Raw genomic sequence first — 56541 nt, 5'->3', positions numbered from 1 at the left:
GGCCGGTCTCCACCCCCGCGCTGGAGGCGATCGTCGCCTGCTGCGAGCCGGACGCGCTGTCCGCCGCCGACCAGAAGGCCCGCGAGGTCGCCGCGCACCGGGTGGCGATGACGGCGGCGCTGTCCGGGATCGAGGGCGTCGCCGTGCACCCGGGCCATGCCCCGTACCTGCTGCTCCACCTCCCCGACGGCACCGGCCACGACGTGCGGCGGCTGCTGCGCGAGGCCGGGATCGCCGTCCGCCGAGGGGACACCTTCCCCGGTCTCGGCCCCGACCACGTCCGGGTGGCGGTGCGCCCGCCCGAGACCGCGCACCGGCTGGCCGAGGAGCTCGGTGCGGCGCTGCGGACCCTGGCGGTGACCGCGTGAGCGCCCGCCTGCAGGACGTGATCGATGCGCTCGAGGCCGCCTACCCGCCGGCGTCCGCGATGGAGTGGGACGCCGTCGGGCTCGTCTGCGGCGACCCGGCCGAGGAGGTGTCCTCGGTGCTGTTCGCCGTGGACCCGACCCCCGAGACCGTCGACGAGGCGATCGACGGCGGCGCGCAGCTGCTGGTCACCCACCATCCGCTGCTGCTGCGCGGGGTGCACGGCGTCGGCGCCGACACCCCGAAGGGTGCCCTGCTGCACCGGCTGATCCGGGCCGGGGTCGGGCTGTTCACCGCGCATACCAACGCCGACGTCGCCGACCCCGGTGTGTCCGACGCGCTCGCCGGCGCGCTGGGCCTGCAGGTCGAGGGCCCGCTGGAGCCCGATCCCGCGCCGGCTCTGGACAAGATCGTCACGTTCGTGCCGGTCGGCCCGGCGATCGCGCAGGTGCACGCGGCGCTGTCCGCCGCCGGAGCGGGCAACGTCGGCAACTACTCGCACTGCTCGTTCGCCACCGCGGGCACCGGCCAGTTCCTCCCGCTCGACGGCGCCGTCCCGGCGGTCGGCACGGTCGGCAAGCTGGAGCGGGTCGCGGAGACCCGGCTGGAGATGGTGCTGCCGCGCGCCCGCCGGCGCGCCGTCGTCGAGGCGCTGCGGGCCACCCACCCCTACGAGGAACCGGCGTTCGACCTGCTGGAGATGGCCCCGCTGCCGTCGGCGCGGGGGCTCGGGCGGATCGGGTCGCTGCCCGCGGCGGAGCCGTTCGCCGCCTTCACCGAGCGGGTCGCCCGCGCCCTGCCCGCCACGGCGTGGGGCGTGCGCGGGGCCGGTGACCCGGACCGTCCCGTGCAGCGGGTCGCGGTGTGCGGCGGCTCCGGCGACTCGGCGCTGGGCACCGCCGCCCGCACCGGCGCCGACGCCTACGTCACCGCCGACCTGCGCCACCACCCGGCGTCCGAGCACACGCTGTCCGGGACCGGACCGGGCGGTCCGGTGCCGGCCCTGGTCGACGTCGCGCACTGGGCCTCGGAGTGGCCCTGGTGCGGGCAGGCGGCCGGGATCGTCCGCTCCGCGCTCGGCGGTAGCGTCGCGGTCACGGTGTCCCGGCGGCGCACGGATCCATGGACGACAGCAGCGACTTCGGAGGCGAGTTCATCATGAAGGCCGATCCCACCGCGCAGGCGACACTGCTGCAGCTCGCCGAGGTGGACGCCGAGATCGGCCGACTGGCCCACCGGCGGAAGAACCTTCCCGAGCTCCAGCAGCTCGCCGACGCCGAGCAGCGGGTGCGGGACGCCCGCGACGCCGTCGTGCGGGCCGAGACCCGCGCCGGTGACCTGGACCGGGACATCGCCCGGCTGGAGCGTGACGTCGAGGGCGTCCGCGCCCGCACCGAGAAGGACAAGGCACTGCTCGCCGGATCCGGGATCGGCGCCAAGCAGGCCACCGAGCTGCAGCACGAGCTCGACACCCTCGCGCGCCGGCAGGGCACCCTCGAGGAGGAACAGCTCGGGATCATGGAGGAGCGCGAGGCCGTCGGCGTCGAGCTCGACCACGGCAGCGCCGAGCTCGCCACCGCCGAGGAGGCGGTCACCGAGGTGACCGGCCGCCGGGACACCGCCGAGGCCGACATCGACGCCTCCCGCGGCGGCCGCGACCGGGCCCGGACCGAGCTGGTCGGCGCGCTGCCGGAGGACCTGCTGGCCGACTACGAGCGGATCCGGTCGTCCGGCCGGGTCGCCGCAGGCGGGTTGAGCGAGTCGCGGTGCGGCGCCTGCCGCCTGGAGCTGGACCGCACGTTCCTGACCCAGGTCCGGGGCCGGCCCGCCGACGACGTCGTCCACTGCGAGGAGTGCGGCGCGATCCTGGTGCGTGGCCGGTGAAGCTGGTCGTCGAGGCGGACGGCGGATCCCGCGGCAACCCCGGCCCGGCCGGCTACGGCGCCGTGGTGCTCGACGCGGGCGGCACCCAGGTGCTCGCGGAGGTGTACGACGGCCTCGGTATCGCCACCAACAACGTCGCCGAGTACCGCGGGCTCATCGCCGGGCTCACCGCCGCGCGGGAGCTGGGCGCCACCGAGGTCGACGCCCGGCTGGACTCCAAGCTCGTCGTCGAGCAGATGAGCGGGCGCTGGAAGATCAAGAACACGGCGTTGCAGGAGCTCGCCGACACGGCCCGGGACCAGGCGGCCGGCTTCGACGCGGTGACCTTCACCTGGATCCCGCGCGCCGACAACGCCCGCGCCGACGCGCTCGCGAACCGGGCCATGGACGGGGAGTCGAGCCCGGCGCTCGACCCGTCGGCCGCGGCCGGACCCGCCCGCAAGCCGGCGACCGCGCCCACCGAGACCTCCGAGGTCGCGGGCCCGGCGTCGGCCGCGGCCGCCTGGACCGGGCAGGTCGGGACGCCGGTGCGGATGATCCTGCTCCGCCACGGCCAGACCGCGCTGTCGATCGAGCGCCGCTACTCCGGGCACGGCGACCCGGAGCTGACCGAGGCCGGGCAGGTACAGGCCGCCGCCGCGGCCCGCGCACTCGCGACGCGGCTGAAGAAGCAGGGCGTCGTCCCGGCCGCGGTGCTGTCCTCGCCGCTGCGCCGTGCCCGGCAGACCGCCGCCGCCGTCGCGGAGGCCACCGGCGCCGAGCTGGAGGTCCGCGACGCGCTGATCGAGACCGACTTCGGCGGGTGGGAGGGGCTCACCTTCCGCGAGGCCCGCGAGCGCGACCCGGACCTGCACGGGCGCTGGCTCGGCTCGGCCGAGGTCGAACCGCCCGGCGGCGAGAGCTTCCGCGCGGTGGGGGAGCGGGTCGGTGCCGAACGACGACGGATCGTGGACGGCTTCCCCGGCGCGACCGTGATCGTGGTCAGCCACGTGACGCCGATCAAGATGCTGCTGCGCGAGGCGCTCGGCGCCGGCGACGAGGTGCTCTACCGGATGCACCTGGACCTGGCCTGCACCAGCGTCGCCGACTTCTACCCGGACGGCGGGGCGTCGGTGCGGCTCGTCAACGACACGTCGTACCTGGACTGAGCGCGACGTTCCGCGGGGCTTGATCGATCATGCCCTGACCCGAACGGGCGGTGTCGGCTGCGCACCGTTGTCGGGCATCCCCGGGCGGGCGATGATCGGTGCGCACCGTACGGGGTGGTTGGCGTACGGAGCGTGATGAACGGTCTCGGTGTCGCGGGGAACGGAGAGACACGATGTCGGCTGGTGCGCTGTCGCACGAACACGACTACGGCTACGACCTGGCCCACGAGATGAAGGTGATCGCCCGGTTGCCCCAGCAGCGCCGGGGCACGACCCGCCCGATCGGCCGGCCGGCCCGCGAGCCGGACCCGGACACCGACCTCGGCCACGACATGGCCCACGAGTTCTGACCCACCGACACCCGACGGCCCCGCCCGGTCACTGAACCCGGCGGGGCCGTCGCACGTCCGGCCCCGGCGGCCGCTGCACCCGTCGCCGCAGACGCTCCGGACCGCCGCACCGGTGCTGGGCTGTTGCTCTGCGCCTCGGCTGCCGCCTCGTGCCAGAGCTGCCGCACCCCGTGTCGGTCTGCCGCACCCCACGCGGCGGGTGCGGCGGACCGGAACGGGGTGCGGCGCTCGGTGCGGTGGCTTCTGTACGAGCTGTGGCGCCGCCTCGATCGCCCGTGCGTCGCCGCGTCTGTTGCCGCACGCTCCGGATTGCCGCACCCCTTCACTCGTTCCAGCACCGGCTCGCGTTGCGCCGCACCCCACGCGGCGGGTGCGGCAGACCGCGACGGGGTGCGACGGATGGCGACGGGGCGCGGCGCAATGCCGCCGAGCCGCGCCGCGCCGAGCTGCGCCGAGCCGCACCGCCTCCGCACGAGCGATCCCCGTCGCACGACGGAGCCCGGCCCCGCCAGGAACCGCCCGCCTACGCTCACCTCTTCCGGCGGTGCTCGCGCGATCAGGTGAGCGAACTCGGATCCGGTGAGCGTCGAGGGGCGTGAGGCCGGGGCCCCCGGGTCAGCCGGCGAGGGTCAGGGACGCCCACAGGGCGAGGGTCGCGGCGAACAGGCCGAGGGGGACCGTGACCGCTCCCAGTGCCGCGAACGTCGTGAACCGGGGCGGGTCGCCGCACCCCGCGGCGATGCGGCGCCACAGCAGCGTCGCCAGCGACCCGGCGTAGGTCAGGTTCGGCCCGATGTTCACCCCGAGCAGCACGGCCAGCACCAGGCCGGTGGACGGTGCGGGTCCGAGCGCGGCGAGCAGGACGAGTGTCGCCGGCAGGTTGTTCACGACGTTCGCCAGCACTGCGGCGATCGCGGCGGTCAGCAGGAGCCCCGCCAGGTCGGGGGTGTCCGGGAGCAGCCCGCCGAGCCACCCGGCGAGTCCCTGCCCGGACACGCCGGCCACCACGACACCCAGCGCGAGCACGAACAGGCAGAACCCGGGCGACGCCGCGGCGACCAGCCGGAACGGTCCCGTCTCGCGCCGGACGAGCGCCCGCACCGCCAGCACCGCCGCCCCGGCCGCGGCGATCCACCCCGGCTCGATCCCGGCAGCGGAGGAGGCGCCGAACCCGGCGAGGGTCAGGGCGAGGACGCCCAGCGCGAACCGCGGCGCCCGTCCGGATCCGGCGCAGGCCCGGTCGCCACCGGACCCGAACCTGGATCCGGAATCCGGCCCGGCCCGGCCCCCGGAAGCGGATCCGGCCCCGGACCCGGACCCGGGAGCCGATCCGGTCTCGGGCATGGATCCGGCGTCGGGGACTGATCCGGCCTCGGGACCGGACCCGGCCCCGGGAACCCCGGACCCGGACCCGGCCCCGGCCCCGGCGGCGGGAACCCCGGACCCGGCCCCGGGAACCCCGGACCCGGGAACGGCGGGAGCAGGCAGCAGATCCCGCGTGAAGTACCACCGCAGCACCAGGTACTCGACGACGATCACCGCCACCCAGGGCGCCGCCATCAGCCCGGCGAACCCCAGGAACCCCAGACCCGACGCCGAGAACGCCAGGAGGTTCGTCAGGTTCGACACCGGCAGCAGCCCGGACGCCGAGTTCGACAGGTGCACGCAGGCGTACGAGTGCGGCCGCGACGCCCAGCCCCGCCGCGCCGCCGTCGCGAGCACCACGGGCGTGAGCAGGACGACGGTCGCGTCCAGGCTGAGCACCGCCGTCGTCCCGGCCGCGACGGCGAAGACCAGGACCAGCAGGCGTCGCGGGGATCCGTCGGAGGCGGCGCCCAGCCGGTCGCCGACCCACCGGAAGACGCCCTCGGCGTCGGCGAGGTGTCCCAGCAGCAGGATCGCGGAGAGGAACCCGACGGTCGGCGCGAGCTCGGCGATCTCGGCCCACGCCGCGGCCGGCGTCAGCAGCCCCGCGACGACGGTGAGGACCGCGGCCGGCGCGGCGAGCACGATCTCGGGCAGCCCGAACGGCCGCACCGTGGCGGCGACGAGCACGACGGCGAGCAGCGCGACCGCCAGGAGAAGGCTCACGGCGGGATCCTCACTGCAGGAACAGGGCCACGCCGACGGCGAGCCCGAGCACGACGACCGCCCACCGCAGGAGCGTCTCCGGCATCCGCCGCGCGACGAGCGCGCCGAGGTAGCCGCCCACCAGCGTCGTCGGCGCCAGCAGCGCCACCGCGAGCCAGTCCACCGGAGCGCCGAGCGCGAACACCGCCACCGTGACCGTCGCGACGACCAGCGACAGCACACCCTTGAGCGCGTTGAGCCTGCGCAGCTCGTCGTGCGCGAACAGGGCCAGCGCCGAGATCAGGACGACGCCGAGCGCGCCCCCGAAGTAGCCGCCGTAGATCGCGGCGAGGAACACCGCCACCGTCAGCGCCGTCGTGCGGTCCCGGCCGGCGTCGGCCGGATCACCGATCCAGCGTTTCAGCCGGGGGCCCACCGCCATCGTCAGCGCGGCCAGGATCACGAGCACCGGCACGACGGCGTCGAACACCGCCGTCGGCAGCACCAGCAGCAACGCGCAGCCGACCCCGGAGCCGAGCGCGGCCGCCACGGCGGTCCCGGCGATCCGCCGGCCCTGCCCGGGCAGCTCCTGGCGCGAGCCGAGCACGAGACCGGCGTAGCCCGGCCACTGCGCGACCGAGTTCGTGACGTTCGCGGCCAGCGGCGGGAAGCCGACCGCGAGCAGCGCGGGGAACACCAGCAGCGACCCGCCGCCCGCGACGGCGTTGACCGCCCCCGCGAGCAGCCCGGCCACGAGCAGGAAGGCGAGCGCCCACGGCTGCGAGAGGTCGATCACGTCGGCGACGGTAGCCCCCGGGAGCCGTCCCGCCATCCGGACGTCCGGTTCGCCCGTCGCGGGGTCCCGGTGCGAAGGTGCCGGAGTGGGTGCGATGCAACGGGTCCAGCAGGTCGGCGACGTCGTGGGCCGGTGGTTCCCGATCATCGTCCTGATCGCCGGGGCGGTCGCGCTCGCGGTCCCCGGCGTGTTCGACGGCTGGAGCGCCGCCGTCCCGTGGCTGCTCGCGGTGATCATGCTGGGGATGGGCATGACACTGCGCCCGGCCGACTTCGGCTACATCCTCCGGCGGCCCGTGGCCTTCGCGATCGGACTGTGCGCCCAGTACGTCGTGATGCCGGCGCTCGGCTGGGCGCTGACCGTGCTCGTCGCCCTCCCGCCGGAGATCGCGGTCGGCGTGATCCTGGTGGCCTGCGCGCCGGGCGGTACGGCGTCGAACGTCATGGTCTACCTGGCCCGGGGTGACGTCGCGCTGTCGGTGGCGATGACGTCGGTGTCCACGCTGGTCGCGCCCCTCGTGACGCCGCTGCTGGTGCTGCTGCTCGCCGGCCGGTTCCTGCCGGTGTCACCCGGCGAGATGTTCCTCTCGATCGTGCAGGTCGTCCTGGTGCCGGTGGTGCTCGGCTTCCTGCTGCGCCGGTTCGCGGGCGGGATCGTCGACCGGGTGACGCCCGCGCTGCCGCTGGTCTCGGTCGCCGGGATCACCGCGGTCGTGCTCGCCGTCGTCGCCGGGTCGGCCGACGCGCTGATCGCGGCCGGGCTGGTGATCGTCGGCGTGGTCGTCGTGCACAACGTCGCCGGGCTCGCGCTCGGCTACGGGGTGGCCCGCGCGGTCCGGCTGGACCGGGCCGCCTGCCGGGCGGTGTCGATCGAGGTGGGGATGCAGAACTCGGGGCTCGCCGCGACGCTCGGCACCCTGCACTTCGGTCCCGCCGCGGCCCTGCCCGCTGCGGTGTTCTCGGTGTGGCACAACGTCTCCGGCTCGGTGCTCGCCGGGTGGTGGTCGCGCAGGCCGACGCGTGCCGAGGAGCTGGAGACCTCCGGCTGAGCGGCCGGGCCCGTCCTGCGACGCACGGGCCCGGCCGCGAGGTGCCGTGGTGTCAGTGGCGCAGGCCGGCCTCCTTCAACAGCGGCATCACGCGCTCGCCGAAGTACTTGAGCTCTTCGTTGTAGTCGATCAGGCCGAAGATCATGCCCTCCATGCCCGCCTCGTTGAGCCTGCCGAGCTCCTCGGTGACCTGCTCCGGGGTGCCGACGATCGGGTAGCCGCCCCAGCCGGCGATGAAGCGCTCCTGCATCCTCGTGGCGGCGTGGTCGAACGACTGGCTCGCGCCCGAGGTGGCCATCTTGATGACGTTCCCGGCGGCACCCCAGTCGCCCTCGTCGACGACCTGCTGGAAGGCCCGCTTCGCCTCCTCCTCCGTGTCCCGGCAGACGACGAGGCCGTAGGTCATGGCCTTGATGTCACGCTGGTACTCCTCACGGGCCTTGGCCCGCAGCGCGTCGGTGTAGGATCGGATGTTCTCCAGGGTGTCCAGCGAGGCGAAGTTGATGTCGACGTTGCGGGCGGAGAACTCGATGCCCGACGCGGAGTTCCCCGCGTTGAGCAGGGCGGGACGGGGTGCCTGGTGCGGCTTCGGGTAGGCCTCGATCAGCTCGCCGTCGAAGAACTCGGTGTGGACGTCGAAGGTGCCCTCCTCGCTCCACAGCCGGTTCGCGAAGTCCAGCCAGTCCTGGCCGAACGCGTAGCGCTGGTCGTGCTCGCGCTGCTCGGAGCCGAACATCTCCATCTCCGGCGCCACCCAGCCCATGACCAGGTTCAGCGCGAACCGGCCGCCCGAGATGTGGTCGATGGTGGTGGCGGCCTTCGCGGCGACGATCGGGTGCACCGTCGGCAGGTGCGACGTCGACGCCACGCAGATCCGCTCGGTGGCCTCGGCCAGTCCGGCGGCCCAGGCGTAGGTCTCGAAGCAGTTGCCGTTGAAGTTCGTCGAGCCCCCGAAGCCCTTCCAGCGCGCGACCGGGACGAGCACGTCGAACCCGAGTGCGTCGGCCCGCTGCGCGATCTCCTTCGTGTGCGCCCAGGTGATCTCGTAGGTGCTCGGGGCGTGGCTCATGATCAGGCCGTAGGAGCAGTTGGTGCCGAACAGCCCCAGCTTCATCTTCTGGTCCCCGAACAACGGGTTGGTCTGCACGCGGTCGACCAGCGGCCGGGTCTCCTCCGGAGGGCGCGGGTCGGTCGGGTCGAGGCCGAGGCGGTCGTTGGCGGTGACGGTCACGGGTGTCTCCTTCGAGAGGGGGTGTGCGGGGGAGGGAGCTCGTCAGCCGAGCTGGAAGGGGTCGCGGGTGCCGCCGGTCAGCTCGACGAACACGGACTTGTCCTCCGTGTACTCGTGGACCGCCTCGACGCCGTTCTCGCGGCCGATGCCGCTGGCACCGAACCCGCCGAAGGGCATGTTCGGGGCGATCACGCGGTAGGCGTTGATCCACACCGTGCCGGCACGGAGCCTGGCCGCGACCCGGTGCGCGCGGTGCACGTCCTTGGTCCACACGGCTCCGGCCAGGCCGTAGGGGGTGTCGTTGGCCAGCGCGAGGGCCTCGTCCTCGTCGGTGAAGGTGTAGGCCGCCAGCACCGGGCCGAACACCTCCTCGCGGACGACGGTGTTCTCCGGTGTCACACCGGTGACCACGGTCGGCCGCACGAACAGCCCGCCGCGTTCCGCGTCCGGCCCGCCACCACAGGCGAAGGCGGCGCCCTCGTCGGCGGCGCCCCGCAGGTAGCCGAGCACCTTCTCGTACTGGGGGCGGTTGGCGACCGGCCCCATCTCGGTCGCGGCGTCGGTGGGGTCGCCGAGCACGATCGCGTCGGCCCGCTCGGCGACCTTCTCGACCAGCGCGTCGTGGACGTCGGCGTGGACGATCAGGCGGGACCCGGCCATGCAGGTCTGGCCGGTGGCCGCGAACACGCCGGCGACCAGGCCGTTCGCGGCGGCGTCGAGGTCGGCGTCCGGGAACACGACCTGCGGGGACTTGCCGCCCAGCTCCAGGGTGACCCGGTTGACGTTGCGGGCGGCCGCCTCGGCGACCTTGACGCCGGTGCCGGTGGATCCGGTGAAGGCGACCTTGTCGATCCCCGGGTGGTTCGCCAGCGCCTCGCCGCAGGCGCGGTCCCAGCCGGTCACGACGTTCAGCACACCGGCCGGCAGCCCGGCCTCGTGCAGCACCTCGGCGAACGCGACGGTCGAGGCGGGGGAGTGCTCGGACGGCTTGACCACCATCGTGCAGCCGGCCGCGAGCGCGGGGGCCAGCTTGAAGGTGAGCAGCAGCAGCGGGGAGTTCCACGGGGTGATCGCGCCGACCACCCCGACCGGCTCCCGGAGGGTGTAGCCGAAGTAGTTCGGGTTCACCGGCGGGACGGTCCGGCCCTCGATCTTGTCGGCCAGCCCGGAGAAGTAGTAGTACCACTGCGGCAGGCTCTGGAGCTGCCCGCGCATCTCGCGCAGCAGCTTCCCGGAGTCGTTCACCTCCAGGCGGGCCAGCCGCTCGGCGTTCGCCGCGATCGCGTCGCCGCACCGGCGCAGGACCGCGGCCCTGGCGAAGCCCGTCATGGCGCCCCACTCCCCGTCCAGTGCCGCCCGCGCCGCCGCGACCGCCTCGTCGACGTCGTCCGGGCCGCCGTCGGCGAGCTGCGCCCACGGCGCTCCGGTGTACGGGTTCTGCGACTCGAACGTGCGTCCCGACCGCGCGCCGACGGACTTCCCGCCGACGAACAGCCCGAACTCGTCCAGGGATGTCGTCATCGACCTCTCCTCACGGGTCCCGGTGATCTCGATGCGGCAGGACGCTAGGGAGCGCCGGGGTGGGGTCGATATCCGCGGACGGCGGCCGCCGAGCCGATCCGTGCACACCGCGACGGCGCAGCGCGGTCCGGCGGAACGGCGCACTCAGCGGATGGCGGACCGCGCGCAACGGCTGGTAGCCGGTGTGGCGCCGGACCTAGGCTGCGCGCAGGACGCGACGGCACGAGGAGGTGTCGAGACGGATGCAGTCCCGCCCCGGCCCCGGGCCCGCACCCGGGAGCGCACTGCTGACCCGGTACCCGGTCCTCGGCACCCACAGCCTGGAACACGCCCGCGAGGCGGTCGCCCGGGTCTACCTCGAGCACGACCTCACCGCGCCGGACGACCGGGTCGCGATGACCCTGAACGCCACCACCGACCGCGTGTTCACGGTCGGCTACCTGACCTACGAGTCCCCGGCGAAGCTGGTCATGCCACCGACCGAGGACAACTACCACGTCAATCTCACGATCGCGGGCCACACCGCCGCCCAGCGCAGCGACGGCGAGCGGGCCTGTACGGCGGCGCGGGCGTCGGGCGTGGTGCTGCTGCCCGACCGCACCAACACCGTCCGCTGGTCCCCGGACGCCGAGCAGCTGATCCTGAAGATCCCGCGCACGAGCCTGGAGATCCACCTGAGCGAGCAGCTCAACCGTCCGGTGCACGAGATCGTCGACTTCGACTACGGGATCGACCTGACGACACCGGCGGGGCGGACCCTTCTCGCGTCGGTCGAGTTCCTGGCCCGTGAGCTCGACCGGCCCGGCGGTCTGGCCGACATGCCGGTCGCGCGGGAGCAGCTCGAGGCGTTCGTGATGACGCAGCTGCTGCACGCCGGGCGGCACCGGTACGCCGACGCGCTCGCGGCCCCCGCCGACCCCGTCCGGTCCGGGCGGCTCGGGCCGGTCGTCGAGTACATGGAGCAGCACGCCGACACCCCGCTCACCCCGCAGGAGCTGGCCCGGGTCGGCTGCATGAGCGTGCGCACCCTGCACTCGGCGTTCCAGCAGGAGCTGGGCGAGTCACCGATGGGGCACCTCCGCCGGATCCGGCTGGACCGGGTGCGGGCGGAGCTGCTGCGCTGCGACCCCGCGACGGTGCGGGTCACCGACGTGGCCCTGCGGTGGGGCTTCTTCCACCAGAGCCGGTTCGCCCAGCAGTACCGGGACCGGTTCGGCGAGCTCCCGCGGGACACCCTGCGCGGCTAGCTCCCCGCGATCCCGTAGCCGCCCCGGTGGAACAGCAGCGGCCGCCGGTCCGGGTCCGCGTCGAGCGCGCCCACCCGGCCGACGACGATCGTGTGGTCGCCGCCGGGGAACTCGTCGTCGAGGGTGCAGTCGATCCAGGCGGCGACGCCGTCGAGGAGCGGGGCCCCGGACGGTGCGCACGTCCAGGAGACACCGGCGAACTTGTCGGTCCCGGAACGGGCGAACGCGGAGCTGAGCCCGTCGTGCTCCTCGGCGAGGACGTTCACGCAGAACCGGCCGGCCTCCCGGATCCGCGGCCAGGTCGACGACGTCCGCGCCGGGGAGAAGGAGACCAGCGGCGGGTCCAGGGACAGCGAACCGAAGGACTGGCAGGTGAAGCCGGCCGGGCCGTCGGGGGTGATCGCCGTGACGACCACGAGGCCGGACGCGAAGTGGCCCAGCACGGTACGCATGCGGGCAGGGTCGATGACGGCACCGTCGCTCATGGACCCGACGCTAGGAGGCGGCAGCGGCGGCCGATATCCGCGGACGGTGGCCCGGCAGCCGCACAGTGAAGAGGTGCACGCGCCGGCACGCGGCCGATCCCGCCGGGGGCTCGTAGCCTGGGGGCATGACGGCAGCCACGGAGATCGCGTTCGAGAACACCTTCGTCCGCGACCTGGAGGGCCTGTACCTCGCCTGGAACGCGGCCCCCGCCCCGGACCCGCGGGCGGTGCTGGTCAACGACGCGCTGGCCCGCGAGCTGGGGCTCGACCCGGACGTCCTGCGCACGGACGCCGGGCTCGGGCTGCTCACCGGCACCTCGGTCCCGGAGTCCGCGACGACGGTCGCCCAGGCCTACGCCGGCCACCAGTTCGGCAACTACTCGCCGCGGCTCGGCGACGGCCGCGCGCTGCTGCTCGGCGAGCTCGTCACCCCGGACGGGCAGCGCCGCGACCTGCACCTCAAGGGCTCCGGGCGGACGCCGTTCGCCCGCGGCGGCGACGGCCGGGCTCCGCTCGGGCCGATGCTGCGCGAGTACCTGGTGTCGGAGGCGATGCACGCGCTCGGCGTGCCCTCCACCCGGTCGCTCGCCGTCGTCGCGACCGGTGAGCACGTGATGCGCGACCGCGGGCCCGAGCCCGGCGCGGTCCTGGCCCGGACGGCGTCGAGCCACCTGCGGGTCGGCACGTTCCAGTTCGCCGCGGCCACCGGCGAGGTCGACGTCCTGCGCCGGCTCGCCGACCACGCGATCGCCCGGCACCACCCGTCCGTCGCCGGGACCGAGGCCCCCTACCTGGAGCTCTACCGCCGCGTCGTCGACGCGCAGGCCCGGCTCGTCGCGCAGTGGATGCACCTCGGGTTCGTGCACGGTGTCATGAACACCGACAACATGACGATCTCCGGGGAGACGATCGACTACGGCCCCTGCGCGTTTCTCGACGCCCACGACCCGGCGGCCGTCTACAGCTCGATCGACTCCGGCGGCCGCTACGCCTACGGCAACCAGCCCGGCGTCGCCCAGTGGAACCTGGCCCGCTTCGGCGAGTCGCTGATCCCGCTGCTCGACGACGACCAGGACGAGGCGATCCGGCAGGCCACCGAGGTCCTGCAGGGCTTCGCCGACCGTTACCACGACGCCCGCGACCGCGGGTACGCGGCGAAGATCGGGCTGCCCGCTCCCGGCCCGCTGCTGACCGACCTCGCCGCGCTCCTGGCCGAGGAGAAGCCGGACCACACGCTCTTCTTCCGGCGGCTGGGCGCCGCGGCCCGCGGCGACGAGGGCCCGCTCCGCGAGCTCTTCGACGACCCGTCGGCCCCGTCGGCCTGGCTGGAGTCCTGGCGGGCAGCCGGTCCCGACCCGGACGCGATGGACCGGGTCAACCCGGTCTACGTCCCCCGCAACCACCTCGTCGAGGCGGCGCTGGAGGCGGCCGTGCGCGACGACGACCTCGAGCCGTTGCAGTGGCTGCTGCAGGTGCTCGCCCACCCGTTCGACGAGCGCGAGGGCTACGAGCGGTTCGCGCAGCCGGCCGGACCGGACGCCCCGCGGTTCGTCACGTTCTGCGGGACGTGACGCCGGCGGTTCAGGCGAGCAGCGACGCCGTCGTCACCCGGGCGAGCCAGTCGCCGCCGGGCGAGCGCAGCCACCACCGCTGCCAGCGCGGCCACCCGTTTTCGGTGCGTGGTGCGACGCGGAGATGCGCCCCTGGGTGGAGGACCACGTGCGCGCCGACGACGGCGCCCGCCGGCTCTGGGCGGGGGAGGACCTCGACCTGACAGGCCCGCTCGCGACGCCGTTCGTCCTGGCCGCCGCCCAGGTCGAATCCCGGATCGGCGAGGTGGCGGGGCCGTTCCTCGGGATGCGGGTGGGGCCGTCCGCCCTGGACGACGTCGAACCGCTGGCCCGCGCCGTCTACGAGTCGGGGTGGCGGCCGCCGCCGGCGGAGGGGCCGACCCGCGACGAGCTGGGCGCGATCCTGCGTGACGCCGTCCCGGCGTGAGTGCCCCGACGGCTCGTCCCGACCGCGGTGCGGAGGCGCGGGGCCCGCGGACTATGCTCGTGCACGCGGACGAGTTGGTCGGGCGACCGCGTCGGGACCTCCGGGTCCCGCCGAGGAAAGTCCGGACTTCACAGGGCAGGGTGGTTGTCAACGGCAACCCGGGGAGACCCGCGGGACAGTGCCACAGAGAACAGACCGCCTCCGGGTCCGCCCGGAGGTAAGGGTGAAACGGTGGTGTAAGAGACCACCAGCATCCCGGGCGACCGGGATGGCTCGGTAAACCCCACCTGGAGCAAGGTCGAGAGGCCGGACGGTCACCCGTGACCGTGCGGCTGCGCAGGCGTTCGAGGGCTGCCCGCCCGAGCCTGCGGGTGGACCGCTGGAGCCTGCCGGCGACGGCAGGCCGAGATGGATGGTCGCCGAACGGAGCACCGCGAGGTGCCCGGGAACAGGATCCGGCTTACAGACCGACTCGTCCGCCCCTTCCGTATCCACCGTATAGCGCACCCCCCGTCTTGCGGCAAGACCCGGTCCGACCTGCACACTCTCCGCCGTCCACCGGACGGTGCGGATCACGACGATCCGCACGGCGATCGGTGGGGACATCGACGGAACGGGGGGTCCATGGTCGACGTCGTCATCGCCGGAGCCGGGCCGACAGGTCTGATGCTGGCCGCCGAGCTGCGCCTGCACGACGTCCGCACGCTCGTCCTGGACCGGGACGCGGAGCCGACGACGGTCGTCCGTTCGCTCGGCCTCCACGCGCGCAGCATCGAGGTGATGGACCAGCGCGGGCTGCTGGAACGGTTCCTCGAACACGGCACGCAGCACCCTGTCGGGGGCTTCTTCGCCGGTATCACCGCACCCGCGCCCGCGGATCTCGACACCGCGCACGCCTACGTCCTCGGCATCCCGCAGCCCGTCACCGACCGGCTGCTCGCCGAGCGCGCCGTCGAGCTCGGCGCCGAGATCCGGCGCAGCGAGGAGCTGGTCGGCCTCACCCAGGACGACGACGGCGTCACCGTCGAGCTGGCCGGTGGCGCCCGTGTGCGGGCCGGCTGGGTCGTCGGCTGCGACGGCGGGCGCAGCACCGTCCGGTCGCTGCTGGGGATCGGGTTCCCGGGGGAGCCGTCGCGGACCGAGACGCTGATCGGCGAGACGGAGGTCGCCGCCGACCCGGAGACCGTCACCGCCGTGGTCACCCGGGTCCGCGAGACACAGAAACGGTTCGGGCTCGGGCCGCTCGGCGACGGGGTGTACCGCGTCGTGGTGCCCGCCGCGGGGGTGTCGGAGCGGGGCGCGCCGCCGCCGACGATCGACGAGGTCCGGCGCCGGCTCCGCGCGGTCTCCGGCACCGACTTCGGGGTGCACTCGCCGCGCTGGCTCTCCCGGTTCGGCGACGCGACCCGGCTCGCCGAGCGCTACCGGTCCGGCCGGGTGCTGCTCGCCGGCGACGCGGCGCACGTCCACCCGCCGACCGGTGGGCAGGGGCTCAACCTCGGCATCCAGGACGCGTTCAACCTCGGCTGGAAGCTCGCCGCCGAGGTCGGCGGCCGCGCGCCGGACGGGTTGCTGGACACCTACGGTGCCGAGCGCCGCCCGGTCGCCGCCGCGGTGCTCGACAACACGCGTGCCCAGATCGAGCTGATGTCCCTGGAACCGGGGGCGCAGGCGGTGCGCCGCCTGCTCGCCGAGCTGGTGGGCTTCGAGGAGGTGAACCGCCACCTCACCGAGAAGATCATCGCGATCGGGATCCGCTACGACCTCGGCGGCGGCCACGACCTGGTGGGCCGCCGGATGCGGGACCTGCAGCTGGACCGGGGCCGGCTGTACGAGCTGATGCACGCCGGCCGCGGCCTGCTGCTGGACCGCACCGGGACGCTGTCGGTCGCCGGGTGGGCCGACCGGGTCGACCACGTCGTCGACGCCGGGGCGCCGGGTGTGCCCGACGTGCTGCTGCGCCCGGACGGTCATGTGGTCTGGGCGGGGGAGGGCTCCCACGCGCTCGACGCCGCGCTGGCCCGGTGGTTCGGGCCCGCCGCGCCGGAGCCGGTCGCGGCGGCTCCGGGTCGGGAGCAGCGGCCCGCGGACTGACGGCCCGCGCCCGCGTGCGCGGGAGTACCGTCCGATGTGGCCCCTGAGGGCCCGCACCGGCGAGGGGAGCACCGCGGTGGACGTCACCGGCGAGATCGTCCACTGGCGTGGCCCGTCGCCGTTCCACTTCGTCCGGCTGCCCGACGAGCTCGCGGCGGAGGTCGCCGAGGTCAGCCGGGACGTCACGTACGGCTGGGGCATGGTCCCCGTCGACGCCGCGCTGGGCGCGACCCGCTGGACGACGTCGCTGTTCCCGAAGAACGGCGGGTACCTGCTCCCGGTGAAGGACGTGGTCCGGCGCACCGAGGGCGTCGACGTCGGGGACGTGGTCACGGTGTCCATGGAGATCCGCGTCCGCCGCTGACCTCGCACGGGTATCCCCGGCCCTCCCTGCTCGTTGGACCGGACGATCACGGGTCGAGGAGGACACATGCGTCGTGCGCGCCGGAACGGACTCGTCGGGGCGGCCGCGCTGGCGGCCCTGCTGGCGGGGGCCTCGCTGCACCCTGCTCTCGCGGTGGACCCGTTCGGGCCGTCCGGAACGGTCACCGTCACGCCCATGGCGTCGAACCAGTTCGCGGGGACGTTCGACCGCGGCGCGGGCAGCCGCGAGTTCACCTCGCGGTACGGCGCCCCCGCCGACGGCGGCACCGGTGCGCTGGAGCTCCGCACACCCGGCGACGGCGACAAGGTCCAGTTCGTCACCCGCGAGGTCGGCGGGCCGCTGTCCCGCTTCGCCACCAGCAGCTACCAGGCGTTCCGGGCCCCGGAGTCGTCGACGGACGCGATGCCGTCGTTCCAGATCGCCGCCGACATCGACGGCGGCGACCTCGGCCCGCAGGACCTGCACCTGCTGACCTACCTCCCGGATCCGGCGCCGGTGGGCCGCTGGACGCGGTACGACGTCGGCTCCGGCACGTTCTGCCTCACCCGCCAGATCGGCGCCGCCGACGCCTACCGCGAGTGCGCGGACGGCGCGCCGCAGTACACGCTCGACGAGATCATGGACGCCCATCCCGGCATCTCGGCGTACGCGGCCGGGGTGAACCAGGGTGCGGGGAACGCGGGGCTGGTCTCGGCCGTCGACCTGATCACCGTGGGCAGGCGGACCTACGACCTCGAACCCGGCTGACCGGGGCCCGCGGGCCTACGCGCAGCCGGTCTCCTCGAACGCGTCGACCGCCGCCTGCGCCGTCTCGACCGCGGCGGGATCCGGGGCGGTGGCGCCGGTGACGCCGGCCTCGGCCCGTGCGTCGTCGGCGAGCAGGGCGACCGGGCCCGCGACCGGTGCGGGGGCCACCCGGGCCATCTCCGTCGCCGTGTCCGCGGCGTCCCGGAGGGCCTCCGGTGCGGGGTCCTCCTCGGTGTCGAGCAGGGCGGAGTACCGGACGGACAGCGCGCAGTACCGGGCGGCGTCCGGGCCGGCCGCGTCCGCGGCGTCAGGATCGGCGGGCGCGCTCCCCGTCACCTCCGGACCGGCGGCGGGGACCGGGGCCGTGCTCCGGGTCCAGACCCCCAGGCCGAGCGCGGTGACGAGCACCACGACGGCGGCGGTCCCGGCGGCCACCCGGGTCGCGGCCCGCGCTCCCACGGACAGCCCGGTCGACGGCGTGCGGGCCGGGCCCGCCGCGACGGCCCGGCGGGCGGCCGTGGCAGGCACGGAGACGAGCTTCTCCAGCGGCCCCTGACCGAGCAGGTGGCGCCAGAGCAGCGCACCCAGCAGGGCGCCGACCGCCATCGCGGTGAACAGCAGGGTGGGGTCGTCGGACCAGATGCCCGTGGCGAGCAACACGAGGTGTGCGCAGTACACGGTCAGTGCCATGCTGCCCGCCGCAGCGAGCGGCGAGAGCATCCGCCGCACGATCGGCACCCGGCTGAGCAGCAGCGAGGCGCCGAGCACCGCGGACGCCGAGCCGAGGGTGTGCAGCAGGTCGACCGGGGTGTGCGAGTGCGGTGCCGGCAGCGCGAGGTGCCACCACGACGTCAGCGGCTGGTTCTCCTCCCACAGCAGCGTCGTCGCGGCCCGGGCGGGATCGTCGGCGCCGGAGCCGCGCACCAGCGCGTCGAGCCCGCCGAGGACGTCCAGCAGGTACCAGGACACCGCGCGCGCCGTCACGGCGAGCGCCAGCCCCCCGCCGAGCAGCCATCCCGCGACCCGTCCCGACGACAGGTCGAGCCGGCCGACCGCGAGCCCGGCGGTCAGGTAGGCCAGGTAGACCACCACCGGGTAGGCGCCCGACAGGAGGAGCTGCACCAGGAGCCCGAGCGGGTCCAGGAGCAGGGTGACGAGCGTCGGGTCGTCCTCGCCGGCCAGCGGCAGCTCCGCGGCGGACGTCGTCATCAGCAGCACCGGGCCGAGGGCGACGATCGCGGCGGTGACCGCGGCGAGCGCGCGTGGCCCCAGCCCCAGCAGCGGGAGCACCAGGACGAACAGCAGGCCGTAGACGGGCAGGATCCCCCAGATGCCGTTGAGGGGCGACAGCGTCCCGACGACGAGCCCCAACGCGAGGACGACGCCGGCGCGGACCAGCAGCCCGGCCGAGGCGGCGAGGCGTGCCCGGCCGTGCACACCGTCCCGTCGACCGGACAGGAAGGCCACGCTGACACCGGCGACGAACACGAACGTCGCCGCCGACCGTCCGGCGGCCACCACCGCGGCCGTCGTGGGGTCCCCGGCGTCGGTCGCCTGCGGCAGCGCGTGCGTCGCGATCATCCCGAGCACCGCCGCGCCGCGGGCGACGTCGACACCGGCCAGGCGTGGCCGCCGCCGGGCGTCGGGGACGGGCAGCGGGGCCGTGACCTCCGGTCCCGCGGTCCGTGCGGTGACTGCTGCTGGCGACGGCATGGCGCATCTCCCGGAAGCTCGCCGAGCTCCGCCGGTCGGCGGTCACCGTCGACGGTGGCAGCGTCGGGGCACCGTGTCGGTCGGGCTGGTACGAGGCCGTGCGGGGGACAACCCCACTTCCGGGAGCAGGCCGGTCAGCTCACGCAGAACTCGTTGCCCTCGGGGTCGCGCAGGGTGGTGTTCACCGGGCCGCGGTCGGAGGTCACCCACGCCACCTCGGCGCCCAGGGCGACCAGCCGCTCGATCTCCGCGGGCGCGGCCTCCGGCCCGAGCTGCAGGTCGAGGTGCACCCGGTTCTTCGCCGTCTTCGGCTCCGGCACCCGCTGGAGGAAGAGGCGCGGGCCGGGGCCGCGGCAGGTGGCGACGTCACGGAACGCCGTGCGGTCGCCGTCGGTCAGCACCTCGTCGTCGGTGAGGTGCCCGGCGGCGAGCAGCCCGGTGACGATCTCGGTGTGGTCCTCGACCTCGTACCCCAGGGCCGCCGCCCAGAAGCGGGCGAGGGCGTGCGGGTCGGTGGCGTCGAGGGCGATCTGCAGGGTGGGAGTCATCCGCCGATCCTGGCCTGGATCGCGGACAGGAACAGTCCTCGTCAGAGAGTGCGGTTCTTCCATAGGCTGACCGCTGTGCAGTACGACCTCACCGACCTCCGGCTGTTCCTGCACGTCGTCGCCGAGGGCTCCATCACGGCGGGGGCGGAGCGGGCGAACCTGAGCCTGCCGTCGGCGAGTGCGCGGATCCGCTCCCTGGAGCGGCACGCGCGGATCGGGCTGCTCGTCCGCGGCCGCCGCGGGGTCCGCACGACCCCGGCGGGGATGGCACTGGCCCGGCACGCCCGCGACGTCCTCGACCGCGCGGCCCGTCTCGACGGCGCGATCGCGTCCTACGCCCGGCCCGCGTCGGCGCCGCTGTCCCTGCTGGCCGGCAGCTCGGCGATGCACGGCCTGGTGCCGCGCGCGGTGACGACGTTCCTCCTGGCCCACCCGGACGCCGACGTCGACGTCACGGTCCACCGCAGCGTCGAGACCGCCCGGCGGCTCGTCGACGGCGAGGCCGATCTGGGCATCGTGCTCGACGACGTCGCGGCCGGTTCGGGGCTGGCGGCCGAGCCGCTGTGCGACGACTCACTCGTCGTCATCGGCCCGCCCGGCGGGGTGCTCGACGGCCGCGACGCGATGACCTACGCCGAGGCTGCAGAGCACCCGATGGTGGGGCTGCAGGCGGCGGCGCCGTTCCAGGTCGCGCTGACCGGGCACGCGGGGCCGTCCGCCCCGGTGCCGCGGTACCGGACCCGCACCGTCGACCTCCGGACGGTCGTCGCGCTGGCCGAGGCGGGCGCCGGCCTGGGGATCGTCCCGCGCCGCGCGGCAGCGGGCCCGGCCCGGCTCGGGCGCCTCGAGGTCCGTGACCTCGCCGAGCCGTGGGCGCGGCGCGGCCTGTCGCTGTGCTGGGGCGCGGCGCTGGAGCGCGGGTCGCCGAGCTGGCCGGTCGCGTCCGCGCTGGCCGACCACATCCGAGCCTCTGCCGTACCCGAAGGCTGACCGCGCCGATTCCGCATTGTGGCCGGCCACGGCGCCGCCGATCCTCGTCAGCATGGACCTGATCACCAGCCCGGACGCGGACCCGGTGGAGCGCGCACTCGGCACCGTCCGGCGGGTCGCCGTGCCGGTCGCGGTCGGGCTTCTCGTCCTGGTGGCGCTGCTCGCCGGTCAGGCCGCCGAGGACGAGGTCGCCGCCCGCTACGACGCGACCCGGACGACGGCGACGGTCCTGCAGACCCGGCCCGACGCCGGCGGCGCCCCGGTGCCGGTGACCTGGAACGACCCGCGCGACGGCATCCGGGTCGCGGACGTCGCGGTCGGCGAGGTCGCGACCGCGGGCCGCACGGTGACGCTGTGGCTCGACGCCGACGGCGAGCCGACCACCCCGCGCTGGCTGGCCGAGGCCCGCACGGCGGGGGTGCTGCGGACGGCGTCGGTGCTCGTCGCCGGCGGGCTGCTGGTGCTGCTCGCCGACCGGTGGGCCCGGTCGGTGGGCCGGGGGCTCGCCGCCGAACGCCTCGACCGGGAGTGGCGGGCCGCGGAGCTCCGCTGGCGGGAGCACCCGGCGGGCTGACGGCCGGGGAACTGTCGGGGGTGCCCCGCATCATCCGGTCCACGCAGCGGCGACCGGGAGGAACGATGACCGACACCCAGCAGGACGACCGGCACGACATCGTGATGGCGGAGATCGGGGCCGCGGTGGAGGCGGGGCACGCCGGTGACACCGCCACGGCCCGCGCCCGGTTCGACGCGCTCTGGGCCCGGGTCGGCGAGCGCGGCGACCCGCTGCACCGCTGCACGCTCGCGCACCACGCGGCCGACGTGCAGGACGATCCGCACGCGGAGCTGAGGTGGGACGAGCGGGCGCTCGCCGCCGCCGACGAGCTGACCGACGACCGCGCCCGGGCCCACCACGCGTCGCTGCAGGTGGCGGGCTTCTACCCGTCGCTGCACCTCAACCTGGCCGACGTGCACCGCAGGCTCGGCGCCGACGGCCCGGCCCGCGAGCACCTCGCGCTCGCCCGCGCCCGGACCGGTGCCCTTCCGGACGACGGGTACGGCCGCATGATCCGGGCCGCGATCGAGCGCTGCGGGGAGCGGCTCGACCGCGGCGACCGGTCGGCCGCGAGCTGATCCGGGTATGGACCGGGGGTCAGACCACGGCGCCGTCGGCGTTGCGGCTCCGGGCGCGGTCGGCCCGCGACGGGTTGCGGCGACCGGCCTTGCCGACCGGCTGCTTGTCCTTGCCGACCCGCGGCGGTGTCCCGCCCCAGCGGCGCTCCAGCAGGATCGCGACCGGTCCGGCGACCACGATGGTCGAGATCGTGCCCACCACGATGCCGATGATCAGCGCCAGCGCGAAGTCGGCGAGCGTCGCCCCGCCCAGGAGCAGCAGCATCACCAGGATCATCAGTGTCGAGACGCCGGTGTTCACCGTCCGCGGCAGCGTCGAGAGCACGGCCGATCCGACGACCCTGTGGAACGGGTCCTTCGCCCGGCGCGCCCAGTGCTCGCGCACCCGGTCGAACACCACCACCGTGTCGTTGACGGAGTAGCCGATGACGGTGAGCAGCGCCGCGAGGAACACCCCGTCGAGGGTCCGACCGGTCCAGGCGAACACTCCGACGACGACCAGCACGTTGGCGAGCAGGGCGGCCACCGCACCGGCGCCGAGTGTCCACCGGAACCGGAAGGCCAGGTAGAGGAACTGGGCCGCCAGCGCGACGCCGAGGGCGATCAGACCGCCCCGCGCCAGCTCCTCGCCGAGGCTCGGGCCGATCATCTCGTCGCGCAGGACCTCGGCCCCGCCACCGGCGGCGGCGACCGAGTCGCGCAGGGCCGCGACCTCCGCGTCCGCCAGTTCACCGGCCCGCAGACCGACGGCGCCGTCCCCGGTCGTCGTGACCTGCAGGTTCGGGTACCCGGCGGCGGTGACGGCCTCCCGGGCCTGCTCGGGGGTGATCGGGTTCGTCGTCGTGAACTCGACGAGCCGGCCGCCGGTGAACTCGACCCCGAGTTCCAGCCCGCGCACGAACAGCCCGCTGACCGCGACCACCAGCACCACACCGGCGACGGCGAGCACCTTCGCCGCGTTGCGCAGGAAGCCCGGGTCGCGCGCCTCCAGGCGCTGCCGCACGGGCCCGATCGCCGCGATCCCGGTGATGCGGGGCCGCCTGCGGACCGCGGGGATCCGCAGCACCGCCAGCGTCAGCAACCGGGACAGCACCAGCGCCGAGAACAGCGAGACGACGACACCGATGACGAGCGTGACGCCGAAGCCGCGCACCGGGCCCGACGCCAGCCCGAACAGCAGGACGGCGGCGAGCAGCGAGGTGACGGCGGCGTCCCCGACGGCGGACAGCGAGAACCGGTAGCCGTTCTCCGACGCGCGTTCCAGGCGTGGCCGGGCCGCGTACTCCTCGCGGGAGCGTTCGGCGATCAGCACGTTCGCGTCGACGGCCATACCGACGGCGAGGACGAAGGCGGCCAGGCCGGGCAGGGTCAGGGTCGCGCCGAGTCCGGTCTGCACCGCGTAGGCGGTGAGCGCGTAGCCGCCGAGCGCGACGACGGCGACCACCCCGACCAGGCGGTAGACGACGATCAGGAAGACGGCGGTGAGCGCCGAGCCGATGATCGCGGCCCAGGCGCTCGCGGAGATCGCGTCGGCGCCGAGCGTCGGGCCGACGGTCCGCTGCTCGATGATCTCGACCGGCACCGGCAGCGCGCCGCCCTCGATGAGCACGGACAGCTCGTTCGCCTGCTCCTGGGAGAAGTTGCCGGTGATCGTCGTCTGCCCGCCGACCATGCCGACCTGGCAGGCGATCGAGGGGTCGACCTGCGGCGAGGAGATCACCTGGTCGTCGAGCACGATCGCGACCCGGCGCTGGGGGTCGCCCGGCGGGGCGCAGGCGGCCTGCCCGGTGAGCGCCTGCCAGCGGCCGGGGCCCTCGCCGTCGAAGCCGACCTGCACCTCGAACCCGACCGACTGCTGCGACGGCACCGACTGCGCCGAGGCGATCATGTCGCCCTGCAGCGCGGGCGGCCCGAGCTGCAGCGGCTGGCCCGTCTCGTCGGCGGTGGGCGCGGCCTCCGGGGCCCCGGTGCCGAGCACCGGGTGCATGGTCAGCTGGGCGGTCCGGCCGAGCGTCTCGGCGGCCTCCGCCGGGTCGGTGAGACCGGGGAGCTCGACGATGATCCGGTTCTCCCCGGAGCGCGTCAGCGACGGTTCGGCGACACCGAGACCGTCGACGCGGCCGCGGAGGACCTCGAGCACCCGGTCGGTGGCCGCGGCGTCCGCGGGCACCTCCTCGGTGTCGCGGGTCTCGAGCACGATCTGGGTGCCGCCGCGCAGGTCCAGGCCCAGGGTGGGCGCGGTGGTGAGCGCGACGACGGCGGACACGGCGAGCACGGCGAGCGCGATCATCACGCGCCACAGGACGGGGCGTTGCTGCACGGGATTCCTCGGGGCTGCGTCCCGGTCACGGGACGGGGGAGCGGACGGGCGGGAGCGGGGGCCGGGTCGCTGCGGGACCGTGGTCCGCGGCGGAGGCACGGGCGCCGGTCGGCGGACCGGCGACGGGTACCGGCCGGTCAGGCCGCGGGCGGTCCGCGCAGGGTGGAGGCCGAGGCGTGCCCCGGATCGAGACCGGTGGTCGCTCTCTTCTCGGCCACGGGCCGGGCGACGGCAGCGGCCGTGACCTGCGGCGGTGCGAGGACGAGCGCGTCGAGCGCCGGACCAGGGGGCCCGGGCGGTGCCGCGTCGTCGGCGGGCAGCGGGCCGCCCGGGACGGGGCGCGTGGCCAGTGCGGACTGCGGTCCGGCCGCCGCCGGGGCGGCGTCGCTGCCCACCGAGGCCGGGACCGGGTCCGCCCATGCCGTCGCGGGGCCCGCGACCGGCGCAAGGACCGCGACCAGCGACAGCAACAGCACGGCGGCCAGGCGCCGTGCGGGAGTGCGGGTCGGGCTCACGTCCGGTCCGTCCGGTTCGAGGGGAAGCTGCAGTTCGTCCGCGACGGTACCGGCGCGCGGCGCGGCCGGGTCGGCCCGGGCACCGGTGGCACCGGTGGCAGCGCCGGGCGGGCGCCGCGCCCGGGAGGGCCGGGGGGTGCGTTCCCCGGCCGCCCGGCACGGCAGAATCGGGTGGTCCGACCGCATGGCAGCCAGGAGGGAAGAGACGTGAGCACCGAGACGATCGAGTTCCAGGCGGAGGCCCGGCAGCTGCTGCGGCTCATGATCCACTCGATCTACTCGAACAAGGACGTGTTCCTGCGCGAGCTGATCTCGAACGCGTCGGACGCGCTGGACAAGGTGCGTCTCGCCGCCTACCAGGACAAGGAGCTCGGGGCGGAGACCGATGACCTGCACGTCGAGCTCGTCGCCGACCCCGGTGCGCGGACCCTGACCGTGCGCGACAACGGCATCGGGATGACCCGCGACGAGGTCGTCGAGCTGATCGGCACCATCGCGAAGTCCGGGACCGCCGAGCTGCTCGCGAAGCTGCAGGACGCCGGTGACGGTGACCAGGCGCGCGACCTGATCGGCCAGTTCGGTGTCGGGTTCTACTCGTCCTTCATGGTCGCCGACCGGGTCGAGCTGACCACCCGCAAGGCCGGCACCGGCGGCGGGGTGCGCTGGGAGTCCGACGGCGAGGGCTCGTACACGATCGCCGACGTCGACGACGCCCCGCAGGGCACGGCGGTGACGCTGCACCTCAAGGCGTCCGACGCCGAGGACCAGATGCACGACTACGCCGACCCGGGCGTGCTGCGGCGCATCGTGAAGACCTACTCGGACTTCATCACCTGGCCGGTCCGGATGACCCCGGAGCAGACACCGGACACGGAGTCCGAGCCGGAGCCCGAGACCCTCAACTCGATGAAGGCGCTCTGGGCGCGCCCGCAGAAGGACGTCTCCGACGAGGAGTACGCGGAGTTCTACCGGCACGTCAGCCACGACTGGCAGGAGCCGCTGGAGACCATGCGGCTCGCCGCCGAGGGCACCTTCGAGTACCAGGCGCTGCTGTTCCTGCCGCAGGTCGCGCCGATGGACCTCTACATGCGCGACGCCCGCCGCGGCGTCCAGCTCTACGTCCGGCGCGTGTTCATCATGGACGACTGCGAGGCGCTGGTCCCGGAGTACCTGCGCTTCGTCAAGGGCGTCGTCGACGCGGCCGACCTGTCGCTGAACGTCTCCCGCGAGATCCTCCAGCAGGACCGGCAGATCTCCGCGATCCGCCGCCGCCTGGTGAAGAAGGTGCTGTCCACCATCGGCACCCTGCGCGACGAGCAGCCCGAGAAGTACGCCACGTTCTGGGAGCAGTTCGGCCGCGCGCTCAAGGAGGGGCTGCTCTCCGACGCCGACAACACCGAGACGATCCTCGGCGTCTCCTCCTTCGCCTCCACCCACGCGACCGACGGGCCGACCACCCTCGCCGCGTACACGGAGCGGATGCAGGAGGGCCAGGACGCCATCTACTACATGACCGGGGACTCGGCGTCGTCGATCCAGTCCTCCCCGCACATGGAGGCGTTCCGGGACAAGGGCTACGAGGTCCTGCTGCTCACCGACCCGGTCGACGAGGTGTGGGTCGACGGCGTCGAGGGCTTCGACGGCACGCCGTTCCGCTCGATCGCCAAGGGTCAGGTGGATCTCCAGTCCGACGAGGACAAGGAGAAGGCCGAGGAGCAGCGCACCGAGTTCGCCGGGCTCTGCGAGTGGATGACCGGCGTCCTCGAGGAGGAGGTCAAGGAGGTCCGGCTGTCGTCGCGGCTCACGACCTCGCCCGCGGTGCTGGTCGGCGACGAGTTCGACATGACCCCGACCCTGGAGAAGATGTACCGGGCGATGGGGCAGGAGCCGCCGAAGGTCAAGCGGATCCTGGAGCTCAACCCGTCGCACCCGCTGGTCACCGGGCTGCGCGACGCGCAGGCCGCCGGGACCGACGCGAGCGAGACCGCCGAGCTGCTGCACGGCATGGCGCTGCTCGCCGAGGGCGGGGAGCTCGCCGACCCGTCCCGGTTCGTGGGGCTCCTGGCCGGACGGCTGGAGCGCACGCTCTGACCCGGTGCCCGCTGTGACGAACAGCTGAACGTCTGCTCAACTGTGGAATCCGGCGGGAGTGCGCGGCTAGTGTCCCCGCGTGCCCCGCTCCCGCCGGACCCTCGGATCCCGTGCCGCCTCGGTCGCCGCGTCGTCCCTCGTGGTCGTCCTGCTCGCCGGGTGCGGCGGGGCCCCGGAGCAGGCCGTCCCGGGCACCGCCCCGGCCGGGCCGACGGTCCGCAACTGCGACGTCGACGTCCCGGTCGAGCGGCCCGGCCGCGTCGTCGCGATGTTCCACAACGCGGTCGAGGCCGTGCTCGCGCTCGGCGCGGGGGACCGGCTGGTGGGTGCCGCCTACCTCGACAACCCGCTGCTCCCCGAGCTCGCCGGCGGGTTCCACCCCGAGCAGGACCGGCCGATCTACTGGCCGGAGGAGTACCCGTCGCGCGAGGAGGTCCTGCGGGTAGCGCCCGACCTCGTGGTCTCCGGGTTCACCGGCGCCTTCACCCGGGAGGGCCTGGGCACCCGCGCCGACCTCGCCGGCACCGGGATGGACTCGTTCCTGTTCAGCTCCTACTGCCCGTCCGCCGACGGCGGCGGACAGACCGAGCTCGGCGCGGTCGACGTGTCGTTCGCCGGGGTGGAACGCGACCTCACCGACCTCGGCCGGCTGCTCGGCGCCGAGGACCGCGCCGCCGCGGTCACGGGCCGCATGCGGTCCACCCTGGACGACGTCGCGCGGCGGCTCGACGGGGTCACCGAGCGGCCGCGGGTGGCGATGCTGAACTCGCCGGGACAGACCGGGGAGCTGCGCGTCTTCGGCTCCGGCGACATCGCGACGACGATCATCGAGGCCGCAGGCGGGACCCAGGCGTTCCCGGAGATCGACGGCCGGCAGCGCACGGTCTCGACCGAGGGGATCGTGGCCGCACGACCGGATGTCATCGTCGTCCCGGCCTGCTGCGGGGTCGACAAGGGACCGGAGTCGGCGGCGCCGCTGGTCGAGAGGCTGCGCGCCGACCCGGCGCTGGCGACGGTCCCCGCGGTCCGCGACGGCCGGGTCTACACGACGACGTTCGCCGAGGTCAGCCCGGGGATCCGGAACGCCGACGCGGTGGCGGCCCTGGCCGGGCGGCTACACCCGGAACGCGTCTCCGGCCGCTGACGCAGAACATCCGCCCGGCGCCGTTGCCGAGCGGACGCCGACGACCGTAGCCCCTCACCTAGTGCGGGGGGAAGCTCGCGTCCGCACCGGTTTCTGTCCTGTCGCCGGGCGGCGACGGCAGCGGCGGATGGCCCGGCCGGAGCCCGTCGAGCAGCAGCGCCAGGTAGCGCCGCCGGTCCTCGTCGGCCGAGGCACCGCCGCCGTCCGTGCCGTGGGTGCCGCCGGTGCCGTCGGTGCTGTCCGCGTCGTCCTCGGAGACGTCCACGGCGGCCAGTGCCATCACCAGCACCGCCGAGAGATCGCGCGGGGTGAGCTCGGGCCGCACGGCCCCGGCCTCCCGGGCCCGGTCGAGCAACCGGGTCAGCGTGCGGCCGTACCGGTGCACCGGCTCGACGTCGAACGCGCCGGTCTCCCGCGCCAGCTTGAGCAGGGTGCGCCGCCCGGCGATCGCCTCCACCGCGCGGGACAGCGACCCGGCGAGGTCGGACCACGGGTCGCCGTCGCCGGCCGCGGCGGTCGGCTCGATCTCGGCGGCGAACACGTCCTCCAGCACCGCCCGCACCAGCAGGTCCCGGGTGCGGAAGCGGCGGTACAGCGTGGCGACCCCGACCCCGGCCCGCCGCGCGATCTCCTCCAGCGCGACGTCCGGGCCGTCGGACTCGAAGGCGGCGGCGGCCGCCTCGACGATCCGCCGGTGGTTGCGTGCCGCGTCGGCCCGCAACGGCCGGGCCGCTGGGCCGGTCGTGGTCCCCATCCGGGAACGGTAGCGCCTACCAGGTCACGCGGAGTGAGTGCATGCCGTACACGAAGTGGTATGCCCGGAATGCCGACGACGGGACCTCACCCGCGACGGCGAGCGTCGGGAACCGGCGCAGCAACGCCGGGAACGCCGTCGCCATCTCCATCCGGACCAGTGGCGCGCCCAGACAGTGGTGCACGCCGTGCCCGAACGCGACGTGCCCGGCCGCCCCGCGGCGGACGTCGAGCCGGGCCGGGTCCTCGGCACCCGCCGCGGGATCGCGGTTGGCCGAGGGGAGCGAGCACAGGACGAGCGAGTCCTTCGGCACGGCGGTGCCGCCGATCGCGGTGTCCCGGGTCGTGACCCGGACGACGCCGGTGTGGACGATCGTCAGCCAGCGCAGCAGCTCCTCGACGGCCGGGCGGGCGAGCTCGGGCTCGGCCCGGACCGCGTCCGCCTGGTCGGGATGCTCGAGCAGCGCCAGCGTGCCGAGGGCGAGCATGTTCGACGTCGTCTCGTGCCCGGCGATCAGCAGCAGCGACGCGATGCCGACCAGCTCGGCGTGCGTGAGGTCGTGGCCGTGCTCGCGCACGAGCATCCCGAGGATGTCCTCGCCCGGGTCGGCGAACGCGCCGTCGACCAGCCGGGACATGTACGCGCGGTTCTCCCGGGAGAGCGCGACCCGCTCGTCGGCGGGCAGCGACAGGTCCAGCAGCCGCGACGACCGCGCGGAGAACTCGTCGCGGTCGGCGTAGGGCACGCCGAGCAGCTCGCAGATCACCAGCGAGGGGATCGGCAGCGCGAACTCGCGCACCAGGTCCGCGCCCGGTCCGGCCTTCTCCAGGGCGTCGAGGTGGTCGTCGACGATCTCGGTGATCCGCGGCTCCAGGCGCGCCATCCGGCGCTGGGTGAACTCGCGGGTGAGCAGCCGGCGCAGCCGGGTGTGCTCCGGCGGGTCCTGGGCGAGCAGATTCCCGGCCCGCATCTCGGCGAGCTCGGCCTCGGACAGCCGGGGGCCCTCCGGGCGGCGCAGCTCCGAGCCGGCCGCGTTGGAGAAGGTGGCCGCGTCGCCGAGCACCTCGCGGACGTCGTCGTAGCGGGTGACGAGGTAGGCCTCGGCACCGAACGCGCCCCGGACGACGGGGACGTCGCCGTCCTCGCGGTGCCGGTCGAGAGCGGGATCGGGGGTGAAGCGGTCCCGGCGCATGTGCAGCGGCAGGGGGTGGACGTCGGTGTCGGTCACGGTGGTGGTCCTCCGGGTCGCGGACGCGCGTCCCCACCGACCGTACGCGGTGAAACGATAGGACGCTCTTCGTTTCGTCCGCTCCGGTGCCGGATCGGCCTGTGCCGCACCGTTGTCCGGTCTGCTGCTCGGTGGCCGCGTACGTCACACTGTCGGGCGACGCGTTCCTCCACCCGTACCAACGCCCAGCACCGATCACCGACGATCCCTGCCGCGGAGTGCTCATGTTCCAGCAGCAACTGGCGCCGCTCGGGAGCCTCACGCTCTCGGCCCTGGTGGCCCTCCTGCCCCTGTTGACCATCTTCGTCCTGCTCGGCGCGCTGCGCTGGAAGGCGCACTGGGCGGCGCTCGCGGCGCTCGCCGTCTCGATCGTCGTGGCCGTCGTCGCCTTCGGGATGCCGGCGCACCTGGCGTTGCTCTCGGCGACCGAGGGAGCGGTCTTCGGCCTCTTCCCGATCATGTGGATCGTCTTCACGGCGATCTGGCTCTACCAGGTCACGGTGGCCAGCGGCCGGTTCGAGGACCTCCGCGCGGCGTTCCACCTGATCTCGGACGACCCGCGGGTGCAGGCGGTGATCATCGCGTTCTGCTTCGGCGGGCTGCTGGAGGCGCTCGCCGGTTCGGGGCCCCGGTGGCGATCACCGGCGTCATGCTGATGGCACTGGGCTTCTCGCCGATCCGGGCCGCCGTCGTCGTGCTGGTGGCGAACACCGCGCCGGTCGCGTTCGGTGCCGTCGGCACCCCGATCATCACCGCGGGCACCCTGACCGGGATCCCGTACGCCGAGATCGGCGCCGTGGTCGGGCACCAGACCCCGGTGCTGGCCTTCGTCGTGCCGCTGCTGCTGGTGTTCCTCGTCGACGGCGTGCGCGGCATGCGGCAGACCTGGCCGGTCGCGCTGGTGATCGGCCTGGCCTTCGCGGTGGCCCAGTGGCTCGCCGCGACCTACCTGTCGGTCGAGCTCACCGACATCGTCGCCGCCCTGACCGGCCTGGTCGCCGGGGTGGTCATGCTGCGGTTCTGGCAGCCGTCCGGCGGGACCGAGGCGATGGAGAAGCTGCGCGGCGAGCGGGCGGACGAGACGCCGTCCGACGCCCCGGACGGTGGCGGCGGCACCGCGCTGGTCACCGAGCAGCGCGCCCTCACCGACCGCGCGGAGGCGCTCACCACCAGCCGGACGCTGATGGCGTTCTTCCCCTACCTGCTGGTCATCGTGGTCTTCTCGATCGCGAAGCTCTGGACACCGGCCAAGAGCCTGCTCAGCGCCTCCGACGTCGGCGTCGCCTGGCCCGGGCTCGACGGGCAGGTCCTCGACGCCACCGGCGAGGCCGTCTCGACCACCACCTACAACTTCCAGTGGCTGTCCTCGCCCGGCTCGCTGCTGCTGCTGTCCGGGATCGTGGTCGCCGTCGTGTACCGGGTCTCCCCGGGCGCGGCCTGGCGCGAGTTCACCGGCACGGCGTACAAGCTGCGGTGGGCCTTCTTCACCGTCGCCACGGTGCTGGCGCTGGCCTACGTGATGAACCTGTCCGGCCAGACGATCACCGTGGGCACCTGGATCGCCGGAACCGGTGCGCTGTTCGCGTTCCTCTCCCCGATCCTGGGCTGGCTCGGCACCGCCGTCACCGGCTCGGACACCTCGGCCAACGCGCTGTTCGCCACCCTGCAGCAGACGGCTGCCCAGCAGGCCGGGCTCGACCCGCACCTGATGGTCGCGGCCAACACCTCCGGCGGCGTCGTCGGGAAGATGATCAGCCCGCAGAACCTCACGATCGCCGCCACCGCGGTGGGGATCGGCGGACGGGAGTCCGAGCTGTTCCGGAGGACGATCGGCTGGAGCGTGGTCCTGCTGCTCGCGCTCTGCGTCCTGATCTTCCTGCAGTCGACGCCGGTGCTGTCCTGGATGGTGCCGACCTTCTGACACGGGACCGGGCACCCGGCGCCGCGGAGCGGCATGCGGAAGGATCTGCCGGGTGCCCGCCGAGATCCGCGTCCTGCCCACCGCCGATCTCGGACGCGACGGGCTGCGACGGCTGCGGGCACTGCTCGACACGGCGTTCGACGACTTCGACGACGACTCGTGGGACCACTCGCTGGGTGGGCTGCACGTCGTCGCCGGGCCGCCGGACGCGCCGGTCGGGCACGCGGCCGTCGTCGGGCGGCGGTTGCTGCACGGCGGCACCGCCCTGCGCGCCGGGTACGTCGAGGCCGTGGCGGTGCACCCGGACGTGCAGGGCCGCGGCCTCGGCGCCCAGCTGATGACGGCGGTCGGACGCCTCGTACGGGGTGGCTACCGGCTCGGGGCGCTCGGGGCGTCCGATCCCGCCGCGCGGCTCTACCGGCGCCTCGGCTGGACCGCCTGGACCGGGCCGCTGTCGGCGCTCACCCCGGACGGCGTCGTCGAGACCCCGGAGGAGCGCGGCGGCGTGTACGTGCTGCCGGTCGACGTCGTGCTGGACCCCGCACGGGCGCTGACCTGTGACTGGCGCGACGGCGAGCTCTGGTGACCGGCCGTCCGGGGGCGTCGTCGCCGGAGTGACCGAGCCGGTTCATCCGCAGGACAGGTCCACGACGGGTGCTGGCCACCCGAGGGGACTGGAGTTCCCCTGTGCAACTGGCGGTCCTCGATCTCGCGGGCACGACGATGGCCGACGACGGCCTGGTGCTCGCCGCGTTCCGTGCCGGGCTGCGCGCGGCCCGGGTCCGGGTGGACGGTCCGTGCTACCCGGCGCTGGACCGGCAGGCCCGCGCGACGATGGACCGGCCGGCGCTCACCGTGTTCGGCGAGCTGCTCGACGGCGACATGTACCGCGCCCGGCGTGCGCACACGGCGTTCGCCGAGTACCTCGCCGCCGCCGCCGACGACGGCCGGGTCCGGCCGGTCGACGGCGCCCCGGAGGCGCTCGACGCGCTGCGTGACGCCGGCATGCGGGTGGCGCTGACGTGCGGGTTCGACCCGGTCCTGCGGGACCGGCTGGTCGAGGCGCTGGACTTCACGTCCCGCGCCGACGTGATGCTGTCCCCGGCCGACGTCGACGGGCGCGGCCTGCCCGAGCCCGACCTGCTGCACGCCGCGGCGAAGCGGACCGGCGCCGAACCGTCCCGGGCGGCCGTCGCCGGCGACGCCACCGCGGGCATCGACGCCGCGGTCCGGGCGGGGGCCGGTCTCGCGATCGGGGTGCGTGGGGGAGCGCACGGCGAGCCCCGGCTGCGCGCGGCCGGCGCCGACGCCGTCATCGACTCGGTCGCGGACCTGCCCGCGCTGCTCGGCCTGCCCAGCTGAGCCCGGCCTGGCGCCCTCCGCGGCCGCGGAGGAGGGTGTCGCCCATGACGACGGTCCTGGTGATCGGGTTCGACCCGCGGACGATCCCCGGGTACGACCCCACCCCGGTGCTCGCCGGGCTGGAGCGTGGCCGGGCCCGCTTCCACGAGCTGGGCCTGGACGCCCACGAGTGCCTGGTGGACCCCGCCGACGGCGCCGTCGAGGCGATCACCGCGGCGCTGACCGCCCGCCGGTACGACTGCGTCGTCGTCGGGGGCGGGCTCCGGTCGTCGCCCGAACACCTGCGCCAGTTCGAGGAGGTCGTCAACCTCGTCCGGGTGCACGCGCCCGCCGCCGAGATCGCCTTCAACACCGCGCCGGACGACTGCGCCGACGCGGTGCGCCGCCGGATCCCCTGACCCGGCGCCGGCGAGGCGCTACGGTCGATCACGATGAGGATCGCCGACGAGGTGTCCCGGGCCCTGGCCGCCGGGCGGCCGGTGCTGGCCTGCGAGTCCACGATCGTCACCCACGGCCTCCCGCGGCCGCGGAACCTCGGCGTCGCGCGCGACGCCGAGGACCTGGTCCGCTCGCTGGGTGCCGTCCCGGCGACGATCGGCGTGGTCGCCGGCGAGGTCGTCGTCGGGCTGACCGGCGACGAGCTGGAGCGGCTCGCGTCCGATCCGGACGTGGCGAAGCTCAGCGCCCGCGACCTCCCGGTGGCCGCGGCCACCGGGGTCTCCGGCGGGACGACCGTCGCGGCGACCGCGCACGTCGCCCACCGGGCCGGGATCCGGGTGTTCGCCACCGGCGGTCTCGGCGGGGTGCACCGTGGCGCGGCGTCGACGTTCGACGAGTCCGCCGACCTCCCGGCGCTGGCCCGGCTGCCGATCGTCGTCGTGAGTGCCGGGGTGAAGTCGGTGCTCGACGTCCCCGCGACCCTGGAACGGCTGGAGACCCTCGGGATCTCGGTCGCCGGGTACCGGACGCACGCCTTCCCCGGGTTCTACGTCGCCGACTCCGGGTACGCGGTGCCGCAGCGCGTCGAGTCGCCGGAGCAGGTCGCGGTGGCCTGGCGGGCGGCACGCGGTCTCGGCCTGGGGTCCGCGCTGCTGGTGGCCAACCCGGTCCCGGCCGCCGAGCAGCTGCCCCCGGCCGAGCACGACGCCGCGCTGACCGCCGCGCTGGCGGCTCTCGACGACGCCGGGATCACCGGCCAGGACGCGACCCCGTTCCTGCTGCAACGGGTCCGCGACGCGACCGGTGACCGCAGCCTGGAGGTCAACGTGGCGGTCTACCGCAACAACATGGCGCTCGGGGCCCGGATCGCGGCGGCCCTGGCCGGGCCGGCCGGACCCGCGGCGGTCACACCACCGGTGTGACCGCCCGCAACGCCTCCGACGACCGGACCGCGGCCGTCAGGTCCGCCAGTGCCCGGCCGTGCGCCGCAGCCAGCTCCGCCGACTCCGGCGTGAGGGTGTTCCGGTCGACGTAGCCGGAGTGGTCGAGGTAGAGCCCGGGGGAGAGGACCTGCACCGCGAAGAACCCGGCGAGTACCGAGCGCAGGTCGTCGACGGCGAGGAAGTGGTGCCCGCTCGCCCCGGTCAGCACGACGGCGGCGGCCTTGCCCTGCAGCGGCGCGGTCTTCTCGCCCCACTTCCCGCGCTCGGTGGCCTCCAGCAGCGCCCGCAGCGACGCGGTGTGCCCGGCCCGGTAGACCGGGCTGCCGAACACGACGGCGTCGGCGTCGGCGAACGCGGCGGTGACCTCGTCGTGCGAGGTCTCCGAGAGCTCGATCAGCCGGGTGCTGTCGCCCGCCTTCTCGGCGCCGGCGAGGAGTCCGGCGACGGCGGTGGCCGTCCGTCCGCCCGGTTCCGGCCCGGCGACGACGCCGATGATGGTGCTCACGAGCTCTCCTTCGGGGTCAGGTGGTAGCCGCCGCGGAAGAACAGCAGCGGCAGCCGCGCGACGTCGGCGCCGAGCGCGTCGACCCGGGCGGCGACGATGGTGTGGTCACCGCCGTCGTACTCGTTCCAGAGGGTGCAGTCGACCCAGGCGCCGACGCCGTCGAGCACCGGCGCGCCGGACGGGGCGGGTGTCCACGAGACCCCGGCGAACTTGTCGACGCCCGAGCGCGCGAACCCGGCGCTGTGGTGCTCGTGGTCGGCAGCCAGGACGTTGACGCAGAACCGCCCGATCTCGCGGATCCGCGGCCAGGTCGACGATCCCCGCGCGGGGGAGAAGCTCACCAGCGGTGGCTCCAGCGACAGCGAGGAGAACGACTGGCAGGTGAAACCGATCGGCCCGTCCGGTCCGTGGGAGGTGACGACCACGACCCCCGAGGCGAACGCGCCGAGCGTGTCGCGCATGGCCTCCGGGGTGACCGGGCCGGGGACGGACGTGGTGTGGGCCGTGGATCCGGACATGTCCTCGACCCTAGGCGCGCCACGCCGGTCGGGCCAGCGATCACGGTCACGCGTCCCACGCCGTGCGACGGCGGGCCCGGTGTCGGGGCGATGTCGGGGCGATCTCCCGGGGCGCCCGGACCGCCCGGGCGATGATCATGTAGAACTCTCCCCTGCCGCACTCCGAACTCGTGGGGAGCCCCGGGGTGCGCTGACGACGACGGCCGTGCGGAGCGATGCTCCGCACGGCCGTCGTCCGTCGTGCGTGGTAGGAGAGGAGTGCCCGCCTCAGCTGGCGTAGGCGCGCAGCTTGTCGGCCCGCTCGCCGACCCGCAGCTTCGCCATGACCTCGCGCTCGATCTGGCGCACCCGCTCCCGGGAGAGCGTGAAGGCGCGGCCGATCTGGTCGAGCGTGCGGGGCTGGCCGTCGTCGAGGCCGAACCGCATGCGGATGACCTTCTGCTCCCGGTCCTCCAGGGTGGCGAGCACCCGGCGGAGGTCGTCGCTCAGCAGGCTGGAGATCACCGTGTTCTCGGCGTCGGTGGCCTCGGCGTCCTCGATGAAGTCGCCGAGCGGCGCTTCCTCCTCGGACCCGACGGGCATGTCCAGGCTCACCGGGTCACGCGCGTGGTCCAGCAGGTCGGAGATCTTGTGCTCCGGGATGCCGGACTCCTGGGCGAGCTCCGCCTCGCTGGGCTCGCGGCCCTGCCGCTGGTGCATGTCGCGCTTGATCCGGGCGAGCTTGTTGACCTGTTCCACCAGGTGCACGGGCAGCCTGATGGTGCGGGCCTGGTCGGCCATCCCGCGGGTGATCGCCTGCCGGATCCACCAGGTGGCGTACGTCGAGAACTTGAAGCCCTTGGTGTAGTCGAACTTCTCCACCGCGCGGATCAGGCCCAGGTTGCCCTCCTGGATCAGGTCCAGCAGCGGCATGCCGCGCCCGGTGTAGCGCTTGGCGAGCGAGACGACCAGCCGGAGGTTGGCCTCCAGCAGGTGGTTCTTGGCCAGTGCACCGTCCCGGACGACCGCCCGCAGGTCCCGCCGGTACTGCGGGTCGAGGGACTCGAGGGTCCCCTCGGCGGTCGCGGTGTCGAGGCGGTGCTGGGCGAAGATGCCGGCCTCGATCCGCTTGGCGAGGTCGACCTCCTCGGCGGCCGTGAGGAGCGCGGTGCGGCCGATGCCGTTGAGGTACACGCGGACGAGGTCCGCGGCCGGGCTCTGCGCGTCGAGATCCTCGGCCAGCGCGGCGCTCGCACCGGGTACGGTGGTCTCCAGCGCGGTGTCCTGTGCGGTCGCCCGTGCCCGGGAACTCGACGCGACCCTGGGAGCGGTCTTCTTCGCGGCGGCGCGGGTGGGCGCCTCCGTCGTACGGCGGGGGCCGGGAACGGCCGTGGTCTCGGCCGAGGTCGCGGCCGGAGCGGTCGTGGTCACCGTCATGTGCATTTCCTCCCCTGCTCGGGCGCGACGAACGACGGATGGGGCTCGTCGCATCGCCCTACACCGGGTCCAACGCACCCCGTGACGGGATCGTTCCCGCGACGCGGCCCCCGCGGCCGGGAAAATCGCCGCGGGGGCCGTGTCGTCGATCACATCGTGTTGCGGATCTCTCAGGATCCTCTTAGGGAGCGGGCACCCGCGGCGTGTCGCGGGGATCGGCCACGGCGCGGACGCTGCTGCGCCGGCGCGAGCCCTTGCCCGTTCCGCCCGCCTTCGCGCGCGCACCCGGGACGGAGTGCGAGTAGACGGACTCCATCAGCACCGGCCACTCCTGACGCAGTGCGTCGCGCCCCATGAACAGCCCGAGGTGGCCGGCCGACGCCGTCCGGTAGGTGACGTCCTTCGCCGGCGTGCTCACCTTCTCCGCGGCCGGGAACAGCTGCGGCGCCGGGGTGATGTGGTCGGTGGAGCCCGCGAGCAGCAGCAGCGGGCAGTCGATCGCCGCCATGTCGACCGTGCGGCCGTCGACCTGCAGCGTGCCGTCGATCAGGCGGTTCTTCCAGAACAGGTTCTCCACCAGCTAGAGGTAGAACGCCCCGGGGATGTCCTGGGTGTACTTGAACCAGTCCTCGAACACCCGGTAGCGCTCGACGTGCGTGGCGTCGTCGATGTTCTCCAGCAGCTGGAGCTGCCGGGAGACCTCGGACTGGGGCTGGATCGAGATGAAGTTGGACAGCACCGCCGAACCGGGCATGTTGCCCCCACCCGCGGCGACCAGCGCCTTGTACGGGGCCATGCCCATCGATCCGGCCATCAGCTTCGTGGAGGCGGAGATGATCGACTCGCCGGCGTGGAAGTCGATCGGTGCGCCGGCCAGGGTCAGGGTGTTGACCCGCTCTGGGTGCAGGGCCGCGTAGATCGTGGCCAGCCACCCGCCCTGACAGTCGCCGACCAGGTTCGCCCTCCCGCCCATCCGGCGGATCGAACGGTCGATCACCTCGAGGTAGTCGGTGATCGTGACGTTCTTCGTCGCGGTCGTCGCGGGGCGCCAGTCCAGCGCGTAGAGCTTCGTCAGGCCCGCCGCCCGGATCATCGCCAGCTGGCTCTGCTGCGGCGAGTAGTCGATGACGGTCGAGGAGTGCCCGGCCTGCGGCGGCAGCACGAGGGTGGGCACCACGTCGTCGTCGCGGTGCTCGGCGGCGGTGAAGTCGCGCAGCAGCGCGAACGGGGTGGACAGCGCCACCTCGTTGGCCAGGTGCCAGGCCGGCTCGCGGCGGTCGGCCATCGCCGAGAGCCAGAGCAAGGAGCGACGGGCGGCGTCACCGGGCTTGGCGATCCGCTGCACGGCGTCGATCCAGTACGCGCCCGTGGCGCGACCGACCTCCGTCACCACCTTGGTCAGGTTGCGGGCGTTGTACGAGATCAGGAAGCGCAACGGGTCGACGTGTCCCGCCGGGGCGGTCTCCGTCCCGCCGGTGGCGGGGACGGCACGCGGGCCGTGATCGGTCGCCGCGGTGGTGCGCTGGCTGGTCGCCGTGCTCATGGGCCTCTCCCATCAACTCTGATGCCCGGGGCCTGTCCGGGTTACCGAACGGTAAAACGCGTTCGGTATGTCAAGCAACTCAGGGACTACTCGTCGGTAGTGCTTGCTACATCAAGCGCAGGTGAGGGGGGTCTCAGCGTGACGCGGCCGGACAGGGGCTGCCTACCGGTGAGTACCCCGTCACGATGGGCGACATCTTCGCGCCACCCCCTCGGGGGATCCGCGCGACGAGGCACGGACACCACCGGCCGATCTGGAGTGAGACGACAGTGACGACGCAGCCCGCAGCCCGGAACGAGACCGACACGACCGGCGGGGCGGCCGAACGGGCCGGGGACGCCACCGAGGTGCTGCGACGGCAGGCGGCGGGCCTCGTGCGCGACCTGCGCGAGCTGGCCGATCCCGAGGGTCTGCGGGCCAAGGTCGACCCGGTCGGATTCGGCGGTGCGCTCGGCGAGGCCGCGAAGTCCCTCGCGGGCAGCCCCGGCGCGGTGCTGCGGGCGGGCTTCGGCTTCGGCGTCGACTCGGCGAAGGCGGTCGCGGCGGCGGCCTCGCGCGCCGTCGGCGGCACGACCAACGGGCCGGCGTCGCTGCCCGAGAAGGACAAGCGCTACGCCGACCCGGCCTGGGAGGGCAACGCCTGGTACTACCTGGCCCGTCAGGAGCACGCGCTGCTCGCGGACCGGCTGACCGAGCTGTCGAAGGCCGCCCGGGTCTCGCCGGTCGCGCGCCGCAAGCTGGACTGGCTGGTCGGGCAGACCGTCGAGGCGCTCGCGCCGTCGAACGCGGTCGTCACCAACCCGGCCTGGCCGAAGAAGATCGTCGAGACCGGCGGCCTGAACGTCGTGCGCGGTGCCCGGAACATGCTCCGCGACACCGTGCAGAACCGGGGGATGCCGCGCCAGGTCACGCCGGGGCAGTACGTCGTGGGCAAGGACCTCGCCGTCACGCCGGGGCACGTGGTCTTCCGCAACCGGCTGATCGAGCTGATCCAGTACGAGCCGCAGACCGAGAAGGTCCACGAGACCCCGCTGCTGATGAGCCCGCCGTGGATCAACAAGTACTACATCATGGATCTCGCGCCGGGTAAGTCGCTGGTCGAGTGGGCGGTGCAGCACGGTCACACCGTCTTCATGATCAGCTACCGGAACCCGGACTCGGCACTCGCCGACCTGACGATGAGCGACTACCTGCGCGAGGGCCCGATCGCGGCCATCGACGTCGTCCGGGAGATCACCGGCAAGGACAAGATCAACGTCGCCGGGCTGTGCCTGGGCGGTGCCCTGTCCGCGGCGACCGTCGCCTGGCTCGAGGCGCGGGGCACCCAGTACGTCAACTCGCTGACGCTGATGAACACGCTGCTCGACTACACCGGCCCGGGGCAGCTCGGGGTCTTCACCGACGAGCAGACGGTGAACCGGCTCGAGCGGTCGATGCGCAAGGACGGCTACCTGCCCGCGGCGAGCATGAAGACGACCTTCGACCTGCTCCGCGCGACCGACCTGGTGTGGAACTACGTCGTCAACGACTGGATGCTCGGCGAGGACCCGAAGCCGTTCGACATGCTGAGCTGGAACGCCGACTCGACGCGGATGCCGGCCGCGATGCAGACCGAGTACCTGCGCACGCTGTACCTGGAGAACCGGTTCGCCGAGGGCAAGCTGGAGCTCGCGGGGGAGCGGCTCGACATCGCCGACGTCCGCCCGGACAGCTACGTCATCACCGCGGAGTCCGACCACATCGCACCCTGGCGCTCGGTCTACACCGGCGCGGCGAAGATCGGCGGCACGGTGCGCTTCGTCCTGTCCAACTCCGGCCACATCGCCGGGGTCGTGAACCCGCCGTCGCCGAAGTCGCGGCACTGGTTCGGCGAGTCCGACGACCTGCCGGCCTCGCCCGACGACTGGCGCGACGACGCCGGCGAGCGCAAGGCGTCGTGGTGGGAGGACTGGACCCCGTGGATCGCGGAGCGGGCGGGCAAGGAGGTCCCGGCGCCGAAGAAGGTCGGCTCCGACGCCCATCCGCCGCTCGAGCCGTCGCCGGGACGCTACGTCCTCACCGGCTGAGGAAACCCCGCTCCCGACACTCCGTCCACTGTGGTGCGTCACGGGCGGTGCGTGCGCGGCGGCCGCGCAACGGGGACAATGCGCGACCATGGACCGCGTACGCATCCCGTCCGCGCGCCGGCGACCGCCGCGCGGACCGTGCCCGGGCACTGCCGGGTGTCCGACCGGGGTCGCCCGGTGAGCCGCGCGCAGCAGGAGGACCGCCGTCGCGGGTCCGACGGGTCGAGCGCCGCCTCGGCCGCACAGCGGCTGCGCGGCGCCGGTGCACAGGCCGCCGAGGCCGCGGAGGACGCCTGGAGCGCGCAGGTCAACGCGCTGGGCGGCTTCATCCGCGCCCAGCGCCAGATGGCGAAGCTCTCGCTGCGCGAGATGGCCGCGATGACGAAGGTGTCCAACGCCTACCTGAGCCAGGTGGAACGCGGGCTGCACCAGCCGTCGCTGAAGGTGTTGCGCTCGATCGCCGACGCGCTGCACCTCGACACCGACCAGATGCTGAGCCGGGCGGGCTGGTCGTTCCGCGACGACGACGCCGACCCGCCCGCGGCCGCGACGCCGGATCCCGGGCGGGACCGGGCCGTCCCGGACGTCGAGGCGGCGGTGGCGGCCGACCGGCGGCTGTCCGACGAGCAGAAGGCGGCCCTGCTGGGCGTGTACCGGAGCTTCGTCGAGCGGGACTGAGCAGGGATGCTTGACATACTTAACGGTGCTGCGTAGTTTTCTTGGCATGACGGGCGTGCCCCCGCGTCCCGTCCGCCACGAGACCTTTCCCGGGAGGGAGCCACGATGACCGCCTCCACCGAGCAGTTCGTCGACATCGCGAAGCGGGGCCAGGACCTGGTCACCGAGTCGGTCCGCAACTGGACCGAGACCGTGCAGGGCTTCGGCAGGCAGTTCGCCGACGGCGGCCGCCCGCAGCTGCCCGACGCCGGTGTCGCCGTCGACCGCGTCTTCGACTTCTACGAGCAGGTGCTGGGCCACCAGCGCGAGCTCGCCAGGACCGTCGTCGGGGCCGGGTCCTCGGTCGTCGACCAGTTCACCGAGCAGGCGACGAAGGCCGCCGAGGCCGTGACCGAGGAGACTGCGCCGAAGGCCGCGCGCAGCCCGCGCTCCACCACGAAGTGATCCCCGCCGGCACCGGCCGGCCACGCACACGGACGTCCCCCTCCCCGGAGCCGGGACTCCGCCCCACGGCCCCCGCCACGGCGGGGGCCGTGTCGCGTCCGGCCGCTGCCGGCGTGAACAGCGGGTGACAGGACCTCCGGCCGCTGGCCGCCCCGGCCCCGCGCGCCCGATCATGGGGCCATGAGCAGCCCCGACCGTCCCCGCCGGATCGCCGTCGCCTGCCAGGGCGGGGGCAGCCACACGGCCTTCACCGCGGGTGTCCTGGCCCGGCTGCTGCGCTCGCCCGCCCTCGACGACACCGAGATCGTCGGGCTCTCCGGGACGTCGGGCGGAGCGATCTGCGCCCTCGTCGCGTGGGACCGGCTGCGCGGCGGGCAGGGCCCGGGGGAGCGCGCCTCCGCGGCACGGGCGCTCGAGGAGTTCTGGGCCGACAACGCCGCCCGGTCACCGCTGGCGCGGCTGCAGAACGCGGGCGTCGTCTGGGCGGGGGCGCTGCAGGGGATCGGGCTGCTGCCGGCGTCGACGCCGTACCTGGTGCCGCGCCCGCTCGACGGCACCCGCCAGTTCCTCGACCTGCTCGGCCGGCACGTCGACCTCGCCGCGATCACCCCGGACCCGGACGGGCGGGAGCCGCTGCTGCTGCTCGGCGCCGTCGACGTGCTGACCGGGGAGTTCCGTGCGTTCTCCAGCCGCACCGACCGGATCACCGACCGGTCGGTCCTGGCCTCGGCCGCGATCCCGACGCTGTTCCGCGCCGTGCACACCCACGGCGGGGTCTACTGGGACGGCCTGTTCTCGCAGAACCCGCCGGTCCGTGACCTGCTCGACACCGATCCCGACGAGCTGTGGGTCGTGCAGATCAACCCGTCCGCGATCGGGTCCGAGCCACGGACGCCGATCGAGATCGCCGACCGCCGCAACGCGCTGGCCGGGAACCTCTCGCTGAACCAGGAGCTCGGGTTCGTCGAGACGATCGACCGGCTGCTGGCCGAGGGCTCGCTGACACCGGAGGCGGGCTACCGGCACGTCACCGTGCGGGTGCTGGAGATGCCGCCGTCGGTGCTCGCGTCGCGGGTGATCGGGTCGGCGTCGAAGCTCAACCGCGACGCGTCGTTCCTGGCCGGCCTCCAGGCGAGCGGCGCGACGGCGGCCGACCGGTTCCTCGGGGCGCTGGCCGTGGAGCGGGCTGTGCTGGAGGGGGACGTCAGCGCGTTCCGGGCGGCGGTCGTGCCGGAGGCGGTCCTGTACTCGACGGCGCCGTTCCGCGAGCGCGACCCCGGCGGGGTGCCGCTGCGCGAGCACGCCGACCGGCTCCTCGACGGCGAGTTCACCGTCGACCCGGCACGCAAGCAGGTCACCCGGGACGCCGCGGTGTGGGACGTCCGGGTCACCCGGGCCGGGGACCCGGCCGGCGCGGTGCCCGGCCGCGTCGAGGCCGAGCTCGACGACGACGGCCGGATCACCACCCTGCGGCTCGGGCCGGGCGACTGATCAGAACGGGATCAGCGGCACGACCACCAGCCGGACGACGAACACGAGCACGAACACGATCAGGACCGAGAGGTCCAGACCGACGTTCCCCATCCGCACGGGCTGCACGAGCCGGCGGACCGGCGCCACGACCGGCTCGGTGATCCCGTGCGTGATCCGGCGGGCGGTGTCGAGCACGGCGCCGCCCCGGCCCGACCCGAGCACCTCGATCCAGTCGACGATCACCCGGGCGACCAGCACGAACTGGAACAACCCCAGTACGAGGCCGAGCAATGAAGCGATCACGATTCCCCAGCTCCTCTCCGCTACTGCCCCGATCGTCCCGTTCGGAGCTGAGAATCCGATGAGAGGACCGGAAGGATCAGACCTCGACCAGCACGGTGAAGGGGCCGTCGTTGACCGACTCGACGGCCATGTCCGCACCGAACTCACCGGTCTCGACGGTCGCGCCGCGCCCGCGCAGCGCCGCGACGACGGCGTCGACGACGGGTGCGGCGTCCTCCGGCCGGGCCGCCGCGGACCACGACGGACGGCGCCCCTTGCGGGTCTCGCCGTGCAGGGTGAACTGGCTGACCACCAGCAGCGGGGCGCCGGAGTCGGCGCAGGAGCGTTCGTCGCGCAGGATCCGCAGCTCGTGCAGCTTGCGGGCCATCGTCGCGGGCCGGGTGGCGTCGCCGACGTCGTCGCGGTGCACCCCGAGCAGGACCAGCAGGCCCGGGCCGATCGCCCCGGACACCCGCAGCGGCTCGTCGCCGTCGTCGCAGACCGTCACCGAGGCCCGGCGGACCCGGGCGACCACGGCCTTCATCCGACGGGCCCCGCGGGGGTCGTCGACGCCGCACCGGACGCCACCGGGTGCGGCCAACCGCCGACCGGGACCAGCAGGCCGTGCCGCACGAACTCGCGCACCGCGGGCAGCGTGGCCCCGGCCAGCGCATCGTACGGGCGGTCGTGCGCGAACGACAGCAGCGCCAGCAGCTCCGAGAGGGGGAGCTCGCCCCGGCACCCGGCGAGCAGGGCCGCGGCCGGGCCGTCCACCGGGTGCTCCCAGCCGGGGCCGCCCCAGCGGCGCACGGTCGTCGACAGCTCGGCCCAGCCACCGTCCGGGTCCACCGACGACGCCGACTCCAGCACCGTCTCCGGGGCGAGGAGCAGCGTCGCGCCGAGCAGGTCCTCGTCGCGGGGGTGCGCGCGGAGCCAGTCGATCCGGTCCAGCCAGCCGGTCATCTCCCGTCCGAGCCCCTCGCCGAGCTCGCCGGGCAGGTCCTCGACCACCACGGTGGGCTCGGCGTCGGTCCGGCGCAGCAGCAGGAACCCGAACCCGACGCCCTCGACACGCTCGGCGGCCATCCAGTCCAGCCAGGCCGTGGCCTGCTCGCGGGCGGCCCGCGACGACGGCACCAGCCCGGCGTCGCGCTGCCAGGTGCCGACGTGCATCCCCGGGTCGACGACCTCGCGCTGCAGGACCCAGGCGTCGACGCCCGGGGGCAGCCACGACCGCACCCGGTCCGGCCAGTCCTCGCCGCGCACGTGCAGCCAGGAGCCGAGCAGCTGGGCGACACCGCCGGGGTTGAGCAGCCCGGGCAGCTCCCCGAGCAGCGCGGCCAGCGCGGAGTCCCCGGCCTGCCCGGAGTCGCGGTAGACGTAGTCGACCCGCGGCGGGCCGGGCACGAACGGCGGGTTCGACACGACCTGGTCGAACCGCTCACCGGCCACCGGGGAGAACCAGGGCCCCTCGCGGAGGTCGACGTCGACGCCGGAGAGACCGCAGGACAGACGGGCCAGCGCCAGCGCCCGCGGCAGCACGTCGGTGGCCGTGACCCGCAGCGCGTGGCGGGACCCGTGCAGGGCCTGCACCCCGCAGCCGGTGCCGAGGTCGAGCAGCGAGCCGACCGGGCGGCGCACGGTGGCCGCGGCCAGCGACAGCGACGCGCCGCCGACGCCGGTGACGTGCTCGCGGTCCTGCCGGGCGGCGGGGGAGTCGAGGTCGGACACGACCCACCAGTCGGCGCCGGGCTCGCCGGCGTCGCCCGGCCCCTCGCCGTAGGGCCGGACGTCCAGGGCTGCCCGGATGCCGTCCGGGGTGCGGCGCACGATCCGTCCCTCGAGCAGCGGGTCCAGGTCACCGAGCGCGGCCGTCACCGCGGGCTCGGGCTCGACGTCCTCCAGCAGGAACAGCCGGACCAGGGTGCCGAGCTCGCCGCCGTCGCGGCTGGCCCGGGCGGCCGGCTCCGGCTCGCCGCGGGTCAGCGCGTCGTGCGCCGAGCGCCCGAGCAGGGCGCGGACGCCGTCCGGGGTGTAGCCGGCCTCCAGCAGGCAGGCGCGGACCCGCTCGGTACGGCCGGGGTCGAGATGGGGGAGCACACCGCCATTGTCGCGTGCCATCCTTTCCGGCATGACCGGCATCTGCATCGCCCAGGAACCCGAGGCCGACGCGCTGCTGGGGCGCGAGCCGCTGGCACTGCTCATCGGGATGCTGCTCGACCAGCAGATCCAGATGGAGGTCGCGTTCCGCGGGCCGCAGAAGCTCCACGACCGGCTCGGCGGGCTCGACGTGCGGGTGATCGCGGACCACGACCCGGCCGAGTTCGCCACCCTCGCCACGACGCCCCCGGCGATCCACCGCTACGGCGGCTCGATGGCCAAGCGCGTGCAGGAGATGTGCCGGGCGATCGTCGACGACTGGGACGGCGACCCGGCCGCGATCTGGACCCGGGGCGACCCCGACGGCCGGGAGGTCCTGCGCAGGCTGAAGGCGCTGCCGGGCTACGGCGAGCAGAAGGCGAAGATCTTCGTCGCGATCCTGGGCAAGCAGTACGGCGTCACGCCGGAGGGCTGGCGGGAGGCCGCCGGGGACTACGGGAAGGACGGCACCCGGCTGTCGGCCGCCGACGTCGTCGACGCACAGACACTCGTCGAGGTACGGGACACGAAGAAGGCGATCAAGGCCGCGGCGCGCGAGAAGAAGGCCGCGACCGCCGGGTGAGCCCGCGGGGCGACTAGCATCGGTGGCGTGCACAAGGTTCCGGAGGCACTCAGCGGCGCCCGCGTGATCGACCCGGACCAGGTCTGCGACGCCGTCGCCGTGCTGGCCGACGGCCGGCGGGTGGCCGACGCGGCGACCGTCCTGGACGTCCTGGGCGAGGCGAACCGTCTGTCGATCCTGCTCGCCCTGCAGCATGCCGGCGATCTCTGCGTCTCCGACCTGGCCGTGGCCGTCGGGATGAGCGACTCGGCTGTCTCGCACGCGCTGCGGCTGCTGCGCGCGCACGGCATGGTCACCGCGCACCGTCAGGGGCGGCTGGTCCGGTACCGGCTGACCGACGGTCTGGCGCGGCGGCTGCTGGAGGTGGTGTCGGCGGTGGCCGTCACCCCCGGGAGGCTGCACGCGCACGGCGCGGGCGACGAGGACGCGTCGTGACCCCGGCGATGATCGAGCAGGTCCGCCCACCGGTCCCGCCCGAGAAGCTCGACCACGAGATCGACCGGCTGCTCGGCGCCCTCGACGCCGTCTACCGCGACGGCTGGTACCCCGAGCTCGAGGTCGTCCGGCCCTGGTCGACGCACAACCCGCGGATCTCCGGCGAGTTCGCCCGGCCGTCCGCGATCCGCCGCTACCTGCACCGCGAGCTGCGGGGGCTCGTCGCCGCCGGCGCGACGGTCACGGCCCGCGCGGCCCGGCCGGCGCGGGCCTTCACCGACCCGGAGTTCTTCGCCGCGCTCGACGAGGACCGTTTCGACCTGCGGGTGAAGAAGCTGTTCCTGTTCGGCCCGGAGCGGATGGCGCTCTCGCTGGACCGGCTCTCGCACTACACCGGGACGCCGGCCGAGTCGTTCCAGCGGCACGTGCTGTTCACCAACTACGCGATGCACGTCGAGTCGTTCCTGGAGCGGTTCCCGGACGCCGAGCGCCCGGACCGCGAGGGCGTGCAGATGCCCGCCTACCACCACGTCCCGGACGGCGACGACGGTGACGCGGGCGACGGCGTCACCCTGGTCAACATCGGCGTCGGCCCGGCCAACGCCAAGACCGTCACCGATCACCTGGCCGTCCTCCGGCCGGACACGATGATCATGATCGGGCACTGCGGCGGCCTGCGGAACCGCCAGGAGCTCGGCGACTTCGTGCTGGCCACGGCCTACCAGCGGGCCGACCACGTGCTCGACGAGGTCCTGCCCGCGGACGTGCCCGTCATCCCCAGCCTGCGGCTCAACGGCTACCTGATGGACGCCCTCGAGCGAGCCGAGGCGACCTACCGGCCGGGCGTCGTGCACACCACCGACAACCGGAACTGGGAGTTCAACCAGTCCGCGACGCTGCACCGGATGCGGCTCGCCCGCGCGGTCGCGGTGGACATGGAGTCGGCGACGATCGCCGCCAACGGGTTCCGCTACCGGATCCCGAACGCCACCCTGCTGTGCGTGTCGGACAAGCCGCTGCACGCGGAGCCGAAGCTCGCCGGTGGCGCGCGGGCGTTCTACGAGGCCAGCAAGCGCAAGCACCTCGGGATCGCGCTGGACGCCGTGGAGCGCGCCCGGACCGAGCACCCCGACGGGCTGCCCGGCTCCGAGGTCCGGTCGGCGGACGAGCCGCTGCTCGGCAACGGCCCCGACGGGGCCTGAACCGGCCCGGACCACGGGGTGGCCGCCGCCCACCGATGTGGCCGCGCCGTCCTCCTGTGCGGGTGTCACCATGGAACCGGAGGTGGTCGCGTGTCGGACCAGCGACGCGAGGAATCCGTCCTCATCACGGATGCCCAGATGTCCTACGAAGAGGAACTGGAGATCCGGAAGCGGCGCTACAAGCTGACGATGGGTCTCCGGATCCCCTGCATGATCCTTGCCGGGATCTGTTACCAGATCCCGTGGCTCGCCGTGACCCTGCTGGCGATCTCGGTGCCGCTGCCCTGGATCGCCGTGCTCGTCGCGAACGACCGGCTCCCGCGCAAGGCGGAGAAGCCGAACCGGTACCGGCGCGAGCACCGGGCGATCGAGGCCCGGCCGCACCAGGTGATCGACTCGTCGGAGCAGGAGGCCGACGGGGCCGGGCCGTCCGGCGGCACGACCGGCCGGGACGCGGGTGCGACCCCGCACGGCGACGACGCGGCGGGTGCCCGGACGGGGACCGACGGTCCCGGCGACGGGACGGGACGGGCGGAACCGGACGACAGGGCCGGTGCGGCGGACGGGCGCGACCGGTCCGGTTGACCGGGCCCGTCGCGGGACGGGCACCGGCCGCCGTCGTGCATCATGGGCCCATGTCCACGACGACACTGCCCGAGGTCGACAGCAGGCCCGAGACCCGCGACAGCACCGGCGACGACACGCCGGACATGTTCCACTACGTCCAGAAGTCCAAGATCACCGAGAGTGCGGTCCTGGGCAACATGGTCGTGGCGCTGTGCGGCGAGACCTTCCCCGTCACCAAGACGCCGAAGCCGGGCGCGCCGGTCTGCCCGGAGTGCAAGGAGATCTTCGAGGGGCTGCCCAAGGGCGGCGACGACTCCTGAGCGGGCTCAGCCGCAGGAGAGCACCAGCCGGACCGGCGGCGAGCCGGGATCGCCCGGCACCGACGGCAGGCTCGTCTCGGTGACCAGCCCGGCCGCGCGGTAGAGCGCCAGCGCGGCCGTGTTGTCCGGGGCCACCTCGAGCCAGAGCCGTCCGGCCGCCACCCAGCCCGGCGGTGTCCAGGCGGGATCGACGGCGACCGGGGGCCCGGCACCGGGCCCGCCCGGTGCCCCGGCCAGCGTCAGCGCGGTGTGCAGGACAGCCCGGCCCAGCCCGGTGCCGTGCCGGTCCGCGGCCAGCACGAGCCGGTGCAGCTCCACGCCCGGCTCCGGGCCGCGCGGGGCCGCCAGGACGAGGTAGCCGCCGGGACCCGCACCGCCGTCGTCGAGCACCAGGTGCAGCCGGGCCGGGTCCGCGGCCGTGGCGGTGTGCCAGCCGGGACCCGACTCGCCGAGGACGTCCCGCAGGGGCGCGTCGAGCGCGGCGAGCGGTGCCGCGTCACCGGCACGGAACGCCCGTAGCCGGGCGGAGCGGCCGGTCAGGACGACAGGAACCGGTCGATCTCGGCCGCGAACGGCTCCGGATCGAGCAGCATCTCGAGGTGCCCGCCCGGGTAGCGGTGCACCCGGGACCGCCGGATGCCGCGCTCCAGCAGGGTCGCGTTCCCGCGCGGGACGATCGGGTCGTCGTCCCCGGCGACGATCAGCGTGTCCGCGGTGATCGCGGGCAGCAGTGGCAGGCTCGTCCACCCGGACAGTGCCAGCAGCTGGTAGTAGTACCCGCGCATCGGGCCCCGGCGGCCACCGGCCCCGAGTGCCTCGGCGGCGCGCTCCGGGTGGTGCCGCAGCGACCCGCCGTAGATCCGGGCGGCGACGGCGTCGACGTAGGACGGGTCCTGGTGGCGCTTCGGCGAGGTCATCACCGCCATCACCCGCGGCGACGCCGGGATCATCAGCGCGCCCGGGCCGGTCGCCGCCAGCACCAGCTTGCGGACCCGCCGGCGCCGGCTGATCGCCAGCTGCTGGGCCAGCATCCCGCCCCAGGAGAAGCCGAGGACGTCGGCCTCGCGCACGTCCAGCTTGGTCAGCACCTGCCCGATCCGGTGCGCCAGCCACGACAGGTGGTACGGCATCCGCGGCGCGGGCGACCCGCCGATCCCCGGCGGGTCGAACCGGATCACGTCGAGGTCCGCGGGCAGGGCCTCCACCAGCGGGTCGAGGACGTCGGTGGCGGCGCCGATGCCGTTGCACAGCAGCAGCGGGGTGCGCCGGGCACCCGGTCCGGTCGCGGGGCGCCGCACGACCCGCAGGGTGCGGCCGCCGACGAGCACGTCGTGCTCCTCGAGGCCGGACCCGGTGGGCCGGGGGAGTGGTGGTGTGGCCATCACGGCGAGCGTAGGGCCCCGCCGGGGACCCTGCCGGTGTGAGATCGACCGGATCAGGGGCGGGCCGGTACCTCGGGGTCGGCGGTCAGGTAGGTGCCCGGGGCCGGGAACAGCGGTCGCAGCCGCCGTCCGCCGAGCTCGGGCGGTGCGTCGCGCAGGACGCCGGACCGGTCGCCCAGCCAGTCGGCCAGGTCGTCCCACCAGGAGCCCTCGATCCACTCGGCGGCGGCCAGCCAGCCCTCGGGAGCCCCGTCGCCGTCGCCGCACGAACCGGCCCGGAACGACGTCGCCGTCCGCGGCGGGGCCACCAGCGCGCCCGCCTGGTCACCGGGGGCGAGCACGAGGCGGCAGGAGCCACCGAGCATCCGGGCGGTGCGGAACCCGCCGGTCCACGGCTGGACGGGGTCGTCCGCCGCGGCGACGAGGTAGCCGTCGCGCCGCAGCTCGGCCGGATGCACCGGGGTGCCGAGCACGCGGATGCCGTCGTCGCCCGCCGTGGCGAGCGCCAGCAGGTCGGCGTGCAGCGACGCCGGCAACGGCAGGAGGTCACCGGCCCACGCCCGCATCGCCCGGGCGGCCCGTCCGTGCAGCTCCGTGGGCCCCTCGTGCTCGGCGTCCGGGACCGCCCACGGCAGCACCCGCTCCGGGCCGCGTCGCCACGCCCATGCCTCGACGGCCGAGGCGCCGTCGAGCACGCCCACCCGGGCGGCCTGCTCGGCGGCCGACCGGACGGTGCCGGGATCCGGCCGGAAGCCGGGCAGCGCCTCGGACTGGTCCAGCACGGTCGCGAGGTAGCCGACGGCGGCGACCCGGTCGGCGAGCCCGATCGCGGCCTGGTGGGCCTGCACGGCCGCGGCCAGCAGCCCGCCCGTGCGGACCCCGAGCAGCGACACCCGTGGCGCCCGGGTGATCCGCGTGCAGGCCTCCAGGGCGTCCAGGACGGCGGCGGCGTGCGCGTCGAGGTCCCGGCCGGCGTCGGCCGGTCCCGCCGGGCGCCAGGACAGCGCGAAGACCTGCAGCCCCCGCCCGAGCAGGTGCTCGACGAGGGAGAAGCCGGGGGCGAGGTCGGCCAGCCAGTAGCGGTGCACCAGCGGCGGGACGACGAGCACCGGGGTGTCGTGCACCCGCTCGGTCGTCGGCAGGTACTGCAGGAGCTCGAACATCGGCGTGCGCAGGACGACCGCCCCGGGTGCGGCCGCGACGTCCCGGCCGTGCACCGGGCCGTCGCGGGCCTCCCGGGCGCCGGTGTCGAAGGGGACCCGGGGGCCACCGGGGACCGGGTCGGTGAAGACCCGGTCGGCGGACCCGTCGTCACCGGGCCCCGCCTCCGGCGCCGCGTGTCCGGCCGGCGGTCCCGGGACGGGAGCGGGTGCCGGGGCCCCGGGCAGCATCAGCCGGGTCAGGCCGGCCAGGCTCGCGCGGAGCCGCTCGGCGTCGGCGGGCGGGAGAGGGAGGTCGGGGCCGCCCGCGGCGTCGTCGAGCAGGCCGGACAGGGCCCCGGTGGTGGCCAGGAGGGCCTGCGCGGCCCGGCGCCGGACCGGGTCGGCCGGCCACCCGGTGCCGGGGGCGTCGTCGCCCGGGACCGCGGCGCCCCGGCCGAGACCGACCCGGCCGAGCTCGGCGATCCAGCCGCCGCCGCGGCGCAGCAGGACCATCGGACGGGCCGTCAGCGCGGCCGCCAGCCGCAGCCCCGCGGCGGGCAGGGCGAGCGGTCCGCCCCGCTCCGGGGCGGGGCCGGTCGCCGGGCCGTCCTCGCGCGTGCTCATCGCACCCATCATCCCCACTCCCGGCCGCCGTGGCTCGTTCACCCCGCCGTCGACCGCAGGCCAACCGGAGCGGGCAGCGTGGCGGACCGCGGCCGCCCCGGTGGCCGTGGCCCCCGCCGCCCGACCCCCGGAGCCCGATGACCACCGTCACCGCCCCGCCCGCGACCGGATCCGGTGCGGGCACGTTCCTGCGCGAGTTCCTCCGCGACCCGGTGCGTACCGCGTCCTGCCTGCCCAGCTCGCGCACCCTGGCCGCCGTCGCGACCGCGCCGGTGCCGGAGACCGGGGACCCGGTCGTCGTCGAGCTGGGGCCGGGGACCGGCGCGTTCACCGGGGTGATCGCGGAGCGGCTCGGCGGGCGCGGGCACCACCTGGCCGTCGAGCTGAACCCGACGCTCGCGGGACTGCTCGAGCGCCGGCACCCGGGTGTCGACGTCGTCGTCGGCGACGCGGCGGCGCTGCCCGCGCTGCTGGCCGAACGTGGTCTCGGGGCGGCGGACGTCGTCGTCTCCGGGCTGCCGTGGGCCGCCTACCCGCAGCACGGGCCGCGGCTCACCGACGTGATCGCCGGGGCGCTGCACGCCGACGGTGCGCTGACCCAGTTCGGCTACACCGCCACCCGGTCGCTGCCACCCGCCCGGCGGCTGCGGGCCCGGCTCGCCGACGCCTTCGAGGAGGTCGTCGTCGGGCGAGGGGTGCTCGCGAACATCCCGCCGGCGTTCGTCATCACCGCGCGGCGGCCCCGTCCGCGGCCCTGACCCGGCCTGACCTGCACCGGGGGCCGACGCCCGACCACCCGGCCGCCGCGGCGGCCCGCCCGGCTACCCTGATCGACGCCCCGCAGCCGGGTCACCGCCGACCTCCTGCGCCCCGCGGGGCTCGCAGGTTCCCGCCCGGGAACGACCCACGGACCAGGGGAGACGTGTGTCGGAAGCCCAGCTCGTGTCGCCGGAGACCCGCCCGCTGCGTGCGTGGCAGCGCAGCGCGCTCGCCCGCTACCTGGCCACGGCACCCCGCGACTTCCTCGCGGTCGCGACGCCCGGCGCGGGCAAGACGACGTTCGCGCTGCGGGTCGCCTCCGAGCTGCTGCGCGACCGGGTCATCGACTCGGTGACCGTCGTCACGCCGACCGAGCACCTGAAGTACCAGTGGGCCGAGGCCGCGGTCGCGGCCGGCATCTCGATCGACCCCGAGTTCCGGAACAGCGCCGGGGCGACCTCCAAGGACTACGGCGGCATCGCGATCACCTACGCCGGCGTCGCGGCGCACCCGATGCTGCACCGGAACCGCACCGAGAACCGGCGGACGCTGGTGGTCCTCGACGAGATCCACCACGCCGGTGACGCGAAGACCTGGGGCGACGGCGTCTACGAGGCCTTCGAACCCGCGGCCCGGCGGCTGGCGCTCACCGGTACGCCGTTCCGGTCGGACGACAACCCGATCCCGTTCGTCGAGTACGTGCCCGACGTCGAGGGCGCCCCCCGCAGCCGCGCCGACCACCAGTACGGCTACGGCGAGGCGCTGGCCGACAACGTCGTCCGGCCGGTGGTCTTCCTGGCCTACTCCGGCACCTCGAACTGGCGGACCAGCGCCGGTGAGGAGATCTCCGCCCGGCTCGGCGAACCGCTGACGCGCGAGCAGACCGCGATGGCCTGGCGGACGGCGCTGGACCCGGCCGGGGACTGGATCCCGTCGGTACTCGCGGCGGCCGACCGGCGCCTGCAGAGCCACCGCGACGGCGGCATGCCCGACGCCGGCGGCCTCGTGATCGCCTCCGACCAGACGACCGCGCGCTCCTACGCCGCGATCCTGCGGAAGATCACCGGGGACCAGCCGGCCGTGGTGCTCTCCGACGAGGCGGGCGCCTCGGACCGGATCGCCGCGTTCGGCCGTTCCGAGGAGCGGTGGATGGTCGCGGTCCGGATGGTGTCCGAGGGCGTCGACGTGCCGCGTCTGGCCGTCGGGGTGTACGCGACGTCGGCGTCGACCCCGCTGTTCTTCGCCCAGGCCATCGGCCGGTTCGTGCGGTCGCGCCGGTCGGGGGAGACGGCGTCGGTGTTCGTGCCGAGCGTCCCGGTCCTGCTCGGGCTGGCCAGCGAGCTGGAGGCGCAGCGCGACCACGTCCTCGGCAAGCCGCAGCGCCCCGAGGAGGTCTGGAACGACGCCGAGCTGAACGAGGCCAACCAGCTCAAGGACGAGCCCGGCGAGCAGGAGAAGGCCTTCACCTCGCTGGGCGCCGAGGCCGAGCTCGACCAGCTGATCTACGAGGGCGCCACCTACTCCGCCGACGAGGAGGACTACCTCGGCCTGCCCGGGCTGCTCGAACCGGAGCAGGTGCGGACGCTGCTCTCGAAGCGCCAGGCCGACTGGATCGCCAAGGGCTCGCCCCGGACCGGGGCCCAGGCCCGGGCGACGCCGGCGACCGAGCCGACGCCCCCGCCGCCGTCGGAGCGCGGCGGGGTGAGCGTCCGCGAGCGGCTGCAGACGCTCCGCAGGGAGCTCAACACGCTCGTCGCGCTGCACAACCACAAGACCCGCAAGCCGCACGGCGCGATCCACAACGACCTGCGGAAGACCTGCGGCGGGCCGCCGGTGGCGATGGCGACGATCGAGCAGCTCGAGGAACGGATCGCGACCCTCCGTTCCTGGCGCTGAGTGCGCCGCTGCGCGGTCCCGCACACCCGGCACGGGTCAGGGGCCCGACGCCGGTCCCCGGTCGCCGCTGACGCCGGCCCCACCGCCGATCTCGCCGACCGCCGGTTCGGGGACGGGCTCGTCGCCGTCCCGTGAACGCAGCGCGACGGCCGCGACCACCAGCAGGATCCCGACGCCCTCCAGTGCCCCCGGGAGCTGGCCGAGCATCACGACGCCGATGAGCGTCGCGGTCGCGGGCAGGAGCGCGAGCAGCACGGCGAACCGGGCCTGCCCGACCCGCCGCAGCACGACCTGGTCGAGGACGTAGGGCACGACCGACGACAGCACTCCCAGCCCGACGGACAGGGCGATCAGCGACGGATCTGCGAGCGGTGCGAGGTTCGTCACACCGAACGCCGACGTCCCGCCCTCGGGCCGAGCAGCAGCAGCGGGGAGAGGACCACCGCCGCGACGGTGAATCCGGTCGCCAGGTCGTCGATCCCGCTGCCGGCGCGGGCGACGCGTTTGCCGAGCAGGACGTAGGCCGCCCACATCGCGGCCGCGCCCAGCGCCCAGAGCACCCCGGCCGGGCTGCCGGACCAGCGGACGTCGGCGATCAGGAGCACCCCCAGTGCGGCCAGCCCGACCGCCCCGAAGTCCCGCAGCCGGCGCGACGCCAGGGCTGCGACCAGCACCGGGCCGGTGAACTCGATCGCCACCGTGGTGCCGAGCGGGAGCCGGGCGATCGCCTCGTAGTACGCGACGTTCATCAGCGCCGTCGCCAGCCCGAACAGCCCCGCGCGGACCAGCCGCACCCCGCGCCACGCCTCGCGGCCCGGCCGTCGCCAGGCCAGCAGGATCAGGGCTGCGCCGATCAGCCGCAGCTCCGCGACCGCGGACGGCGCCAGGCGGTCGAACAGCCCTACGGCGAGTGCCGCGCCGACGTACATCGACGTGCCGCCCGCCAGGAAGAGCAGCGGGGCGGGGATCCGGTCACCGATCGGGCGAGCACTCACCCGGGTCACGGTAGACGGCGACACAGCCTGTTTACCGTGGCGCGCTTGCATGAGGGGCGGCCGTCCCCGCATGATTCACGCGCAGTCAACTTCATACGTAATCGGTCACCGCGGGTACATCGCGGCGTCACCGGCCCGATCGGATGAAGATCCAGACGTGACGGTCGTCGCGACGCGCCCCGGGAACACGTGCAGGGGCCTCGAGCGTCTGTTTAGGTGTGGGCGACCCGCCTGGTGCGGTCGTCACGGTGATACGGCGGAGGGCCGCCCGAGCCCGCCGCCGCAACGGAGGGAGACCGCTATGCAGCCCGAAACGCTGACCCGGCCCGAACTGACCCTCGCCGACCGCTGCGACCGTTGCGGTGCGGCGGCCAAGGTGCGCGCGATCCTGCCCTCCGGTGGGGAGCTCCTCTTCTGCAACCACCACGGGCGTGCCCACGCGGAGAAGCTGCGTGAGTCCGGCGTGGAGGTCGAGGGAGGCGAGTAGTCCCGGTCGGCCCGAGCAGACCTGAGCGAACGGGGCGGGGATCCTCACGGATCCCCGCCCCGTTCGTCGTTCCGCCGTCGTGCTGCCGGTGTGGTGCTCAGGCGTCGACGGGCTCCACGAGACCCGGCACCGGGCTCCCGTCGCGCCGCGGCGCGGGGAAGGACGGGCGGTCCTCCGGCGTCAGCGGCGTGTTGCCGAGGACCAGGTCGGCAGCGCGCTCGGCGACCATCACGACCGGCCCGTAGGTGTTGGCGTTCGGCACGTCCGGGAAGACCGACGCGTCGACCACCCGCAGCCCGCCGACGCCGTGCACGCGCATCGACGACGGGTCGACGACGGAGCCCTCGTCGGTGCCCATCCGGGCGGTGCTGGTCGGGTGCAGCCCGTTCTGGGCGCGTCGTGACACCCAGTCCAGGACCTGCTCGGGGCTGCGGACACCCGGGCCCGGGAACGTCTCGCCGCCGTCCAGCCCGGCGAAGGCCGGCTGGGAGAGGATCCCGCGGGCGATCCCGATGGCCTCGACCCAGCGCCGCCGGTCGTCCTCGGTCGCGAGGTAGCCCATCTGCAGGCGCGGCGGGACCGACGAGTCCCGCGAGACCGCCCGCACGGTGCC

Annotated in this window: 54 protein-coding genes, 1 other RNA gene and 3 pseudogenes (2 of these 58 cut by a window edge); 35 read left to right on the top strand and 23 right to left on the bottom strand. The window is 74.6% G+C overall.

The genetic code is table 11. From position 1 onward, the window contains the following. The 5 genes from cobC to AD017_RS35125 form a co-directional block, all read left to right on the top strand. Window positions 1-368 carry the 3' end of an Rv2231c family pyridoxal phosphate-dependent protein CobC gene (gene cobC, locus AD017_RS02105; protein WP_060572541.1) on the top strand. The gene continues 730 nt to the left of window position 1, outside the view, so only the last 368 of its 1098 coding nucleotides appear in the window; its start codon lies off the left edge, out of view; it ends in the stop codon at window positions 366-368. Between the two features lie 59 nt (window positions 369-427). Beyond that, entirely contained in the window at window positions 428-1528 is a 1101-nt protein-coding gene (locus AD017_RS02100) for a Nif3-like dinuclear metal center hexameric protein (RefSeq protein WP_238592052.1), read from the top strand. Continuing rightward, on the top strand, window positions 1489-2250 hold the full coding sequence (locus AD017_RS02095) for a zinc ribbon domain-containing protein (RefSeq protein WP_010227173.1): 762 nt from the start codon (window positions 1489-1491) through the stop codon (window positions 2248-2250). Before AD017_RS02100 ends, AD017_RS02095 begins: the two co-directional genes overlap by 40 nt. Window positions 2251-2252: 2 nt before the next feature. After that, window positions 2253-3398, top strand: a complete 1146-nt coding sequence (locus AD017_RS02090) for a bifunctional RNase H/acid phosphatase (RefSeq protein ID WP_202969016.1) — start codon at window positions 2253-2255, stop codon at window positions 3396-3398. A gap of 173 nt (window positions 3399-3571) precedes the next feature. Further along, the gene (locus AD017_RS35125) at window positions 3572-3748 is read left to right on the top strand and encodes a hypothetical protein (RefSeq protein WP_010227176.1); all 177 of its coding nucleotides are present in this window, start codon (window positions 3572-3574) and stop codon (window positions 3746-3748) included. 615 nt (window positions 3749-4363) lie between these two features. Here the strand turns inward: AD017_RS35125 and AD017_RS02085 are convergent. After that, window positions 4364-5839, bottom strand: coding sequence for an SLC13 family permease (locus tag AD017_RS02085; protein ID WP_060572536.1), 1476 nt, complete (start codon window positions 5837-5839; stop codon window positions 4364-4366). A 10-nt stretch (window positions 5840-5849) separates the two neighbouring features. Further along, on the bottom strand, window positions 5850-6614 hold the full coding sequence (locus tag AD017_RS02080) for a sulfite exporter TauE/SafE family protein (protein ID WP_227012637.1): 765 nt from the start codon (window positions 6612-6614) through the stop codon (window positions 5850-5852). Between the two features lie 94 nt (window positions 6615-6708). On the opposite strand from AD017_RS02080, the gene AD017_RS02075 reads away from it, so the two are divergent. Next, window positions 6709-7662 carry a bile acid:sodium symporter family protein gene (locus tag AD017_RS02075; protein WP_033199109.1) on the top strand — a complete coding sequence of 318 codons (954 nt, stop codon included), beginning with the start codon at window positions 6709-6711 and terminating at the stop codon, window positions 7660-7662. Between the two features lie 52 nt (window positions 7663-7714). On the opposite strand, the gene AD017_RS02070 is transcribed toward AD017_RS02075, so the two are convergent. Further along, window positions 7715-8893 carry an LLM class flavin-dependent oxidoreductase gene (locus AD017_RS02070; protein WP_060572534.1) on the bottom strand — a complete coding sequence of 393 codons (1179 nt, stop codon included), beginning with the start codon at window positions 8891-8893 and terminating at the stop codon, window positions 7715-7717. A 42-nt stretch (window positions 8894-8935) separates the two neighbouring features. After that, entirely contained in the window at window positions 8936-10414 is a 1479-nt protein-coding gene (locus tag AD017_RS02065) for an aldehyde dehydrogenase (protein ID WP_060572532.1), read from the bottom strand. Window positions 10415-10656: 242 nt separating this feature from the next. Between AD017_RS02065 and AD017_RS02060 the strand changes: the two genes are divergently transcribed. Next, the gene (locus AD017_RS02060) at window positions 10657-11661 is read left to right on the top strand and encodes an AraC family transcriptional regulator (RefSeq protein ID WP_060572530.1); all 1005 of its coding nucleotides are present in this window, start codon (window positions 10657-10659) and stop codon (window positions 11659-11661) included. Here the strand turns inward: AD017_RS02060 and AD017_RS02055 are convergent. After that, a complete protein-coding gene (locus tag AD017_RS02055) occupies window positions 11658-12146 on the bottom strand; it encodes a flavin reductase family protein (RefSeq protein WP_010227190.1) in 489 nt (162 codons plus the stop codon). The two genes, AD017_RS02060 and AD017_RS02055, sit on opposite strands and share 4 nt — an antisense overlap. Window positions 12147-12271: 125 nt before the next feature. Here AD017_RS02055 and AD017_RS02050 point away from each other — a divergent pair, with 125 nt between their 5' ends. The 6 genes from AD017_RS02050 (at window position 12272) to AD017_RS02025 (ending at window position 17370) form a co-directional block, all read left to right on the top strand. Beyond that, complete coding sequence (locus tag AD017_RS02050) at window positions 12272-13717, top strand: YdiU family protein (protein ID WP_010227192.1); 1446 nt, start codon at window positions 12272-12274, stop codon at window positions 13715-13717. 124 nt (window positions 13718-13841) lie between these two features. Further along, on the top strand, window positions 13842-14144 hold the full coding sequence (locus AD017_RS02045; protein ID WP_145982630.1) for a hypothetical protein: 303 nt from the start codon (window positions 13842-13844) through the stop codon (window positions 14142-14144). Between the two features lie 70 nt (window positions 14145-14214). After that, window positions 14215-14623: RNase P RNA component class A (gene rnpB / locus AD017_RS02040), an RNA gene on the top strand. A 145-nt stretch (window positions 14624-14768) separates the two neighbouring features. Continuing rightward, window positions 14769-16238, top strand: coding sequence for a rifampin monooxygenase (gene rox / locus AD017_RS02035; RefSeq protein ID WP_060572526.1), 1470 nt, complete (start codon window positions 14769-14771; stop codon window positions 16236-16238). Between the two features lie 34 nt (window positions 16239-16272). Continuing rightward, window positions 16273-16602 carry a DUF1905 domain-containing protein gene (locus AD017_RS02030; RefSeq protein ID WP_060572525.1) on the top strand — a complete coding sequence of 110 codons (330 nt, stop codon included), beginning with the start codon at window positions 16273-16275 and terminating at the stop codon, window positions 16600-16602. Window positions 16603-16668: 66 nt separating this feature from the next. After that, window positions 16669-17370 (top strand): hypothetical protein, encoded by a 702-nt coding sequence (locus AD017_RS02025; RefSeq protein ID WP_060572523.1) that lies wholly within the window; start codon window positions 16669-16671, stop codon window positions 17368-17370. Window positions 17371-17385: 15 nt separating this feature from the next. Here AD017_RS02025 and AD017_RS02020 read toward each other — a convergent pair whose 3' ends face one another. Together AD017_RS02020 and AD017_RS02015 are read right to left on the bottom strand one after the other, a co-directional pair. Further along, on the bottom strand, window positions 17386-19083 hold the full coding sequence (locus AD017_RS02020) for a heparan-alpha-glucosaminide N-acetyltransferase domain-containing protein (protein WP_060572521.1): 1698 nt from the start codon (window positions 19081-19083) through the stop codon (window positions 17386-17388). A gap of 134 nt (window positions 19084-19217) precedes the next feature. Continuing rightward, a complete protein-coding gene (locus AD017_RS02015; protein ID WP_060572519.1) occupies window positions 19218-19631 on the bottom strand; it encodes a VOC family protein in 414 nt (137 codons plus the stop codon). A 75-nt stretch (window positions 19632-19706) separates the two neighbouring features. On the opposite strand from AD017_RS02015, the gene AD017_RS02010 reads away from it, so the two are divergent. The 3 genes from AD017_RS02010 to AD017_RS02000 all read left to right on the top strand — a co-directional run bounded on the left by AD017_RS02010 (window position 19707) and on the right by AD017_RS02000 (window position 21755). Beyond that, window positions 19707-20621: a LysR family transcriptional regulator gene (locus AD017_RS02010; protein WP_060572517.1), complete on the top strand. Its 915-nt coding sequence runs from the start codon at window positions 19707-19709 to the stop codon at window positions 20619-20621. A 52-nt stretch (window positions 20622-20673) separates the two neighbouring features. After that, on the top strand, window positions 20674-21195 hold the full coding sequence (locus AD017_RS02005; RefSeq protein ID WP_145982629.1) for a hypothetical protein: 522 nt from the start codon (window positions 20674-20676) through the stop codon (window positions 21193-21195). A 65-nt stretch (window positions 21196-21260) separates the two neighbouring features. After that, window positions 21261-21755, top strand: a complete 495-nt coding sequence (locus tag AD017_RS02000; RefSeq protein ID WP_060572513.1) for a hypothetical protein — start codon at window positions 21261-21263, stop codon at window positions 21753-21755. A gap of 19 nt (window positions 21756-21774) precedes the next feature. Here AD017_RS02000 and secD read toward each other — a convergent pair whose 3' ends face one another. Beyond that, on the bottom strand, window positions 21775-24075 hold the full coding sequence (gene secD, locus AD017_RS01995) for a protein translocase subunit SecD (protein WP_227012636.1): 2301 nt from the start codon (window positions 24073-24075) through the stop codon (window positions 21775-21777). Between the two features lie 137 nt (window positions 24076-24212). Continuing rightward, window positions 24213-24590, bottom strand: coding sequence for a hypothetical protein (locus AD017_RS01990; RefSeq protein ID WP_145982628.1), 378 nt, complete (start codon window positions 24588-24590; stop codon window positions 24213-24215). A 261-nt stretch (window positions 24591-24851) separates the two neighbouring features. On the opposite strand from AD017_RS01990, the gene htpG reads away from it, so the two are divergent. Together htpG and AD017_RS01980 are read left to right on the top strand one after the other, a co-directional pair. Further along, window positions 24852-26681 (top strand): molecular chaperone HtpG, encoded by a 1830-nt coding sequence (htpG, locus tag AD017_RS01985; RefSeq protein WP_060576185.1) that lies wholly within the window; start codon window positions 24852-24854, stop codon window positions 26679-26681. 79 nt (window positions 26682-26760) lie between these two features. Beyond that, window positions 26761-27825, top strand: coding sequence for an ABC transporter substrate-binding protein (locus AD017_RS01980; protein WP_060572509.1), 1065 nt, complete (start codon window positions 26761-26763; stop codon window positions 27823-27825). A 58-nt stretch (window positions 27826-27883) separates the two neighbouring features. Here the strand turns inward: AD017_RS01980 and AD017_RS01975 are convergent, their stop codons facing one another. Together AD017_RS01975 and AD017_RS01970 are read right to left on the bottom strand one after the other, a co-directional pair. Then, the gene (locus tag AD017_RS01975) at window positions 27884-28579 is read right to left on the bottom strand and encodes a TetR/AcrR family transcriptional regulator (protein ID WP_010224436.1); all 696 of its coding nucleotides are present in this window, start codon (window positions 28577-28579) and stop codon (window positions 27884-27886) included. Between the two features lie 16 nt (window positions 28580-28595). Beyond that, window positions 28596-29807 (bottom strand): cytochrome P450, encoded by a 1212-nt coding sequence (locus AD017_RS01970; protein WP_145982627.1) that lies wholly within the window; start codon window positions 29805-29807, stop codon window positions 28596-28598. Between the two features lie 224 nt (window positions 29808-30031). On the opposite strand from AD017_RS01970, the pseudogene AD017_RS01965 reads away from it, so the two are divergent. The 5 genes and pseudogenes from AD017_RS01965 (at window position 30032) to AD017_RS01945 (ending at window position 34451) form a co-directional block, all read left to right on the top strand. Then, window positions 30032-31728 (top strand): annotated as a pseudogene (locus tag AD017_RS01965) (L-lactate permease). A 52-nt stretch (window positions 31729-31780) separates the two neighbouring features. Continuing rightward, window positions 31781-32314: a GNAT family N-acetyltransferase gene (locus AD017_RS01960; RefSeq protein ID WP_010224433.1), complete on the top strand. Its 534-nt coding sequence runs from the start codon at window positions 31781-31783 to the stop codon at window positions 32312-32314. A 101-nt stretch (window positions 32315-32415) separates the two neighbouring features. Continuing rightward, window positions 32416-33090, top strand: a complete 675-nt coding sequence (locus AD017_RS01955) for an HAD family hydrolase (protein ID WP_060572508.1) — start codon at window positions 32416-32418, stop codon at window positions 33088-33090. Between the two features lie 44 nt (window positions 33091-33134). Next, entirely contained in the window at window positions 33135-33488 is a 354-nt protein-coding gene (locus AD017_RS01950; protein ID WP_060572506.1) for a hypothetical protein, read from the top strand. A gap of 33 nt (window positions 33489-33521) precedes the next feature. Continuing rightward, window positions 33522-34451 carry a pseudouridine-5'-phosphate glycosidase gene (locus AD017_RS01945; protein ID WP_060572504.1) on the top strand — a complete coding sequence of 310 codons (930 nt, stop codon included), beginning with the start codon at window positions 33522-33524 and terminating at the stop codon, window positions 34449-34451. Here the strand turns inward: AD017_RS01945 and AD017_RS01940 are convergent. From AD017_RS01940 to AD017_RS35965, 4 genes and pseudogenes are all read right to left on the bottom strand, one after another. Next, window positions 34435-34977: an NAD(P)H-dependent oxidoreductase gene (locus AD017_RS01940; RefSeq protein WP_010228435.1), complete on the bottom strand. Its 543-nt coding sequence runs from the start codon at window positions 34975-34977 to the stop codon at window positions 34435-34437. The genes AD017_RS01945 and AD017_RS01940 overlap by 17 nt on opposite strands. Further along, the gene (locus tag AD017_RS01935; protein WP_010228433.1) at window positions 34974-35495 is read right to left on the bottom strand and encodes a flavin reductase family protein; all 522 of its coding nucleotides are present in this window, start codon (window positions 35493-35495) and stop codon (window positions 34974-34976) included. Before AD017_RS01935 ends, AD017_RS01940 begins: the two co-directional genes overlap by 4 nt. A gap of 267 nt (window positions 35496-35762) precedes the next feature. Further along, window positions 35763-36917 (bottom strand): sigma-70 family RNA polymerase sigma factor, encoded by a 1155-nt coding sequence (locus AD017_RS01930; protein ID WP_227012635.1) that lies wholly within the window; start codon window positions 36915-36917, stop codon window positions 35763-35765. A 175-nt stretch (window positions 36918-37092) separates the two neighbouring features. Then, window positions 37093-38196, bottom strand: a pseudogene (locus AD017_RS35965) (alpha/beta fold hydrolase). 527 nt (window positions 38197-38723) lie between these two features. Between AD017_RS35965 and AD017_RS01915 the strand changes: the two are divergent. The 4 genes from AD017_RS01915 to AD017_RS01900 all read left to right on the top strand — a co-directional run bounded on the left by AD017_RS01915 (window position 38724) and on the right by AD017_RS01900 (window position 43133). Continuing rightward, a complete protein-coding gene (locus AD017_RS01915; protein WP_010228427.1) occupies window positions 38724-40520 on the top strand; it encodes an alpha/beta hydrolase in 1797 nt (598 codons plus the stop codon). Between the two features lie 177 nt (window positions 40521-40697). Then, window positions 40698-41198, top strand: a complete 501-nt coding sequence (locus AD017_RS01910; protein ID WP_010228426.1) for a helix-turn-helix domain-containing protein — start codon at window positions 40698-40700, stop codon at window positions 41196-41198. 105 nt (window positions 41199-41303) lie between these two features. Beyond that, a complete protein-coding gene (locus tag AD017_RS01905; RefSeq protein WP_010228424.1) occupies window positions 41304-41642 on the top strand; it encodes a hypothetical protein in 339 nt (112 codons plus the stop codon). Window positions 41643-41822: 180 nt separating this feature from the next. Then, complete coding sequence (locus AD017_RS01900; protein WP_145982626.1) at window positions 41823-43133, top strand: patatin-like phospholipase family protein; 1311 nt, start codon at window positions 41823-41825, stop codon at window positions 43131-43133. Here AD017_RS01900 and AD017_RS01895 read toward each other — a convergent pair whose 3' ends face one another. The 3 genes from AD017_RS01895 to AD017_RS01885 all read right to left on the bottom strand — a co-directional run bounded on the left by AD017_RS01895 (window position 43134) and on the right by AD017_RS01885 (window position 45518). Beyond that, window positions 43134-43418: a YggT family protein gene (locus AD017_RS01895; protein ID WP_075301330.1), complete on the bottom strand. Its 285-nt coding sequence runs from the start codon at window positions 43416-43418 to the stop codon at window positions 43134-43136. Between the two features lie 76 nt (window positions 43419-43494). Beyond that, window positions 43495-43941 carry a D-aminoacyl-tRNA deacylase gene (gene dtd, locus AD017_RS01890; protein WP_060576182.1) on the bottom strand — a complete coding sequence of 149 codons (447 nt, stop codon included), beginning with the start codon at window positions 43939-43941 and terminating at the stop codon, window positions 43495-43497. Beyond that, window positions 43938-45518, bottom strand: coding sequence for a methyltransferase (locus tag AD017_RS01885; RefSeq protein WP_060572498.1), 1581 nt, complete (start codon window positions 45516-45518; stop codon window positions 43938-43940). The genes dtd and AD017_RS01885 overlap by 4 nt, the downstream gene beginning before the upstream one ends. A 10-nt stretch (window positions 45519-45528) precedes the next feature. Between AD017_RS01885 and AD017_RS01880 the strand changes: the two genes are divergently transcribed. From AD017_RS01880 to AD017_RS01860, 5 genes are all read left to right on the top strand, one after another. Then, window positions 45529-46119, top strand: coding sequence for an HhH-GPD-type base excision DNA repair protein (locus AD017_RS01880; protein WP_010226040.1), 591 nt, complete (start codon window positions 45529-45531; stop codon window positions 46117-46119). A gap of 27 nt (window positions 46120-46146) precedes the next feature. Continuing rightward, window positions 46147-46554 carry a helix-turn-helix transcriptional regulator gene (locus AD017_RS01875; RefSeq protein WP_060572495.1) on the top strand — a complete coding sequence of 136 codons (408 nt, stop codon included), beginning with the start codon at window positions 46147-46149 and terminating at the stop codon, window positions 46552-46554. Beyond that, complete coding sequence (locus AD017_RS01870; RefSeq protein WP_010226042.1) at window positions 46551-47756, top strand: hypothetical protein; 1206 nt, start codon at window positions 46551-46553, stop codon at window positions 47754-47756. The genes AD017_RS01875 and AD017_RS01870 overlap by 4 nt, the downstream gene beginning before the upstream one ends. A 138-nt stretch (window positions 47757-47894) precedes the next feature. Then, window positions 47895-48341 carry a DUF3099 domain-containing protein gene (locus AD017_RS37310; RefSeq protein WP_082399002.1) on the top strand — a complete coding sequence of 149 codons (447 nt, stop codon included), beginning with the start codon at window positions 47895-47897 and terminating at the stop codon, window positions 48339-48341. A 50-nt stretch (window positions 48342-48391) separates the two neighbouring features. Then, entirely contained in the window at window positions 48392-48643 is a 252-nt protein-coding gene (locus AD017_RS01860) for a DUF3039 domain-containing protein (RefSeq protein ID WP_010226044.1), read from the top strand. Between the two features lie 6 nt (window positions 48644-48649). Here AD017_RS01860 and AD017_RS01855 read toward each other — a convergent pair whose 3' ends face one another. From AD017_RS01855 to AD017_RS01845, 3 genes are all read right to left on the bottom strand, one after another. Further along, window positions 48650-49033, bottom strand: a complete 384-nt coding sequence (locus tag AD017_RS01855) for an N-acetyltransferase (RefSeq protein WP_060572492.1) — start codon at window positions 49031-49033, stop codon at window positions 48650-48652. A gap of 146 nt (window positions 49034-49179) precedes the next feature. Next, a complete protein-coding gene (locus tag AD017_RS01850; protein ID WP_075314144.1) occupies window positions 49180-50025 on the bottom strand; it encodes an alpha/beta fold hydrolase in 846 nt (281 codons plus the stop codon). Between the two features lie 53 nt (window positions 50026-50078). Beyond that, on the bottom strand, window positions 50079-51791 hold the full coding sequence (locus AD017_RS01845) for an alpha/beta hydrolase (protein ID WP_145984092.1): 1713 nt from the start codon (window positions 51789-51791) through the stop codon (window positions 50079-50081). 137 nt (window positions 51792-51928) lie between these two features. Between AD017_RS01845 and AD017_RS01840 the strand changes: the two genes are divergently transcribed. Both AD017_RS01840 and AD017_RS01835 read left to right on the top strand, forming a co-directional pair. Continuing rightward, the gene (locus AD017_RS01840) at window positions 51929-52549 is read left to right on the top strand and encodes a class I SAM-dependent methyltransferase (RefSeq protein WP_060572488.1); all 621 of its coding nucleotides are present in this window, start codon (window positions 51929-51931) and stop codon (window positions 52547-52549) included. A 166-nt stretch (window positions 52550-52715) separates the two neighbouring features. Next, a complete protein-coding gene (locus AD017_RS01835) occupies window positions 52716-54446 on the top strand; it encodes a DEAD/DEAH box helicase (protein ID WP_060572487.1) in 1731 nt (576 codons plus the stop codon). A gap of 36 nt (window positions 54447-54482) precedes the next feature. Here AD017_RS01835 and AD017_RS35775 read toward each other — a convergent pair. Beyond that, window positions 54483-55375, bottom strand: a pseudogene (locus AD017_RS35775) (DMT family transporter). Between the two features lie 367 nt (window positions 55376-55742). Between AD017_RS35775 and AD017_RS01825 the strand changes: the two are divergent. Then, window positions 55743-55928, top strand: coding sequence for a hypothetical protein (locus AD017_RS01825; RefSeq protein WP_010232302.1), 186 nt, complete (start codon window positions 55743-55745; stop codon window positions 55926-55928). A 97-nt stretch (window positions 55929-56025) separates the two neighbouring features. Here the strand turns inward: AD017_RS01825 and AD017_RS01820 are convergent, their stop codons facing one another. Further along, window positions 56026-56541, bottom strand: the 3' end of a protein-coding gene (locus AD017_RS01820) for a choline dehydrogenase (protein WP_060572485.1). 1188 nt of this gene lie beyond the right edge of the window; 516 of the gene's 1704 nt are visible here — the last part of the coding sequence; the start codon falls outside the window, past its right edge; it ends in the stop codon at window positions 56026-56028.

Origin of the sequence: Pseudonocardia sp. EC080619-01 (assembly GCF_001420995.1) — a bacterium.
GTDB lineage: Bacteria > Actinomycetota > Actinomycetes > Mycobacteriales > Pseudonocardiaceae > Pseudonocardia.
This window is presented reverse-complemented; position numbering and strand designations above follow the sequence as displayed.

Coding starts and splice junctions, on each gene's coding strand:
- dtd (WP_060576182.1), bottom strand. CDS start 43,941: ATGAAGGCCGTGGTCGCCCGGGTCCGCCGGGCCTCGGTGACGGTCTGC.
- AD017_RS02055 (WP_010227190.1), bottom strand. CDS start 12,146: ATGAGCGACGGTGCCGTCATCGACCCTGCCCGCATGCGTACCGTGCTG.
- AD017_RS02015 (WP_060572519.1), bottom strand. CDS start 19,631: ATGACTCCCACCCTGCAGATCGCCCTCGACGCCACCGACCCGCACGCC.
- AD017_RS01945 (WP_060572504.1), top strand. CDS start 33,522: ATGAGGATCGCCGACGAGGTGTCCCGGGCCCTGGCCGCCGGGCGGCCG.
- AD017_RS01845 (WP_145984092.1), bottom strand. CDS start 51,791: ATGAGCACGCGCGAGGACGGCCCGGCGACCGGCCCCGCCCCGGAGCGG.
- AD017_RS01825 (WP_010232302.1), top strand. CDS start 55,743: ATGCAGCCCGAAACGCTGACCCGGCCCGAACTGACCCTCGCCGACCGC.
- AD017_RS35125 (WP_010227176.1), top strand. CDS start 3,572: ATGTCGGCTGGTGCGCTGTCGCACGAACACGACTACGGCTACGACCTG.
- AD017_RS02005 (WP_145982629.1), top strand. CDS start 20,674: ATGGACCTGATCACCAGCCCGGACGCGGACCCGGTGGAGCGCGCACTC.
- AD017_RS01975 (WP_010224436.1), bottom strand. CDS start 28,579: ATGGGGACCACGACCGGCCCAGCGGCCCGGCCGTTGCGGGCCGACGCG.
- AD017_RS01930 (WP_227012635.1), bottom strand. CDS start 36,917: ATGCACATGACGGTGACCACGACCGCTCCGGCCGCGACCTCGGCCGAG.
- AD017_RS02050 (WP_010227192.1), top strand. CDS start 12,272: ATGACGGCAGCCACGGAGATCGCGTTCGAGAACACCTTCGTCCGCGAC.
- AD017_RS01935 (WP_010228433.1), bottom strand. CDS start 35,495: ATGTCCGGATCCACGGCCCACACCACGTCCGTCCCCGGCCCGGTCACC.
- AD017_RS02075 (WP_033199109.1), top strand. CDS start 6,709: ATGCAACGGGTCCAGCAGGTCGGCGACGTCGTGGGCCGGTGGTTCCCG.
- AD017_RS02095 (WP_010227173.1), top strand. CDS start 1,489: ATGGACGACAGCAGCGACTTCGGAGGCGAGTTCATCATGAAGGCCGAT.
- AD017_RS01950 (WP_060572506.1), top strand. CDS start 33,135: ATGACGACGGTCCTGGTGATCGGGTTCGACCCGCGGACGATCCCCGGG.
- AD017_RS02030 (WP_060572525.1), top strand. CDS start 16,273: ATGTGGCCCCTGAGGGCCCGCACCGGCGAGGGGAGCACCGCGGTGGAC.
- AD017_RS01900 (WP_145982626.1), top strand. CDS start 41,823: ATGAGCAGCCCCGACCGTCCCCGCCGGATCGCCGTCGCCTGCCAGGGC.
- AD017_RS37310 (WP_082399002.1), top strand. CDS start 47,895: ATGTCCTACGAAGAGGAACTGGAGATCCGGAAGCGGCGCTACAAGCTG.
- AD017_RS01860 (WP_010226044.1), top strand. CDS start 48,392: ATGTCCACGACGACACTGCCCGAGGTCGACAGCAGGCCCGAGACCCGC.
- AD017_RS02025 (WP_060572523.1), top strand. CDS start 16,669: ATGCGTCGTGCGCGCCGGAACGGACTCGTCGGGGCGGCCGCGCTGGCG.
- AD017_RS02060 (WP_060572530.1), top strand. CDS start 10,657: ATGCAGTCCCGCCCCGGCCCCGGGCCCGCACCCGGGAGCGCACTGCTG.
- AD017_RS01880 (WP_010226040.1), top strand. CDS start 45,529: ATGACCGGCATCTGCATCGCCCAGGAACCCGAGGCCGACGCGCTGCTG.
- AD017_RS02065 (WP_060572532.1), bottom strand. CDS start 10,414: ATGACGACATCCCTGGACGAGTTCGGGCTGTTCGTCGGCGGGAAGTCC.
- AD017_RS02000 (WP_060572513.1), top strand. CDS start 21,261: ATGACCGACACCCAGCAGGACGACCGGCACGACATCGTGATGGCGGAG.
- AD017_RS01885 (WP_060572498.1), bottom strand. CDS start 45,518: ATGGCACGCGACAATGGCGGTGTGCTCCCCCATCTCGACCCCGGCCGT.
- htpG (WP_060576185.1), top strand. CDS start 24,852: ATGATCCACTCGATCTACTCGAACAAGGACGTGTTCCTGCGCGAGCTG.
- AD017_RS01850 (WP_075314144.1), bottom strand. CDS start 50,025: ATGGCCACACCACCACTCCCCCGGCCCACCGGGTCCGGCCTCGAGGAG.
- AD017_RS02100 (WP_238592052.1), top strand. CDS start 428: ATGGAGTGGGACGCCGTCGGGCTCGTCTGCGGCGACCCGGCCGAGGAG.
- AD017_RS01905 (WP_010228424.1), top strand. CDS start 41,304: ATGACCGCCTCCACCGAGCAGTTCGTCGACATCGCGAAGCGGGGCCAG.
- AD017_RS02045 (WP_145982630.1), top strand. CDS start 13,842: ATGCGCCCCTGGGTGGAGGACCACGTGCGCGCCGACGACGGCGCCCGC.
- AD017_RS01840 (WP_060572488.1), top strand. CDS start 51,929: ATGACCACCGTCACCGCCCCGCCCGCGACCGGATCCGGTGCGGGCACG.
- AD017_RS02020 (WP_060572521.1), bottom strand. CDS start 19,083: ATGCCGTCGCCAGCAGCAGTCACCGCACGGACCGCGGGACCGGAGGTC.
- rox (WP_060572526.1), top strand. CDS start 14,769: ATGGTCGACGTCGTCATCGCCGGAGCCGGGCCGACAGGTCTGATGCTG.